The sequence below is a fragment of the Streptomyces sp. NPDC002076 genome, from assembly GCF_053593835.1.
Window position 1 is genome coordinate 113,661 of record NZ_JBSFDI010000017.1, and the last position, 57,278, is coordinate 170,938.

A 57,278-nucleotide genomic window follows, 5' to 3' on the forward strand; every position below is an offset into this window, starting at 1 on the left:
CAGCTCACAGGCCTTGTAGGCGGCGATGCCGCCGCTGACGCCCAGTACGACCCTCGGCTTGTCCACCGGGACTCCCATTCGTTGAACCTACGCCTCCATGACACACCACAGGCCCGGCAGTCGCGCCGCCGGGCCTGTCATGCGAAAACGAACGGTTACTGCGCCGGGCCCTCGACGGCCTCGGACGTCAGCAGACCCGCGTTGATCTCACGCAGGGCGATCGAGAGCGGCTTCTCGTGGACGTGGGTGTCGACGAGCGGACCGACGTACTCGAGGAGGCCCTCGCCGAGCTGCGAGTAGTACGCGTTGATCTGGCGGGCACGCTTGGCCGCGTAGATCACGAGGCTGTACTTCGAGTCGGTGGCCTCGAGAAGCTCGTCGATCGGCGGGTTGATGATGCCCTCGGGCGCGGTGATGGAAGAGGACACGCTCTACCTTCCGATGGGTGGGAAAAGATCAGTCGTGATCACACACTCGCGATCACACAACATCCATCAAGGCTAGCAGCTCGCGCGCCACGTCCTCGACGGAGGTGTTGACCAAGGTCGTGTCGAACTCCGGCTCGGCCGCCAGCTCGGTCCTGGCCGCCTCCAGGCGGCGCTCGATGACCTCGGGCGGCTCGGTGCCCCGGCCGGTCAGCCTGCGCACCAGCTCCTCCCAGGAGGGCGGAGCCAGGAACACCAGCCGGGCGTCGGACATCGACTCCCGGACCTGCCTGGCACCCTGGAGATCGATCTCCAGCAGAACCGGCTCGCCCTTCTCCAGCCGCTCCAGCACGGCCGCGCGGGGCGTGCCGTAGCGGTTGCCGGCGAACTCGGCCCACTCCAGCAGCTCGCCGTTGGCGATCAGCTTGTCCATCTCGTCGTCGGTGACGAAGAAGTAGTGGACTCCGTGCTTCTCGCCGGGGCGCGGCTTGCGGGTGGTGGCCGACACCGAGAGCCAGACCTCGGGGTGTTCCTTGCGCATATGGGCGACGACCGTGCTCTTGCCGACCCCCGAGGGGCCGGAGAGCACGGTCAGCCGCGGACGTTCACTCATGCAGCGATTATTCCAGCAATCCCGGAGTGCCCGGGACTCCCGGTCCGGCCGGCCCCGGACTCAGGAGCCGGTGCTGCCGAACTCACGCTCCAGGGAAGCGATCTGGTTGGAACCGAGACCGCGCACCCGGCGGCTCTCGGAGATGCCCAGACGCTCCATGATCTGCTTGGCGCGGACCTTGCCCACGCCGGGCAGCGACTCGAGCAGTGCGGAGACCTTCATCTTGCCGATGACGTCGTTCTCCTGGCCCTGCTTGATGACCTCGTGCAGGGAGGCGCCGGAGTGCTTGAGTCGATTCTTGACCTCGGCCCGCTCCCGGCGAGCCGCGGCGGCCTTTTCGAGCGCGGCTGCGCGCTGTTCGGGGGTAAGGGGCGGAAGAGCCACGCCTACGTCACCTCGGATGTCGAACTGTCGGATACGGACCGGTGAGGAACCTAGTCGCCCCACACCTGGGGAGCTACGAGCAACACGCTTCGCCCGTTCACTCTGCTCGGAGACTAGCGGTCAAGTCCGCCAGAGTCAGCGAGAACAGCGGAAAAGTCCTGGTCAGCCTCCGCCAGGCCGGATATTTCAGACATAATGCCCCCGATTTGAGGATGTATTCACACTCAAATCGCCGCCCAGCCGCTCCACGAAGCCCCCCAGGAGACCTCAGGCACCCGCGACGGCGGCCTGGATCTCCTCCGCGAAGCGCCCGGCGGACCCGCGCAGGGCCCCCACGTCGGGCCCGTGCCGCAGCACGCCCCGGCTGACGTTCGGCACGACGTTACGCACCGCCTGCCCGAACACCGCGGGAAGGTCGGCCGCGGTCGCCCCCTGCGCGCCGACGCCGGGCGCGAGGAGCGGACCGTTGATGGCGAGGTCGTACGACGACAGGTCGCCGACCGTGGCGCCGACCACGGCGCCGAAGGAGCCCAGCGGCTCCTCCCCCGCGTTCTCGGCGGCCAGGTGGGCCAGCATGGTCGCGCCCACGGTGCGGCCGTCGGCGCGGACCGCGTGCTGGACCTCGGGACCCTCCGGGTTGGAGGTCAGCGCCAGCACGAACAGGCCGGCGCCGCTCTCCCGGGCCAGCGCGACGGCCGGGCTGAGCGAGCCGTAGCCGAGGTAGGGCGAGACGGTCAGGGCGTCGGAGAACAGCGGGGCGTCCTTGTGCAGGTAGGCCTCGGCGTACCCGGCCATGGTCGAGCCGATGTCGCCGCGCTTGGCGTCCATCACGACGAGGGTGCCGGCCGCGCGGGCCTCCTGGACGACCTTCTCCAGGACGGCGACGCCACGGGAGCCGAAGCGCTCGAAGAAGGCGCTCTGCGGCTTCATCACGGCGACCCGGTCGGCCACCGCCTCGACGACCGTGCGGCTGAACCGCTCCAGACCGGCCACGTCGTCGTTCAGGCCCCACTCGGCGAGCAGGGAGGCGTGCGGGTCGATGCCCACGCACAGCGGGCCGCGCTCGTCCATGGCGCGGCGCAGCCGGGCGCCGAAGGGCTCGTACGAAGTCATGCGGGCTTCCTCACGTCGGCGCCGACCGCGTCGGCGAGGGTGGCGTACGGGCTGGTGCGCAGGCGGGCGGCGAGGCCCTTGTGGATCGCGCGGGACCAGAAGGGGCCCTCGTAGATGAAGGCGCTGTAGCCCTGCACCAGCGTGGCGCCGGCCAGGATGCGCTGCCAGGCGTCCTCGGCGGTCTCGATGCCGCCCACGCCCACGAGGGTGATCCGGTCGCCCACGCGGGCGTACAGGCGGCGCAGGACCTCCAGGGAGCGCGCCTTGAGCGGGGCGCCGGACAGACCGCCGGTCTCCTTCACCAGCGAGGCTTGGGATTTCAGCCCCAGTCCCTCGCGCGCGATGGTGGTGTTGGTCGCGATGATGCCGTCCAGGCCCAGCTCCACGGCCAGGTCGGCCACGGCGTCGATGTCCTCGTCGGCGAGGTCCGGGGCGATCTTCACCAGCAGCGGGACACGCCGGTTCGCGACCGTGCGGTCGGCGGCCTCGCGGACGGCGGTGAGCAGCGGGCGCAGCGCCTCGGTGGCCTGCAGGTTGCGCAGGCCGGGCGTGTTCGGCGAGGAGACGTTGACGACCAGGTAGTCCGCGTACGGCGCGAGCCGCTCCGCCGACTTCACGTAGTCGCCTACGGCCTCCGCCTCCGGGACGACCTTGGTCTTGCCGATGTTGACACCGACGACCGTCCTGAAGACCGGCTCCCGGGTGGCGAGACGGGCGGCCACGGCGAGCGAGCCGTCATTGTTGAAGCCCATGCGGTTGATCAGCGCGCGGTCCGCGACGAGGCGGAACAGCCGCTTCCTGGGGTTGCCGGGCTGGGGCTCGCCGGTGACGGTGCCGATCTCGACGTGGTCGAAGCCCAGCATGGACATACCGTCGATCGCGACTGCGTTCTTGTCGAAGCCGGCGGCGAGCCCGAAGGGGCCGTGCATGCGCAATCCGAAGGCCTCCGTGCGCAGCTCCTTGTAGCGCGGCGCGAGGGCGGCGGCGACGAAGGTGCGCAGCACCGGGATGCGGACGGCGAGGCGGATCCAGCGGAAGGCCAGGTGGTGGGCCTTCTCGGCGTCCATCCGTTTGAAAACCAGACGGAAGAAAAGCTTGTACATGTCCTGTGTCCTCTTGAAGCTTCAGGGAGCCTCATGAAGAGGGGGACACCGTTTCCGGTGTCCCCCTCAAGGGCTGCTAGTCGCGGGCCGCGGTCAGGTGTTCCGCGTGTTCCTGGAGCGAGCGGACGCCCACGTCACCGTGGTTGAGGGCGTCGATGCCCTGGACCGCCGCGGCGAGCGCCTGGACCGTGGTCAGGCACGGCACGGAGCGGGCCACCGCGGCCGTACGGATGTCGTAGCCGTCGAGGCGGCCGCCGGTGCCGTACGGGGTATTGACGATCAGGTCGACCTCGCCGTCGTGGATCAGCTGGACGATCGTCTTCTCGCCGTTCGGGCCGGTGCCCTCGGACTGCTTGCGCACGACCGTGGCGTTGATGCCATTGCGCTTGAGGACCTCGGCGGTGCCGGAGGTGGCGAGCAGTTCGAAGCCGTGGGCGACCAGTTCGCGCGCCGGGAAGATCATCGAGCGCTTGTCGCGGTTGGCGACCGAGATGAACGCGCGGCCCTTGGTGGGCAGCGGGCCGTAGGCACCCGCCTGCGACTTGGCGTACGCCGTGCCGAAGACGGAGTCGATGCCCATGACCTCGCCGGTGGAGCGCATCTCCGGGCCGAGGACGGTGTCGACGCCGCGGCCGTGGATGTCGCGGAAGCGCGACCACGGCATGACGGCCTCCTTGACCGAGATCGGCGCGTCCAGCGGCAGCTCGCCGCCGTCGCCCGTCTTCGGCAGCAGGCCCTCGGCGCGCAGCTCGGCGATGGTCGCGCCCAGTGAGATCCGGGCGGCGGCCTTCGCGAGCGGCACCGCGGTCGCCTTGGAGGTGAAGGGGACCGTGCGGGAGGCGCGCGGGTTGGCCTCCAGGACGTAGAGGATGTCCCCGGCCATCGCGAACTGGATGTTGATCAGGCCGCGCACGCCGACGCCCTTGGCGATGGCCTCGGTGGAGGCGCGCAGGCGCTTGATGTCGAAGCCGCCGAGGGTGATCGGGGGCAGGGCGCACGCCGAGTCGCCGGAGTGGATGCCGGCCTCCTCGATGTGCTCCATCACGCCGCCGAGGTAGAGCTCCTCGCCGTCGTAGAGGGCGTCGACGTCGATCTCGATCGCGTCGTCCAGGAACCGGTCGACGAGCACCGGCCGGGAGGGGCTGATCTCGGTCGACTCGGCGATGTAGGCGGCGAGGCGGGTCTCGTCGTAGACGATCTCCATGCCGCGCCCGCCGAGCACGTACGACGGCCGGACCAGGACCGGGTAGCCGATCTCGTCGGCGATGGCCTTGGCCTCGCCGAAGGTGGTGGCCGTGCCGTGCTTCGGGGCCGGCAGGCCCGCCTCGGCGAGGACGCGCCCGAAGGCGCCGCGGTCCTCGGCCGCGTGGATGGCCTCGGGCGAGGTGCCGACGATCGGCACGCCGTTGTCCTTCAGGGCCTGCGACAGGCCGAGCGGGGTCTGGCCGCCCAGCTGCACGATCACGCCCGCGACCGGCCCGGCCTGCTGCTCGGCGTGGACGATCTCCAGCACGTCCTCCAGCGTCAGCGGCTCGAAGTACAGCCGGTCGGAGGTGTCGTAGTCGGTGGAGACGGTCTCCGGGTTGCAGTTGACCATCACGGTCTCGTAGCCCGCGTCGCTCAGCGCGAAGGAGGCGTGGACACAGGAGTAGTCGAACTCGATGCCCTGGCCGATGCGGTTGGGGCCGGAGCCGAGGATGATGACGGCCGGCTTCTCGCGGGTCGCGACCTCGTTCTCCTCGTCGTAGGAGGAGTAGAAGTACGGCGTCTTCGCGGCGAACTCGGCGGCGCAGGTGTCGACCGTCTTGTAGACCGGGCGGATGCCGAGCGCGTGCCGGACCTCGCGGACGACGTCCTCGCGCAGGCCGCGGATCTCACCGATCTGGTGGTCGGAGAAGCCGTGCCGCTTCGCCTCCGCGAGCAGCTCGGCGGTCAGCTCGGACGCTTCGGCCAGCTCGTCCGCGATCTCCTTGATCAGGAAGAGCTGGTCCACGAACCACGGGTCGATCTTGGTGTACTCGAAGATCTCCTCGGGCGTGGCGCCCGCGCGGATGGCCTGCATGACGGTGTTGATCCGGCCGTCGGTGGGCCGTACGGCCTCGTGCAGCAGCGCTTCCTTGTCCCCGGGCAGGCCGGTGAACGTGAACTGGCTGCCCTTCTTCTCCAGCGAGCGCAGCGCCTTCTGGAAGGCCTCGGGGAAGTTGCGTCCGATGGCCATGGCCTCGCCGACCGACTTCATGGTGGTGGTCAGCGTGGAGTCGGCCTGCGGGAACTTCTCGAAGGCGAAACGCGGGGCCTTGACGACCACGTAGTCGAGCGTGGGCTCGAAGGAGGCCGGGGTCTCCCGCGTGATGTCGTTCGGGATCTCGTCCAGGGTGTAGCCGACGGCCAGCTTGGCGGCGATCTTGGCGATCGGGAAGCCGGTCGCCTTGGAGGCGAGCGCCGAGGAACGCGACACGCGCGGGTTCATCTCGATGACGATCACACGACCGTCCTCGGGGTTCACCGCGAACTGGATGTTGCAGCCGCCGGTGTCGACGCCGACCTCGCGGATGACGGCGATGCCGATGTCGCGCAGGATCTGGTACTCGCGGTCGGTCAGCGTCATCGCGGGCGCGACGGTGATCGAGTCACCGGTGTGCACGCCCATGGGGTCGAAGTTCTCGATGGAGCAGACGACCACGACGTTGTCGTGCTTGTCGCGCATCAGCTCCAGCTCATACTCCTTCCAGCCGAGGATGGACTCCTCCAGGAGCACCTCGGTGGTCGGGGAGAGCGTGAGGCCCTGGCCCGCGATACGGCGCAGCTCCTCCTCGTCGTGCGCGAAGCCGGAGCCGGCGCCGCCCATGGTGAAGGACGGGCGGACGACGACCGGGTAGCCGCCGAGCGTCTCGACGCCCTCGAGGACGTCGTCCATGGAGTGGCAGATCACCGAGCGGGCGGACTCGCCGTGCCCGATCTTGGCGTTGACGGCGTCCACGACGGCCTTGAACTGGTCGCGGTCCTCGCCCTTGTGGATCGCCTCGGGCTTGGCGCCGATCAGCTCCACGCCGTACTTGGCCAGGACACCGTTCTCGTGCAGCGAGATGGCGGTGTTCAGGGCCGTCTGGCCGCCCAGGGTGGGCAGCAGGGCGTCGGGGCGCTCCTTGGCGATGATCTTCTCGACGAACTCCGGGGTGATCGGCTCGACGTAGGTGGCGTCGGCGATCTCCGGGTCGGTCATGATCGTCGCCGGGTTGGAGTTGACGAGGACGACGCGCAGGCCCTCGGCCTTGAGCACGCGGCACGCCTGCGTGCCGGAGTAGTCGAACTCGGCGGCCTGGCCGATGACGATCGGGCCGGAGCCGATGACCAGGACGGACTGGATATCGGTGCGCTTAGGCACGCTGGCCCTCCATCAGGGAGACGAAGCGGTCGAACAGGTAGGCGGCGTCGTGCGGCCCCGCTGCCGCTTCGGGGTGGTACTGGACGGAGAAGGCCGGCTGGTCGAGCAGCTGCAGCCCCTCCACGACGTCGTCGTTCAGGCAGACGTGCGAGACCTCGGCGCGGCCGAACTTCGTCTCGCTGACCTTGTCGAGCGGCGCGTCCACGGCGAAGCCGTGGTTGTGCGCGGTGACCTCGACCTTGCCGGTCGTACGGTCCTGGACCGGCTGGTTGATGCCCCGGTGGCCGTACTTCAGCTTGTAGGTGCCGAAGCCGAGGGCGCGGCCGAGGATCTGGTTGCCGAAACAGATGCCGAACAGGGGCGTCTTCCGCTCCAGGACGGCGCTCATCAGCGCGACCGGGCCGTCGGCGGTCGCCGGGTCGCCGGGGCCGTTGGAGAAGAACACACCGTCCGGGTTGACGGCGTAGACCTCGTCGGCCGTGGCGGTCGCGGGCAGGACGTGCACCTCGATGCCGCGCTCGGCCATCCGGTGCGGAGTCATGCCCTTGATGCCGAGGTCGATGGCGGCGACGGTGAACCTCTTCTCGCCGATCGCCGGGACGACGTACGCCTCCCGGGTCGCGACCTCCTCGTAGAGGCTCGCGCCCTTCATGTGCGGCTGGGCCAGCACGCGCGCGAGGAGCTCGGACTCGGCGGTGATCGCCTCGCCGGAGAAGATGCCGGCGCGCATCGAGCCGCGCTCGCGCAGATGGCGGGTCAGCGCGCGGGTGTCGATGCCGGAGATCCCGACCACGCCCTGCCGCTCCAGCTCGTCGTCCAGGGAGCGCTTGGCGCGCCAGTTGGACGGCACGCGCGCGGGGTCGCGCACGACATAGCCGGAGACCCAGATGCGGCTCGACTCGTCGTCCTCGTCGTTCCAGCCCGTGTTGCCGATCTGCGGCGCGGTCGCGACGACGATCTGCCGGTCGTACGACGGGTCGGTCAGGGTCTCCTGGTAGCCGGTCATACCGGTGGAGAACACGGCCTCGCCGAAGGTCTCCCCCACGGCCCCGTAGGCACGGCCGCGGAAGATGCGGCCGTCCTCCAGGACGAGTACGGCGGGAACCCTGGCGGCTCCCCTTGTGGAGGTCGTCATCGTGCGCCTTCCGTGTTGTCGATCAGGTGGTTCAGGGTGTCGACCCATTCGGTGTGCTCGGCCGCGTGGTCCGAGCGGAAGCCGGAGTCGATCAGCTTGTCGCCGAGCTCCCAGGTCACCACCAGCAGGCCGCCCTCGGTGAGGACCTTGCCGGCGATGCCCTTGTCGAGCCGGGCCCCGCGCAGCGCGGCGGTGGGGATGAAGAAGTCGCTCGCTCCGGGACGCTCGACCTCCAGCCCTTGGTCGGTCAGGGTGAGCTCGGCCCGGCTCCGGGTGCCCAGGCCGTGGGCCACGATCCGGTCCAGCCACTGTCCTGCCGTGGTGGAGCCGTGGTAGCGACCGCTCAGTTCAAGTCTGGCCGGGCCGGTCTCCTCCGGCGCGCTGGGCGGCGCGGGCAGGTCGCTCTGCAGGGTGCCGCGCCACTTCCAGCCCTCGCGCATCAGCCAGTAGACGAGCGCGATGAAGAGCAGGAGTCCGACGAGCCAGCCGATGCGGGCCGGCCAGTCGGTGACCTCGGCCGACCTCTTGGCCTCGGCCAGCAGGATTACAGGTGTCACGTGAGCTTCCCGTCGACGAGCGTGGCCTTGCCCCGCAGCCACGTGTGCGTCACACGGCCCGGCAGCTCACGCCCCTCGTAGGGGGTGTTGCGGCTGCGCGAGGCGAAGCCCGCGGGGTCCACCTGGCCACGGTATTCCGTGTCGACGAGGGTGAGGTTGGCGGGCTCACCAGCCGAGACGGGACGGCCGTGTCCGGTGGCCTGTCCGATCTGCGCGGGCTTGACGGACATCCGGTCGGCGACGCCGGCCCAGTCCAGCAGGCCCGTGTCGACCATGGTCTCCTGGACCACTGACAACGCGGTCTCCAGGCCCACCATCCCCATGGCGGCCGCGGCCCACTCGCAGTCCTTGTCCTCGTGCGGGTGGGGGGCGTGGTCGGTGGCGACGATGTCGATCGTGCCGTCCGCCAGGGCCTCTCGCAGCGCGTGCACGTCCCGCTCGGTGCGCAGCGGCGGGTTGACCTTGTAGACCGGGTTGTACGTCCGCACCAGCTCGTCGGTGAGGAGCAGGTGGTGCGGGGTGACCTCGGCGGTGACCTGGATGCCGCGGGACTTGGCCCAGCGGACGATCTCGACGCTGCCGGCGGTCGACAGGTGGCAGATGTGGACGCGGGAGCCGACGTGCTCGGCGAGCAGCACGTCCCGCGCGATGATCGACTCCTCGGCGACGGCCGGCCAGCCGCCCAGGCCCAGCTCGGCGGAGACGACGCCCTCGTTCATCTGGGCGCCCTCGGTCAGCCGCGGTTCCTGCGCGTGCTGGGCGACGACACCGCCGAAGGCCTTCACGTACTCCAGCGCGCGGCGCATGATCACGGCGTCGTCCACGCACTTGCCGTCGTCGGAGAAGACGGTGACCCCGGCGGCCGACTCGTGCATGGCGCCCAGCTCGGCGAGCTTCCTGCCCTCCAGGCCCACGGTGACGGCACCGATGGGCTGCACGTCGCAGTAGCCGTGCTCCCGGCCCAGCCGCCAGACCTGCTCGACGACACCGGCGGTGTCGGCGACGGGGAAGGTGTTGGCCATGGCGAAGACCGTCGTATAGCCGCCGGATGCGGCAGCGCGGGTGCCGGTGAGGACCGTCTCGGAGTCCTCGCGGCCCGGCTCGCGCAGGTGGGTGTGCAGGTCGACCAGGCCCGGCAGCAGCACCTTGCCGGCCGCCTCGACCACCTCCGCGCCCTCGGCGCTGAGACCGGTGCCCACCTCGGCGATCGTCTCGCCGTCGATCAGCACGTCCTGCGGCTCGCCGCCGAGCACCTTCGCACCACGGATCAGGATCTTGCTCATGGGGTCTTACTTCTCCTCGTTGGTGCGGGCGTGGGTGACGGCAGGCTCGTTTCCGCCGAGCAGCAGGTACAGCACGGCCATCCGGATGGACACGCCGTTGGCGACCTGCTCGATGGCGGTGCAGCGGTCCGAGTCGGCGACCTCGGCGGTGATCTCCATGCCGCGCACCATCGGTCCGGGGTGCATCACGACGGCGTGCTCGGGCAGCCTGGCCATGCGGTCGCCGTCGAGGCCGTAGCGGCGGGAGTACTCGCGCTCGGTCGGGAAGAAGGCGGCGTTCATCCGCTCGCGCTGGACGCGGAGCATCATCACCGCGTCGCACTTGGGCAGCGTGCTGTCGAGGTCGTACGACACCTCGCACGGCCACGTCTCGACGCCGACCGGCACCAGGGTGGGCGGGGCGACCAGGGTGACCTCGGCGCCGAGGGTGTGCAGCAGGTCCACGTTGGAGCGGGCGACCCGGCTGTGCAGGACGTCGCCGACGATGGTGATCCGCTTGCCGGACAGGTCCTGGCCGAGGCCTGTGTCCCGGCCGATCAGCCGGCGGCGCATGGTGAAGGCGTCCAGCAGGGCCTGGGTGGGGTGCTGGTGGGTTCCGTCGCCGGCGTTGATGACCGCGGCGTCGATCCAGCCGGAGTTGGCCAGGCGGTACGGGGCTCCGGAGGCGCCGTGCCGGATGACGACGGCGTCGACGCCCATGGCCTCCAGGGTCTGGGCGGTGTCCTTCAGGGACTCGCCCTTGGAGACGCTCGACCCCTTGGCGGAGAAGTTGATGACGTCGGCGGACAGGCGCTTCTCGGCGGCCTCGAAGGAGATCCGGGTCCGCGTGGAGTCCTCGAAGAAGAGGTTGACGATCGTGCGGCCGCGCAGGGTCGGCAGCTTCTTGATCGGCCGGTCGGCGACCCGGGCCATCTCCTCGGCGGTGTCGAGGATCAGGACGGCGTCGTCGCGGGTGAGGTCGGCGGCCGAGATGAGATGACGCTGCATCTGTCAGGCTCCGTAAGGCAGTTCAATCGGGAGAATTCAGGCAATCCGCTGCGTAGGTGGGCACGCCGAAGCGGCCCTGCGCCGGATCTGCTACTGGCCGGTCTTCACACCGAGCAGCACGGTGTCGCGACCGTCCTCCTCGGCGAGCTGGACCTTGACCGTCTCCCGCAGCGACGTGGGGAGGTTCTTGCCGACGTAGTCGGCACGGATGGGCAGTTCGCGGTGGCCGCGGTCGACCAGGACCGCGAGCTGGACCGCGCGGGGGCGCCCGATGTCGTTCAGGGCGTCGAGGGCGGCGCGGATGGTACGGCCGGAGAAGAGCACGTCGTCGACGAGGACGACCAGCTTGCCGTCGATGCCGTCACCGGGGATCTCGGTGCGGGCCAGCGCACGCGGCGGGTGCATGCGCAGGTCGTCGCGGTACATGGTGATGTCGAGCGAGCCGACCGGCATCTTGCGGTCGGTGATCTGCTCCAGTTTGACGGCGAGCCGCTGGGCGAGGAAGACGCCCCTGGTCGGAATGCCGAGAAGCACCACGTCGTCGGCGCCCTTGGCGCGCTCGACGATCTCGTGGGCGATACGGGTCAGCACCCGTGCGATGTCGGGGCCCTCGAGAACGGGCCGCGCATCGGACGCGTGCGGGGTGGCGTGCGAGTCCTGCTTGTCCATACGGAAAGGACCTCCTTCTCCGCCTCACGGGACGGACCTTAAAGGACGTCTGATTTGCGCCAACCACCCTAGCAGGTCATCGGACGGCCCCCGATCACCCCCCTGGCGTAATCGGCCGGCGCTACCACGGAAGAGTCGGTGTGGACCATTCGGCTTGACGCAGCAGAGTCACGCTGCGTAACCTCACAGTGAGTTACCAGCCGCGCGGCGGGAACCCAGTCCGGCCGCGTCGACACAGTGTCCGGGGAGCTATATGTCCAGCGAATACGCCAAACAGCTCGGGGCCAAGCTCCGGGCCATCCGCACCCAGCAGGGCCTTTCCCTCCACGGTGTCGAGGAGAAGTCCCAGGGTCGCTGGAAGGCCGTGGTGGTGGGGTCGTACGAGCGTGGCGACCGTGCGGTGACCGTACAGCGGCTCGCCGAGCTGGCCGATTTCTATGGCGTTCCGGTGCAGGAACTGCTGCCGGGCACCACGCCGGGCGGCGCCGCCGAGCCGCCGCCGAAGCTGGTCCTGGACCTGGAGCGGCTGGCCACCGTGCCGGCCGAGAAGGCGGGCCCCCTGCAGCGCTACGCGGCCACCATCCAGTCCCAGCGCGGTGACTACAACGGCAAGGTGCTCTCCATCCGCCAGGACGACCTGCGCACACTCGCCGTCATCTACGACCAGTCCCCCTCGGTCCTCACCGAGCAGCTGATCAGCTGGGGTGTCCTGGACGCGGACGCGCGCCGCGCGGTGGCCACGCACGAGGAGAGCTGAGCCGCTCGACAACTGAGCAGAAACGTGCCGCCGGGGTGGCCGGAACTTTGCGGTTCCGGGCCGCCCCGGCGTCCTTTTCCGCGCGCTGAGGAAACGCCGGAGGGCCCGCAGCACAGGCATGCTGCGGGCCCTCCGGCGATTGTCGTACCGGGCGGCCTCAGGCCTCGTCCCTGCGCAGGGACGGCTTGAGTTCCTTCAGCCGGCCGAGCAGGCCGTTGACGAACGACGGCGACTCGTCGGTGGAGAACTCCTTCGCCAGCTGCACCATCTCGTCCAGGACGACGGCGTCCGGGGTCTCGTCGACCCAGATCAGCTCGTACGCGCCCAGCCGCAGGATGTTGCGGTCCACGACCGGCATCCGGTCGAGCGTCCAGCCGACCGCGTACTGGGCGATCAGCTCGTCGATCCGCCGCGCGTGCTCGGCGTAGCCCTCGACCAGCTGCATCGTGTACTCGCTGACCGGCGGCTGCCGGGTGTCGGACCGGGACAGCCGGATCCAGTCCGCGAGGACCGTCAGGACGTCGGCGCCGCGCTGGTCGCCCTCGAAGAGGATCTGGAAGGCGCGCTTGCGGGCCGTGTTGCGGGCAGCCACGGTTAGCTGTTCACCCGGCCGAGGTAGTCGCTCGTACGGGTGTCGACCTTGATCTTCTCACCGGTGGTGATGAAGAGCGGGACCTGGATCTGGTGGCCGGTCTCCAGGGTGGCGGGCTTGGTGCCACCGGTGGAGCGGTCGCCCTGGACACCCGGCTCGGTCTCGGCGATGGTCAGCTCGACCGCGGCGGGCAGCTCGACGAAGAGAACCTCGCCCTCGTGCTGCGCGACGGTGGCGGTGAAGCCCTCGATCAGGAAGTTCGCGGCGTCGCCGACGGCCTTCCGGTCGATGTGCAGCTGGTCGTAGGTCTCCATGTCCATGAAGACGAAGTACTCGCCGTCCATGTACGAGAACTGCATGTCGCGCTTGTCGACAGTGGCGGTCTCGACCTTGACGCCGGCGTTGAAGGTCTTGTCGACCACCTTGCCGGACAGCACGTTCTTCAGCTTGGTGCGCACGAAGGCCGGGCCCTTGCCGGGCTTGACGTGCTGGAACTCGACGACGGACCAGAGCTGGCCGCCTTCGAGCTTGAGCACCATGCCGTTCTTGAGGTCGTTCGTGGAAGCCACGGTTGCGGAATCTCCTGGACTGACGTACGACCCCGGGTCACGCGCTACAGCGCGAGCAGCTCCTTGGTCGTGATGGTGAGTAGCTCGGGTCCGCCGTCCGCCTCGGGGCGTACGACGAGCGTGTCATCGATCCGGACACCGCCCCGGCCCGGGAGGTGGACCCCAGGCTCGACGGTGACCGGCACGCAAGCGTCCAGTTTACCCATGGCGGCGGGAGCCAACTGCGGGTCCTCGTCGATTTCGAGTCCGACGCCGTGTCCGGTCAGCGGTGGCAGTGCCTCCGCATAGCCGGCGGAGTCCAGTACCTGGCGGGCCGCCCGGTCCACATCGCCATAGGCGGCGCCGGGTGCCAGGGACTCGCGTCCGGCGCGCTGGGCGGCGAAGACGAGGTCGTACAGCTCGATCTGCCACTCGGCGGGCGAGGTGCCGATCACGAAGGTACGGCCGATCTCGCAGCGGTAGCCGCGGTAGGTCGCGCCCAGGCACACGGTGAGGAAGTCGCCCTCCTCCACCCGCCGGTCGGTGGGGCGGTGCCCACGGCGGCCGGAGTTCGGTCCGGTGGCGACCGAGGTGGGAAAGGCCGGGCCGTCGGCGCCGTGGTCGACCAGACGGCGCTCCAGCTCCAGGGCGAGGTGCCGTTCGGTGCGGCCGACCAGGATGGACTCCAGCAGTTCACCGAGGGCCTGGTCGGCGATCTCGGCGCCGATGCGCAGGCACGAGATCTCCTCCTCGTCCTTGACCACCCTGAGCTGCTCGACGGCTCCGCCGAGGTCGCCGAGGCGGAGCGTGGGGGCGACCGAGGCGATCGCTCTGTGCCGGGTGACCGTGAGGTGGTGTTCCTCGACGGCCAGGGAGTCGGCGTCCTGTGCCGCGGCCAGGTCCGCCGCCACGACCGCGGCGTGGCCGCCGGTGCCGACGCCGACGCCGTTCGGCGGGACGACATGCAGGCGCAGGCTCTCGTCGGGGCGACCTTCGGAGGGCCGGTCGTCGGGCTGGCCGATGCATACGAGAAGGTCCTCGCGTTTGCCGAGCAGCAGCGCGGAGCCCTGCGGGGCTGCGGCGGCGAGGTAGCGCACGTTGGCGGGGCGGGTGACGAGCGCTGCCGCGGTGCCGGCCGCGGTGAAGTGGTCTCTCAGCCGGGATCGGCGGGTCGCGTACACCTCTGACATGAGATGAGCGTAGGAGTTTTATGGCCGTTGTGCCGATTTGTGGGGGCCGAGTGGGGTGCGGAGCAGGTGGGGGGTGGGACCACTTGCCCCTTGTTCACCAGCTGGGTGGGCTTGCTATTGCCCTCGCCAGGACCTCGTCCAGGACCCTCGCCGTGCCCGGGATGTCCAGTTGGGAGTTGTCGATGATCGGCAGGCCCGAGCCGTACCAGCCGGCCATGCGGCCGTGGATGCGGGCCACCTCCTCGTCGGTGAGGCGGCGATTGCCGGTGCGTTCGGCGTTGCGCTCCAGGACGACGTCCAGGCCGGGAAGGAGAACGACGGGCAGCAGGCCCGGGCCGACGTGGCGCTTCCAGCCGCCGAGGCCTACGACCGGGCGGTCCGGGAAGACCGCGTCGTCCAGGATGCAGGAGATGCCGTTGGCGAGGAAGTTGCGGGCGGCGAAGCCGCAGGTGCGGCGGGCCAGGCGGTACTGGGCCTCGGAGTTGTCGTTCCAGCCGGCCTGGGGGTCGGCGAAGCCGGAGCGCACCCATTCGCGGACGTCGTCCAGGCTGATGTGCGCCGTGGACACGCGGCGGTGGTCCGCCCAGTACTTGGCGACGCTGGTCTTGCCCGCGCCGGCCGGGCCGATCAGCAGCACGGCCAGCGTGGTCGTCGCCGGGTCGGGGGCCCCGGCGGGGGCAGGGGCCGTAGGCACGCCGACGGGGCCGCCGGGTGGTAGCGGGACGTGGCCGGTGGTATCGGGGGCAGGCGGGGCAGCGGGCTGTGCGGCCGGGGGCTGGGGCGCGGGGGGCTGCGGGGGGTGAGGCTGAGGCGCGACAGGCTGCGGGGGCGGGGGCTGGGGCGCCGGGGGTTGCGGGGGTGTCGGCGGGACTGCGCCGGTCGGGGCCGGGAAGCCCGGCGGTGGGGGGACGGGGGCGGGCCCCTGGGAGGGTCCCGGGTGCGGGCCCGGGTGGTGTGCGGCCGACGCCCAGCCGGCGTGCGGCACCTGCCCCGGCTGATGGGGCGGCGGCAGCGGAGATCCCACTGCGTGCTGCATCCGTTGCCACTCCGTCTCGTACAGGCAGTTCGTGCCGGCGGCGGGGGTGAACCCGCTGCCTACCGAACGGTACCGTCCCCCGCCGTCGATTGGTGAAACGGCCGGGGGCGGCCCGAAGTGCCCGTTCCGCAAAGGAAGTCGAGGTCGGAACCGGGCGGACGGAGCGAAGGGGTCCTACTGACCGACCTCTCCGTACGCGGCGAGGAGGACAGCCGGGTCCGGTCCCTCCAGGACGGTCGGCTTGGCCAGGCCGTCGAGAACGATGAAGCGCAGCAGGTCGCCACGGGACTTCTTGTCGATCTTCATCGTCTCCAGCAGCTTGGGCCACTGGTCGTAGCGGTAGTGCAGCGGAAGGCCGACCGCCTCCAGGACCGTGCGGTGGCGGTCCGCCGTCGCGTCGTCCAACCGGCCCGCCAGACGGCCGAGTTCGGCGGCGAAGTGCATGCCGACCGCGACCGCCGCGCCGTGCCGCCACTTGTAGCGCTCGTTCTTCTCGATGGCGTGGCCGAGCGTGTGGCCGTAGTTGAGGATCTCGCGCAGGCCCGACTCCTTCAGGTCCGACGAGACGACCTCCGCCTTCACCCGGATCGAGCGCTCGATCAGCTCGGCGGTGTGCGGGCCCTCGGGGGTCCGGGCGGCCACGGGGTCGGACTCGATCAGGTCCAGGATCACCGGGTCGGCGATGAAGCCGGCCTTGATGACCTCGGCGAGCCCGGAGACGTAGTCGTTGACCGGGAGCGAGTCCAGTGCGGCCAGGTCGCACAGGACGCCGGCCGGCGGGTGGAAGGCGCCGACGAGGTTCTTGCCCTCGGCGGTGTTGATGCCGGTCTTGCCGCCGACCGCCGCGTCCACCATGGCGAGCACGGTGGTCGGGATGGCGATCCAGCGCACCCCGCGCAGCCAGGTCGCGGCGACGAAGCCGGCGAGGTCCGTGGTCGCGCCGCCGCCCACGCCTACGACGACGTCGGAGCGGGTGAAGCCCGACTGGCCGAGCGCCTTCCAGCAGTAGGCCGCGACCTCGGCGGTCTTGGCCTCCTCCGCGTTCGGCACCTGGATGGCGACCGCCTCGTAGCCCTGCCCGGCCAGGTCGGCGCGGAGCGCGTCACCGGTCTCGGCCAGCGCCTCGGGGTGGATCACCGCGACCCGCTTGGCCTTCGGACCGATCAACCCGCCCAGCTCACCGAGCAGTTGGCGCCCGACCAGCACCTCGTAGGGGTCGGTGCCCGCGGTGCCGGCGACCTGGATCCGGGTGACTGACTCGCTCATGCTTCCTTCAACTCCAGTGCGTCCAGCGCTGCTTGGGTGACCTCTTCGGGGCTGCGGCCGTCCGTCGCCACGACGGCGGTGGCGACCTCCTCGTACAGGTGCCGCCGGGCCTCCATCAGCTCGCGCCACTGCTTGCGCGGGTTGACCGCGAGCAGCGGCCGGGCCACGTTCAGGCCGGTGCGCTTGACGGCCTCCTCCACGTCCATGGAGAGGTAGACCACCCGGTGCCCGGCTAGCAGCGCGCGCGTGTCGGCGTCCAGGACGGCCCCGCCGCCGAGCGCGAGGACGCCCTCGTGCTCGGCGAGCGCGGTGTGCACGGCCCGCTTCTCGATGGCGCGGAAGGCGGGCTCGCCCTCGTCGACGAAGATCTCGGCGATGGTGCGGCCCTCGTGGGCGACGATGTCCTCGTCGGTGTCCCGGTACCCGAGCCCGAGGCGCTCGGCGAGCAGCCGGCCGACGGTGGACTTGCCGACGCCCATTGGGCCGACCAGTACGACGGCGGGCACGGCGCTCACCGGATCCGCAGGTTGTCGAGGTACGACCGCACGTTGCGCCGGGTCTCGGTCACGGAGTCGCCGCCGAACTTCTCGGCGACCGCGTCCGCCAGGACGAGCGCGACCATCGCCTCGGCGACGATGCCCGCGGCGGGCACGGCGGAGACGTCGGAGCGCTGGTGGTGGGCCTGGGCGGCCTCGCCGGTCGTGACGTCCACGGTCTGCAGGGCGCGCGGCACGGTCGCGATCGGCTTCATCGCGGCCCGCACCCGCAGCAGCTCGCCGGTGCTCAGGCCGCCCTCGGTGCCGCCGGCGCGGCCAGAGACGCGCTTGATGCCCTCGGGCGTGCTGACGATCTCGTCGTGCGCCTTGGAGCCGGGCACCCGGGCCAGCTCGAAGCCGTCGCCGAGCTCAACGCCCTTGATCGCCTGGATGCCCATCAGGGCACCGGCGAGCCGGGCGTCCAGCTTGCGGTCCCAGTGCACGTGCGAACCGAGACCGACCGGAACGCCGTACGCCAGCACCTCGACCACACCGCCGAGCGTGTCGCCGTCCTTGTGGGCCTGGTCGACCTCCGCGACCATCGCCTTCGAGGCGTCCGCGTCCAGGCAGCGCAGCGGGTCGGCGTCCAGCTTCTCGACGTCGGCCGGCGTGGGGTACACACCCTGCGGAGCCTTCACGGAGCACAGCTCGACGACGTGCGAGACGATCTCGATGCCCGTGGTCTCCTTCAGGTACGACCGCGCCACCGCGCCCAGCGCCACCCGGGCGGCCGTCTCGCGGGCGGAGGCGCGCTCCAGGATCGGGCGGGCCTCGTCGAAGCCGTACTTCTGCATACCGGCGAGGTCGGCATGACCGGGACGGGGGCGGGTCAGCGGCGCGTTGCGGGCCAGACCCGCGAGGATCTCCGGGTCGACCGGGTCGGCCGCCATGACCTGCTCCCACTTGGGCCACTCGGTGTTGCCCACCATGATCGCGACCGGGGAGCCCAGCGTCAGACCGTGCCGGACACCGCCCAGGAAGGTGACCTCGTCACGCTCGAACTTCATCCGCGCACCGCGGCCATAGCCGAGCCGCCGCCGCGCCAGGTGGTCCGCCACCATCTCCGTGGTGATCGGCACGCCGGCGGGAAGCCCCTCCAGCGTCGCGACAAGTGCGGGACCGTGGGACTCCCCCGCGGTCAGCCAACGCAGCCTGCTCAACGGTGCTCCTCAGTGTTCGCGCCCGGTACTGCCCGGCGTACACGCGTCCTCGCGTACGGCGACGGCGCGACCGGGTGCGCGACCCCGGCCCGCCACCTCCGATCCTCCCACGTCCGGGGCCGGAATCCGGACGCCGGTCCACAAGGCGGACGTAGCGAAGCGATCAGCGGCCGGCGAGTGCCTTCTCACCGGCGCGGCGCATGGCCTCCAGGGGCGCCGGGGAGCGGCCGGTCATCCGCTCGACCTGCAGCACGGCCTGGTGGACCAGCAGGTCGAGGCCGCTGACCACGGCGCCTCCGAACATGGACCAGCGGGCCGCCAGCGCGGTGGGCCAGGGGTCGTAGAGCACGTCGAAGAGAGTGGCGGGGCGCTCGGGTACGGCGGCGGCGAGGGCGTCGGTGGTGCCGGCGGGCGTGGTGGCGATCACCAGCGGGGCGCGCAGCGCCCGCTCGGCGTCGGCCCAGTCCGCCGTACGCACCTCCACGTCGAGCCGTTCGCCCCACTGGCGCATCTCTGCGGCACGGGCCTCGCTGCGGACGTAGGCGACGACCTCGCCCGTGCAGATCCGGGCGAGGGCGGCGAGGGCGGAGGAGGCGGTGGCGCCGGCGCCGAGGATCGCGGCGGAGTCGACCTGCTCGATGCCGTGCTCGCGCAGGGCGGCCACCATGCCCGGGATGTCCGTGTTGTCACCGAGGCGACGGCCGTCCTCGGCAAAGACGACCGTGTTGACCGCGTCGACGGAGGCGGCCGTCTCGCTGATCTCGTCCACCAGCGGGATGACCGCCCGCTTCAGCGGCATGGTCAGCGACAGCCCCGCCCACTCCGGCCCGAGCTTCTCGAAGAAGCCGGGCAGACCGGCCTCGTCCACCTCGAAGCGGTCGTACGACCAGTCGGTGAGCCCGAGTTCGTCGTACGCGGCGCGGTGCAGTACCGGGGAGAGCGAGTGGGCGATGGGCTTACCGAGCACGGCGGCGCGGCGAGCGTCAGTTGCCCGAGTTGGCATTGAACTTGTCCTTGAGGCGCTGGAATTCGGCGAGGGTCTTGGCGAATTCGGTGTTGTTCACTCCGTCCGTCGCCACGAAATAGATCCAGCCGTCGTGAGTCGGATCCAGTGCCGCGTTCAGCGCGTCCTCGCCGGGGTTGCCGATCGGGCCGGGCGGGAGTCCCTTGTGGGTGTAGGTGTTGTACGGGCTGTGGTTGCCGTTGATCTCCTTGAGAGAGATGTGGATGTGGCTGGTGCCCTTGATGTAGTTGTAGGTCGAGTCGAACTGCAGGTACTGGTTCGTCTCGGTGTTGGTGGGCTTGAGGCGGTTGTAGACCACCTCCGCCATCTTGCGGAAGTCGTCCTGCGTCTTACCCTCGGCCTGCACCAGGCTCGCGACCGTGACCAGCTCGAACGCGTTGTTCAGGCCCAGCGCCCGGGCCTTCGCGGTGAGACCGTGGGCGTCGTACCTGGACTTGGCCTGCGCGACCATCTCCTTGAGGATGCTGTCCGGCTTCATGCCCTTGGCGGCCGGATAGGTACCCGGGAAGAGGAAGCCTTCCAGCGGGTCGTTGATCTCGCCGGCGTACTGCGTGTTCTGTGCCCAGCTCGGCAGGCCGAAGCTCTTGTATTCCTTCCGGGCGACGCTTTGGGTGGTTCCGTCGGCGAGTTGGAGTTTCTTGTCGATGGTCGCGTAGACGCCCGCGTTGCGCTCGCCCGGGGTCACGATGACATTGTTCTGACTCTTCGGGTCCAGCATCATCTTCACGGCGCTGGCTGCGGACATCTCCTTCTTCAGGAGATACGCGCCGGCCTGGATGGTGCCACCGCCCGGGACGGTGCTCTGCGCATGCACGAACGCCTCGGCGCTCTTGACGACCCCGGCCTGCTTCAGGCGGTTGCCGATGTCCCAGCCGCCCGCACCCTTGGGAATCTCGACCACCACGGTCTGGCCGATGCCGTCGCCCGTGTAGTCGGGCGCCGGGGCGAAACGATTTTGGTAGAACTGGTAGCCGTAGTAACCCGCCGTGGCGACGCCGCCGCCGAGGACCAGGACGACGACCATGCAGGCACAGCCGTTGCGTCGCTTCTGACCCTTCTTGCCGGGTTTCTTCCCCTTGCCGCGCCGGTCGCCGCGGCTCTGGAGCTCGTGCTCCTCGTCGTCGTCATCGCCGCCGCCCGTGAAGAAGGGGTGCTCCTCCTCGGGCGTGTCCTCGGGATCGGGTTCCGCTTCGGGGCGCCTGCGGCCGGGCGGCTGCGGTGGCGGGTACGCGTCCTCGGTGCCGTAGAAATCGGGCTGCTGCCCGCCGTAGGCATGGGGCTGCCGGCCGTAGGGGTCGCCCGGGTCGGTGGGGTACGGCATCTGGCCCTGGCCGCCGGCCGCGTCCCAGCCGCCCTGGTGCTGGTACTGCTGCGGGGTTTGGCCGACGTACTGCTGATGGCCCTGTTCGTCGTAGTACGGGTACTGCTCATGGCCATACCCCTGCTGGGGCTGCTGGCTCCAGTCGCCGTACTGCGGCTGCTGCGGGTAGTACTGCTGCGGCTGGCCGCCGTAGGCAGGCTGCTGGCCGCTGTGGGCCTGCTGCCCTTCCCATCCGCCGTCCCCGTACAACGGGTCCTGCGGATGCCACGGTTCGGGGCCTGGGCCCCGGCCATACTCAGTCATCGATCCCCTAGAGCCGCGGCTGACCGGTCACGCGGCCGGTGGGCCCGCTTCCGTTCCGCCTCTTGCTGTGTGCCGACTGTTCGAACACCGGCACATCGCGCGGAACGTTACCGTATCGCGATCAGATGACCACTTCGACGCCCTCGCCGGGTGCTTTACCTGACATTCGTTCGGATTCGAGGGCCTGCTGCAGGATGATGACCGCGGCCGCCTGGTCGATGACCGCGCGGCCCTTCTTCGATGTGACGCCCGAGGCACGCAGTCCCTGACTGGCGGTCACGGTCGTCATCCGCTCGTCCACCAGCCGGACCGGCACCGGCTTGATGCCCTTGGCCAGCTCCTGGGCGAAGGTGCGGACCTTGACTGCGGCCGGGCCCTCGCCCCCCTTGAGGGAGCGAGGGAGTCCGACGACGACCTCGATCGGCTCGTACTCCTCCACCAGTTGACGCAACCGGCGGTGGGCGGCGGGGATGTCCCGGCCGGGGACCGTCTCCACCGGGGTGGCGAGGATCCCGTCGGGGTCGCACGAGGCGACCCCGATCCGGGCGTCCCCGACGTCGATCGCAAGTCGACGTCCTCTGCGCATTTCCGACCGTTTCCTTACTTCGCCGTCACTTGGCGGTGTCGGCGACAAGCCGCTCGACGGCGTCGACGGCCTCACCGACGGCGGCCGGGTTCTGACCGCCGCCCTGGGCGACGTCCGGCTTGCCGCCACCGCCGCCGCCGAGGGTCTTGGCGGCGGCGCGGACCAGGTCACCGGCCTTGAGACCACGCTCGCGGGCGGCCTCGTTGGTGGCGATGACCGTCAGCGGCTTGCCGTTGTTCACCGTGAACAGGGCGACCACGGCGGCACGTCCGCCCTGGATCCGGCCGCGCACGTCGAGGACCAGCTTGCGCAGGTCGTCCGGCGTGGTGCCGTCCGGGACCTGGCCGGTGACGACGGCCACCCCGCGCACGTCCTTGGCGGACTCGGCGAGACCGGCGGCGGCCTGCAGCACCTTCTCGGCGCGGAACTTCTCGATCTCCTTCTCGGCGTCCTTCAGCTTGCCGAGCATCGAGGAGACCTTCTCGGGCAGCTCCTCCGGGCGGCCCTTGAGCAGTTCCGTCAGCTGGTTGACGACCGTGTGCTCGCGGGCGAGGAAGGTGTAGGCGTCCACACCGACCAGGGCCTCGATACGACGGACACCCGAGCCGATGGAGGACTCGCCGAGCAGCTTCACCAGACCCAGCTGAGCGGTGTTGTGCACGTGCGTGCCGCCGCACAGCTCCTTGGAGAAGTCGCCGATGGTCACGACGCGGACCCGCTCGCCGTACTTCTCGCCGAACTCGGCGATGGCACCCTGCTTCTTGGCCTCGTCGATGCCCATGATCTCGGCGTGCACGTCGAGGTCCCGGGCGAGCACCTCGTTGATCTTCTGCTCGACGTCGGTCATCACGGCCGTCGGCACGGCGGACGGGGAGCCGAAGTCGAAGCGGAAGCGGCCGGGCTGGTTCTCGGAACCGGCCTGGGCGGCCGTCGGGCCCAGGGCGTCGCGCAGGGCCTGGTGGGTCAGGTGGGTGGCCGAGTGGGCGCGGGCGATGGCCTTGCGGCGGCGGTTGTCGATGGAGGCGTGGGCCTTGGCGCCCACGGTGACCTCGCCGACCTGGACGACGCCCTTGTGGACGTACACGCCCGGGACCGGCTTCTGGCAGTCGCGGACCTCGATGACGGCACCGGAGTCCACCCTGATGCGGCCGGTGTCGCCGATCTGGCCGCCGCCCTCGGCGTAGAACGGGGTGCGGTCGAGGACGATCTCGACCTCGTCGCCCTCGGTGGCGGCCGGGGAGGAGACGCCGTCGACCAGGATGCCGACGATCGTGGTCTCGCCCTCGGTGTCGGTGTAGCCGATGAAGTCGGTCTCGCCGGCGGTGTCGGCGATCTCGCGGTAGGCGCCCATGTCGGCGTGGCCGGTCTTCTTGGCCTGGGCGTCGGCCTTGGCGCGCTCCCGCTGCTCCTTCATCAGGCGGCGGAAGCCCTCCTCGTCCACGGAGAGGCCCTGTTCGGCGGCCATCTCCAGGGTGAGGTCGATCGGGAAGCCCCAGGTGTCGTGGAGCAGGAAGGCCTTGTCGCCGGAGAGGACCTTACCGCCGGCCTGCTTGGTCTCGGTGACGGCGGTGTCGAGGATGTTCGTGCCGGCCTTCAGCGTCTTGAGGAAGGCGTTCTCCTCGGCGATGGCGACCTTCTCGATGCGCTCGCGGTCGGTGACCAGCTCCGGGTACTGCTGACCCATCATCTGGATCACGGTGTCCAGCAGGTCCTTGACGACCGGACCGGTGGCGCCCAGCAGCCGCATGTTGCGGATGGCCCGGCGCATGATGCGGCGCAGGACGTAGCCGCGGCCCTCGTTGCCGGGGGTGACGCCGTCGCCGATGAGCATGGTGGCGGTGCGCATGTGGTCGGTGACGACGCGGAGGGAGACGTCCGAGTCGTGGGCGTCGCCGTAGCGGACGCCGGTCAGCTCGGTGGCCTTGTTGATGACGGCCATGGAGGTGTCGATCTCGTACATGTTCTGCACGCCCTGCAGAATCATGGCGAGCCGCTCCAGGCCGAGGCCCGTGTCGATGTTCTTGCTCGGCAGTTCCCCGAGGATCTCGAAGTTGTCCTTGCCGGTGCCCTCGCCGCGCTCGTACTGCATGAAGACGAGGTTCCAGATCTCCACGTACCGCTCGTCGTTGACGGCGGGGCCGCCCTCGGCGCCGAACTCGGGGCCGCGGTCGTAGTTGATCTCGGAGCAGGGGCCGCAGGGGCCGGGGACGCCCATGGACCAGTAGTTGTCCTTCATGCCGAGGCGCTGGATGCGCTCCTTGGGCACACCGACGACCTCGTGCCAGATGCGCTCGGCCTCGTCGTCGTCCTTGTAGACGGTGATCCACAGGCGCTCGGGGTCGAGGCCGTAACCGCCCTTGTCCTGGGGTGTGGTGAGCAGCTCCCAGGCGTACTTGATGGCGCCTTCCTTGAAGTAGTCGCCGAAGGAGAAGTTCCCGCACATCTGGAAGAAGGTGCCGTGGCGCGTGGTCTTGCCGACCTCTTCGATGTCGGGCGTGCGCACGCACTTCTGCACGCTGGTGGCGCGCGGGAACGGCGGCTTGACCTCACCCAGGAAGTAGGGCTTGAAGGGCACCATGCCGGCGGGGACGAGGAGCAGAGTCGGGTCGTCCGCGATGAGCGACGCCGAAGGGACGACGGTGTGCCCGCGCTCCTCGAAGAAGCTCAGCCAGCGGCGGCGAATCTCGGCCGACTCCATCAGTGGTCCTCATTCCGGTTGTACGAGTACATCGGGGCTTCGATGTACTTCGGTGTGCTGCGGTTTTCGCTGTGGTCGTTGCTGCGGTCGTTCTCGATGGCGGTGTAGCGCCGGGGGGCGGGGAGTTCGGGGTTCTCGTGGATCCCGAGCGCCTCCTCCAGTTCGGCCTCCCGCTGGGCCATGTTGTCGCGGACGTCGAGCGCGAAGACGACCGCGCGGTCCTTCAGGCGCTGACCGGTCTCCAGGGCCTTGTTCGCCGCGGTCGCGGCGAGGCTCTCCGGGGTCAGCTGCTTGAGCTTGCGGTTGACCTTGGTGGTCGCCCACACACCGGCGGCGACACCGGTCGTGAACCAGAACGTACGGCGGAACATCGCTCGGTCTCAGTCCTTACTTCCGCTTGCGTCGTGCGGCAGGGACCGTGCGGCCCACGATCACGGTACGCCGGGGCGCCTTCGCGGGCACGTCCTCCTTGCGGCCGCCGAGCGCGCGGCGGACGCCGTAGCCGAACGCCGCGACCTTGACCAGCGGGCCGCCGAAGGTGGAGGCGACCGTGGTCGACAGCGCGGAGGCGTTCGACGTGACCTCCTGGACGTCGGAGGCGATCGCGTCGACGCGGTCGATCTGGGTCTGCGCGGAGCGCACCGCCTGGGAGGCGTCGGCGAGCAGCGGGACGGCCTGGTCGGTCACGTCCGCCACCAGCTTGGTGGTCGCCTTGAGCGTCTGGGCCAGCCTCGCGAGAGCCACCGCGAGGAAGGAGACCAGGATCGCCCAGAAGACGGCCACCAGGATCCCGGCCACCTCTCCACCGGACACTGTGCGCACCCGCTCCCTGAAACGTGCCTCACCATCGAAAAAGTCGTGTCCGAGCCTATCGCGCCATGCCCTGGGCTCCGTACCGGATTACCGGGCGGCAGGGACGGAGTTGCGGGAAGCGATTGTACGCATTGAACACACTTCAGTACGCTCCGTGTCCCATGCGAGGTCCTCAGCGCCCAGATCCGTTCTCCGCCGGCGATCCGCCTCTGGAACTGACCACGTTCGTCGGGCGCCGGGCCGAGCTCGCCGGGTTGTCGGACCTGCTCGGCGGGGCGCGGCTGGTGACCGTGACCGGGGTCGGCGGCGTCGGCAAGTCGCGGCTGGCCGCGCGGCTCGCCGCCGGATGGACCGACGGGTCCGGGCGGGTGGAGCTGGCGCCGGTGCGCGATGCGCAGTTCGTGGAGTACGCGGTGGCGGAGGCGCTGGGGCTGACCGACCACACCGCCCGGCCGCCCCGGGAGGCGCTGCTGGAGCATCTCGCCGGCCGTCCGGTCCTGCTGGTGCTGGACGGTTTCGAGCATCTGCTGGACGCCTGCGCCGAGTTGACGGCGGAGCTGCTGCGGAAGCTGCCTCGGCTGCGGGTGCTGGCGGTGGGCCGGCGTCCGCTGGGGCTGGCGGGCGAGCGGCTGTTCCCGCTGGCGCCGCTCGCCGAGGACGAGGCGGTGGAGCTGTTCACCGACCGGGCCCGGGCACAGGGCCTGGAGGTGCCCGACGGCCCCGAGGTGCGCGAGCTGTGCCGGCGGCTGGAGGGGATCCCGCTGGCGCTGGAGCTGGCGGCCGGGCGGCTGCGGGCGCTGTCGCCGGCGCAGTTGCTGCAGCGGCTGGACGACCGGTTCCGGCTGCTGGCCACGAGCGGCTGGGAGGGCGCCCCGCGCCCGGTCCCCGGCGGTCCTCCGTCCCGCCACCGGACGCTGCGCACGGCGATCGGCTGGAGCCATGAGCTGTGCACGCCCGCCGAGCGGCTGTTGTGGGCGCGTCTTTCGGTGTTCGCGCAGACCTTCGACCTGGAGGCGGCGGAGTACGTGTGCAGCGGGGACGGGCTGCCCGCCGAGGACGTCCTGGACGTGCTGTCGGAGCTGGTGACCCAGTCGGTCGTGACCCGCGAGGAGACCCCGGCCGGCCCCCGCTACCGGATGCTGGACACGGTCCGGGCCTACGGCGCCGAGTGGCTGGAGGGGATCGGGGACGCGGGCCGGCTGCGCAGACGGCACCGGGACTGGTACCTGGGCCTGGCCACCTGGTGCGAGCTGGACTGGTTCTCGCCCCGGCAGGGCGAGGTCGCCGCGCGGGTGGAGGCGGAGCTGCCCAATCTGCGGGCGGCGCTGGAGTTCTGCCTGACCGAGCCGGAGGAGGCCCATCTCGGCCAGTACCTCGCGGGGTCGCTGTGGTTCTGCTGGGTCGGCTGCGGGCGGCTCGCGGAGGGCCGCCGCTGGCTGGCGCGCAGTGTGGAGCTGGAGTCGGAGTACGAGCAGTCGCGGCTGAAGGCGCTGTGGGTGCTCGGCTATGTGGCGATCCTCCAGGGCGACACCGTGCCGGCGCTTGCGGCGCTGCGGGAGTGCCGGGAGCGGGCCGAGCGGGTCGCGGATCCGGCGGCGGTGGCGTACGCCGAGCACCGCACCGGCTGTCTTGCCCTGGTCACCGATGACCTGGGCCGTGCAGAAACGCTGCTGCGGTCGGCGCTGGACCGCTATCAGGAGATCGGCGAACTCAACAGCAATGTGCTGATGGGCCAGGTGGAGCTGGCGATGGCACGGGCCTTCCAGGGGGATCTGCCGGACGCGGTACGGCTGTGCGAGGACGTGCGCCGGGTGTGCGAGGACCACGGGGAGCGCTGGGCCCGCTCCTACGCGCTGTACGTGCTGGCGTACGCGGCCTGGATGGAGGGCGCCCCGGACAGGGCGCGTGCACTGCTCACGGAGTGCCTGGCCAATGCGCACGCCTTCCACGACCTGCTCGGTTCGGTGCTGTCGATGGAACTGCTGGCACTGGTGACGGCGGCCCAGGGCGAACCGGCCGAGGCGGCGCTGCTCCAGGGGGCGGCCGGCCGGATGTGGCCGTCTGTGGGGCTGCCGCTGTTCGGCTCGGCGTACTACAACGCGCCGCACGATCAGTGCGAGGCGATCGCACGGCAGGCACTGGGGGACGCACGCTACGAGGAGTGCGCGGGGGAAGGGGCCCGACTGGACCGCGCGACAGCGGTGGACCGGGCGTTGGGCCGGAGCCCGGTACGGCCACTGGACGCGCTGCCGACTCCCCGGGGACCGATGCCGCAGGGCGGTGGAGGCGCCCGCCCTGAAACCACTGAGCACGCCACCGACCCGGCACGGGGCTCACGCGCCACGTAGGGGTGGTGGGCGGTCGAGGCGGTGGGCGGTCGAGGCGGTGGGCCGCAGGGGCGGCGGACCACAGGGCAGCAGACCGCAGCGGCCGCGGACCGCAGCGGCGGTGGACCGCAGAGGCAGCGAGCGCAAAGCCAGCAGATCGTAGTGGCGGCAAACCGCAGAGGCGGCGGACCGCAGGGCTAGCCGAGCACAGGGGCGGCGGGCCGTAGCGGCGGCGGGCCGCAACGGCAGCAGATCGTTGCAGCGGCGGACCGCAGGGCCAGCGGAGCACAGGGGCGGCGGACCGCAGGGGCAGCAGACGGCAGCGGCGGTGGACCGCAGGGGCAGCGGACCGCAGAGACGGCCGACCGCAGCGCCAGCAGACCGCAGAGACGGCCGACCGCAGCGCCAGCAGACCGCAAAGGCGGCGGGCCGCAGGGCCAGAAGACCGCAAAGGCGGCGGGCCGCAGGCGCGATGGGTCGCATCGCCGTGCGCTTCGCCGTGGGGTGCGGCCAGGCTGCCCCGCCTGTGCTGTCCGAACGAGCGGAAGCACGAACCCGCCGCCTCGCCCGCCCGGCGGGGCCGGGTGGGGAGACGGCGGGCTGAGGTGTTACGCCGTGGCTGGGGTCAGCGGGCGTAGTACTCGACGACGAGCTGCTCGTCGCAGATCACCGGGATCTCCTTGCGGTTCGGCTCGCGGTCCAGGCGGAACGCCAGGGCCTTGAGGTTCACCTGCAGGTAGCGCGGGGTCTCACCCTCGGGGGCGAAGCCACCCTCGCGGGCGATCGTGAAGAGCGTCTTGTCCTTGGACCGGTCACGGACCTGCACGACGTCGTCCGGACGGACACGGAAGGACGGCTTGTCGACCTTCTGGCCGTTGACCTGGATGTGGCCGTGCACGACCATCTGACGGGCCTGGTAGATGGTGCGGGCGATGCCCGAACGCAGGACCAGGGCGTCGAGACGGCGCTCGAGCTCCACGATCAGGGCCTCACCGGTCTTGCCCTGGACCTTGGACGCGCGCTCGTAGGCGCGGACCAGCTGGCGCTCGGAGATGTCGTACTGAGCGCGCAGACGCTGCTTCTCCAGCAGACGGACTTTGTAGTCCGAGTTCTGCTTGCGGCCGCGGCCGTGCTCACCCGGCGGGTAGGGGCGGGCCTCGAAGTACTTGACGGCCTTCGGGGTCAGCGCGATGCCGAGGGCACGCGACTTCTTGACCTTGGGGCGGGACTGGTTCGCCACTGTCTCAATCTCTTTCGTAGTTTTCGGCTCGTCAGCGTTAGGGAGGTCGCATCCGCAGCCGGGAAAACCCGCCGGGTCCCTGCGGGACCTGCCGGGCAGCCGCTTCCCTGGTCTGGGCACATACGTGCAGCACGCGAGTGGCCCACCGACCGTCCCGGGCTCCGGGTGGTGGTGGGCTGCCCGCGACACCGTTCGACGGTGCGCGACGCTCCTGGAGTCCGTTTTCCCGAGGACTGGCCCCGGGGGCCGGACTCCGGCCGGGTGTCCCGCTCTGACTGCGCGGGACTCGGCACTTCGGGCAAGTCTACAGGGCGCTCACGACCGCCTGCGACCAAGGTGCTTCCGGGTCCACTCCACCGCGTCCGCGTACCGCGCCTCGGCGCCGTGCCGGCCCGGGGTGTAGTACTCGCGGTCCTTCAGGGCGTCCGGGGCGTACTGCTGCTGGGCGATGCCCTCGGGCAGGTCGTGCGGGTACACATAGCCCTGGGCGTGGCCCAGCTTGGCGGCGCCCTTGTAGTGCCCGTCGCGCAGATGCGGCGGGACCGGGCCGGCCAGGCCCTTGCGGACGTCCTCCATGGCGGCGCCGATGGCGGTGGTCGCCGAGTTGGACTTGGGGGCGAGCGCGAGGGCGATGGTGGCGTGGCTGAGGGTGAGGGCGGCCTCGGGGAAGCCGATCATCGCGACGGCCTGGGCCGCGGCGACCGCGATGGGCAGGGCGTTCGGGTCGGCCAGGCCGATGTCCTCGCTGGCGGAGATCATCAGGCGGCGGGCGATGAAGCGGGGGTCCTCGCCGGCCTCGATCATGCGGGCCAGGTAGTGCAGGGCGGCGTCGACGTCGGAGCCCCTGATCGACTTGATGAGGGCGCTGGCGACGTCGTAGTGCTGGTCGCCGTCGCGGTCGTACTTCACCGCCGCCCGGTCGACCGTCTGCTCCAGCGTCTCCAGACTGATCTCGCTCTCGCCCTTGTCGAGGGCGGCTCCGGCGGCGGCCTCCAGGGCGGTCAGGGCCCGGCGGGCGTCGCCGCCGGCGATGCGCAGCAGGTGCTCCGCAGTGTCCTCGGGGAGGCCGACGGCGTCCTTCAGGCCGCGCTCGTCGGTCAGGGCGCGCCCCAGCAGGCCGCGGATGTCGTCGTCGGTGAGCGGTTCGAGCGTCAGCAGCAGGGAGCGGGACAGCAGGGGCGAGATCACCGAGAAGTAGGGGTTCTCGGTCGTGGCCGCGATCAGGGTCACCCAGCGGTTCTCGACCGCCGGGAGCAGGGAGTCCTGCTGGGCCTTGCTGAAGCGGTGGATCTCGTCCAGGAAGAGGACGGTCTCCTTGCCGAAGCCGCCGGTGGCGCGGCGGGCGCCGTCGATGACCGCGCGGACCTCCTTGACGCCCGCGGTGATCGCGGACAGCTCCACGAACCGCTTGTTCGTCGCCTTGGAGACGACGTACGCCAGGGTGGTCTTGCCGGTGCCGGGCGGGCCCCAGAGGATCACCGAGGACGGTCCGGCCGGCCCGCCGGAGCCCTCGCCGACCAGCCGGCGCAGCGGGGAGCCGGGCTTCAGCAGGTGCTGCTGGCCCACGACCTCGTCGAGGCTGCGCGGGCGCATCCGCACCGCCAGGGGGCTGGCTGCCGGGTCCTTCTCCTGGCGTTCTTCTGCTGCGGCGGTGAAGAGGTCGGGTTCCACGCTGAAACCCTAAGACACGCCACTGACAACGCGGCCGGGTCGGGGGTCAGGCCCAGAGCTGGCTGCCCCAGCGGGTCAGGATCAGCATGGCGATGATGCCGCAGTGCGTGACCGGCACCACCCAGGTGAACTCGCCGAAGAAGGACTTCAGCCGGCGCGGGGCGTGCAGGAAGTCGTTGCGGACGTTGAACGAGGTCACGTACCAGAACATGGTGATCGTGGCGACCCAGGCCAGCGAGCACCACAGGCACAGCGCGTTGATCCGGTACAGGGACTGGAACTGCAGCCAGGTGACGAAGCCGACGCCGAAGAGCGTGCCGAAGTTGAAGGTCAGCCAGTACCAGCGCGGGAAGCGGGCGCGGGCCAGCAGGCTCATGCCGACGCAGATCACGATGCCGTAGCAGACCAGGCCGAGCATGGGGTTCGGAAAGCCGAAGACGGCCGCCTGCTTGCTCTCCATGACGCTGCCGCAGGAGACGACCGGGTTCACGCTGCAGCCGGGCGTGAAGGTCTTGCCCGCGACCTTGGCCTCGAGGATCTTGAACTTGTCGATCGTGATGACCCAGGCGGCCAGCAGTCCGGCCGCGCCGGTGATCACCAGCAGGAGGGCGAAGGCACGGCTGCCGCCCACCGCGCGCGGGGCGTCGGTGGCACGCTCGGGACCCGACTCCGTGGAGACGTCGTTGACTGTCGTCTTGCTCATCCGCCGATTCCGTCACTTGAGAGTTGGACCATCTTCGGGCACGGCTCATTGTGCCGCACGCATGTGTGTGTCCACCGTTCGATGGACATAAGGAGGTACGCACGGTGGTCACGGAGCGTTCGGTTCCGGCCGATGCTCGGGGGCATGACAGCACACGCGAACGAACTCGCGGTGGACGTCCGGGGGCTGCGCAAGCGCTACGGGGACGTGACCGCGGTGGACGGGCTCGATCTCGGCATCCGGCGCGGTGAGGTGTTCGGCCTGCTCGGGCCCAACGGCGCCGGCAAGAGCACCACGGTGGAGATCCTCCAGGGCAACCGGGACCGGGACGGGGGCGAGGTGTCCGTCCTCGGCGCGGACCCGGCGACGGGCACGCGCGCGTGGAGGTCCCGAGTGGGGATCGTCTGGCAGGACGAATCGGCACCCGCGGAGTTGACGGTCCGCGAGACGGTACGGCACTTCGCCCGCTACTACCCGCGTCCGCGCCACCCGGAGGAGGTCATCCGCCTGGTTGGCCTGGAAGCGAAGGCGAACAGCCGGATCAAGGCCCTCTCCGGCGGCCAGCGGCGCCGCCTCGACGTGGCGCTCGGCGTGATCGGCGACCCCGAACTGCTGCTCCTCGACGAGCCGACCACCGGCTTCGACCCGGCCGCCCGACGGCAGTTCTGGGACCTGATCCGGCTGCTCGCCGACGAGGGCACGACGATCCTGCTCACCACGCACTACCTGGAGGAGGCCGAGAGCCTCGCGGACCGGCTCGCGATCGTCGCGAGCGGCCGGGTCGTCGCCGAGGGCGACCCGACGGGGTTGCGCGAGCGGTACGGCTCCGGCGCCACCGTCGCCTGGACGGACACCGACGGGCACGCGCGCGTGGAGCACACCGAGACGCCTGCGAAGACCGTCGCCGCCCTGATGCGCCGCTTCGACGGCGAGATCCCGGGCCTGACCGTGACCCGCCCCACCCTGGAGGACGTGTACCTCCGGCTGACCGGACAGGAGGCCGCGCGATGACCACCACGGCCGTACGGACCACGGCCCGCGAGTCCGCCGTGACGCTTCCCGGCGCCTGGCGGATCGGTCTGCTGCGGGGAGGCCTGGAGATCAAACAGTTCTTCCGGCAGCGCGAGCAGGTCGTGTTCACCTTCTCGTTCCCCGTGGTGTTCCTGTTCCTGTTCGCGTCGATCTTCCACGACGACGTCCGGGGTACCGGGATCACCGCCTCCCAGCTGTACGTGCCCGCGATGATGGCCTCCGGGATCATGTCGACGAGCTTCCAGTCGCTCGGCATCTCCATCGCGGTCGAGCGGGACGAGAAGGTGCTGCGGCGGCTGCGGGGCACGCCGATGCCGCCCGCCGCCTACTTCCTGGGCAAGATCTGGCTGGTCCTGTGCACCGGCGTCCTGGAGACCGCGATCCTGCTGGCCGTCGGCACGGCGTTCTACGACCTCCATCTGCCGTCCGACGCCGGACGCTGGCTGGACTTCACGTGGATCTTCGTGCTCGGCATCACCGCGTGCGCGCTGCTCGGCATCGCGATCAGCTCGGTGCCGAAGTCGGCGAAGAGCGCCAGCTCCGTCGTCGTCCTGCCGTTCCTGCTGCTCCAGTTCATCTCCGGGGTGTACATCTCCATCGGCACCATTCCCGGCTGGATGCTCGACATCGGCGCCGTGTTCCCGCTGAAGTGGCTGTGCCAGGGGCTGCGCGGGGTGTTCCTGCCCGACTCGGCGAAGATGCTGGAGCAGGCCCACGCCTGGGAGTTCGGGCGGATCGCGTGGGTGCTGGGCGCGTGGTGCGTCGGAGGATTGGTGCTGTGCTTGCTGACATTCCGATGGAAGAACCGGCGCGAGGGGTGAGGGGCGACCGGGCCCGGGGCGTCCATGCCTGGGACCGGTCGATCCGACTGTGGGACGCCTACTTCGCCGTCGCATGGGCCGCCACGCCGGCGCTGGTGCTCGGCGCGGAGCACCCCGCGTGGCCGGTGCGCGCGGTCGCGGCTGTGCTGCTCGTGCCGCTGGTGCCCTGGTACACGGCGTTCGGCCGCCGTGTGCTCGCGGAGGACCCCCCGGGCGGGCGCCGGGCCCTGGCCTATCCGGCCGGGGCTCTGGCACTGTTCCTTCCGTCGGCGGTCCTGGCGGGCGAGACCCGGCTGGTCTCGTTCGCGCTGATCCCCCAGTGCTTCATGACCCTGCGCACGCGTCGCGCGCTGCTGGCGGTGACCGTGATCAACCTGGTGCCGGTGGCCGGATGGGCACTGCTGTGGCGGCCGGGCACCGAGGACCTGTTCGCCAACGCGCTGTTCGCCGTCGTCTGTCTGGCGTTCTCGGCGGTGATCGGCGGGTGGATCGTGCGGATCATCGAACAGAGCGCGGAACGAGCGGAACTCATCGCGGAGTTGGACGCCAGTCGGCACGAGGTGGCACGGCTGTCCACCGCGCACGGGGCCCTCGCCGAGCGCGAACGGCTCGCCCGGGAGATCCACGACACCCTGGCCCAGGGCTTCACCAGCCTGCTGATGCTGGTCCAGGCCGTGGACGCCGAGCTCGACACGGACCCCGCGCAGGCCCGCCGCCATCTCGCCCTCATGGACGACATGGCCCGCCGCAATCTCACCGAGGCCCGTGCGCTGGTCGCCGGGAGCGCGCCCGCCGATCTGGCGGGAGCCTCGCTGCCGGACGCCCTGGACCGCCTGACCGCCCGGCACGCGGCGACGCTGGAGGTCACCGGCCCGGTGCGCACGCTGCCCGCGGGCGTGGAGGTGGTGGCCCTGCGCGCCTGCCAGGAGGCACTGACCAACGCCCAGAAGAACGCCGGGAGTTCGGCTCGGGTCGGGGTCCGACTCGACTACGCCGACGGCACGCTGACCGTCTCCGTCCACGACGACGGCCGCGGCTTCGACCCGGTCGCCGTGCCGAGCGGATACGGTCTGGCAGAGCTGCGCGCCCGCGCCGCCGAAGCGGGCGGCACCGCGGCCGTCCGCAGCGCACCCGGTGACGGTACGACGATCACCGTACGCCTGCCCGTCCCCGCCGCCGTGGCTTCCGCCGCAAGGAGTGCGACCCCGTGATCCGGATCGTCCTGGCCGACGACCACCCCGTGGTACGGGAGGGACTGCGCGCCATGCTGAGCGCCGAACCGGACCTGGAGGTGGTCGGCGACGCGGGGAGCGGGCCGCAGGCTGAGGCGCTGGCGGCCGAACTGCGCCCGGACATCGTGCTGATGGACCTGCGCATGCCGGGCGGCGGTGGTGTGGACTCGATCGTGCGGATGACGGCGACAGGTCTGCCGTGCCGGGTGATCGTGCTGACGACGTACGAGACGGACCGGGACATCCTGCGGGCCGTGGAGGCGGGCGCCGCGGGCTATCTGCTCAAGGACCTGCCCCGCCGCGAACTGGCGGACGCGGTGCGGGCCGCAGCGCGGGGCGAGACGGTACTGGCTCCATCCGTGGCGGCCCGCCTGGTCGACCAGTTGCGCACCAAGCCGGAACGCCCCCGGCTGTCCGAGCGCGAGACGGCGGTCCTCCGCCTGGTGACCGACGGCTGTACCAACGCCGAGATCGGACGCCGGCTGTTCATCGGCGAGTCGACCGTGAAGACCCATCTGCTGCGTGTCTTCGGCAAGTTGGGAGTCGATGATCGGACGGCAGCGGTCACCAGCGCGATGCGGTACGGGTTGCTGGAACAGTGAGAGGGCGCCGGGAATGCCCGGCGCCCTCCTGTCGTCGCTGAACTCAGCCGAGCCGAGCCTCCAGTTCCGCCACGATCTCGTTCACGCCGATCGGTGTCTGCTCGCCGGACTCCATGTCCTTGAGCTGGACGACGCCTTCGGCGAGGTCGCGTTCGCCGGCCACGATCGCGTAGCGCGCCCCGCTGCGGTTGGCGTTCTTCATGGCGCCCTTCAGGCCCTTGCCGCCGTAACTGAAGTCCGCCGAGATGCCGACCTTGCGCAGCTCGGTGATCTTCGCGAACAGCACCCGGCGGGCCTCCTCGCCGAGCGGGACGGCGTACACCGACGTCGTGGACGGGAGGGCCAGCTCCACGCCCTCCGCCTCCAGGGCCAGGACCGTGCGGTCGACGCCGAGTGCCCAGCCGACGGACGGCAGCGCGGGGCCGCCGATCATCTCGGACAGTCCGTCGTAGCGGCCGCCGCCGCCCACCGCGGACTGCGAGCCCAGGCCGTCGTGCACGAACTCGAAGGTGGTGCGGGTGTAGTAGTCCAGGCCGCGCACCAGCTTCGGGTCGTTCTCGAACGACACCCCCGCCGCCGTGATCAGCTCGCGGACCTCCTCGTGGTACGCCTTGCAGGCGTCGCACAGGTAGTCGCGCAGCAGCGGGGCGCCGGTCAGCTGCTTCTGCACCGACTCGCGCTTGTCGTCGAGGACCCGCAGCGGGTTGATGTCGACGCGCCGGCGGGTGTCCTCGTCGAGGTCGAGGCCGCGCAGGAACTCCTGCAGCGCGGCCCGGTACACCGGGCGGCACTCCTTGTCCCCGAGGCTGTTCAGCAGGATCCGGAAGTCACGCAGGCCCAGCGAGCGGTACGCCTGGTCGGCCAGGATGATCAGTTCGGCGTCCAGCGCCGGGTCCTCCGCGCCGATCGCCTCGGCGCCGACCTGGGAGAAGTGCCGGTAGCGACCCTTCTGCGGGCGCTCGTAGCGGTACTGCGAGCCCGAGTACCAGACCTTCACCGGGAGGTTGCCCGTCTTGTGCAGGTTGGCCTCCAGGACCGCGCGCAGCACGGGGGCGGTCGTCTCCGGGCGCAGGGCGAGCCTGTCGCCGCCCTTGGTCTCGAAGACGTACATCTCCTTCGTCACGATGTCGGTGGACTCGCCGACGCCGCGCGCGAAGAGCTCCACGTTCTCGAAACCGGGCGTCTCGATGTAGCCGTAGCCGGAGTTCCTGAGCGGCGCGGCGATCGCCTCGCGGACGGCCAGGAACTTGGCGCTCTCCGGCGGCAGCAGGTCGTAGGTGCCCTTGGGGGCCTTGAAAGTGCTCACGGAAGTCTCTCGTCACATTCCTCGTCGGGGAGCGTCGGTCCGCGCTCCCTGGCCGGCCGCCACCTGCCGCAGATAGGGGTTGGTGGCGCGCTCCTGGCCGATGGTCGTCTGGGGGCCGTGTCCGGACAGCACCACGGTGGAGTCGTCGAGCGGCAGGCACACGCGGGCCAGCGACTCGAGCATCTCCGCCATGGATCCGCCCGGCAGGTCGGTGCGTCCGATGGAGCCGGCGAACAGCAGATCCCCGGAGAAGAACACCGACGGGATGTCGGAGGTCTCGGGCATCCGGAAGGTCACCGACCCCTTGGTATGGCCCGGCGCATGCGCGACGGAGAACTCCAGACCGGCCAGTTCGAGGGTGGTGCCGTTCGTCAGCTCGCGGACGTCGTCCGGCTCCCCCACGGTCAGCTCACCCATCAGGGGCATGCCGATGGACCGGCCGAGTGACTTCTCGGGGTCGCTCATCATGTACCGGTCCTCGGGGTGGATCCAGGCCGGCACGTCGTGCGCGCCGCAGACCGGAACGACCGAGGCCACGTGATCGATGTGCCCGTGAGTGAGGACGACGGCGACGGGCTTGAGCCGATGCTTCTTCAGTGCTTCCTCGACGCCTTCGGCGGCCTGGTGGCCAGGGTCGATGATCACGCACTCCTCACCGGCGGCGGGGGCGACGAGATAACAGTTCGTCCCCCAGGCCCCGGCGGGGAACCCGGCAATGAGCACGATCGTCCTTCGTTGTGTCGACACGGGATGGCCACAAGCTGTGGTCCAGAGCCTACCGGCGGTGCCGTTTCCTCAGCGAACCCATATACGGTACGGGGCTACACGCACCAGTCGGCTCACGAGCACGCACGCGTACCGGTCGACACACGACACGTATGAGGAGAGAACCCGGTGGTCAGCCAGGAGCAGCGGCGGCGTCAGCTCGCCCGGGAGAAGTTCTTGCGGCAGCAGCAGCGGCGCACCCAGGCGCGCCGCAAGTCCCGCACGCGCAACTCCGTGATCGCGTCGGTACTGGGCGTGGTCGTCATCGGCGGTGTCGCGCTGTACTCGACCGGGGCGCTGAAGGGCGACGACAAGAAGACCAATGCCGCCGCCGACGTCACGCCCAGCGCCACGCCGAGCAAGGCCCCGGACCCGTGCGCGAAGCCGGCGGCCGGCTCGGCGAAGAAGCTGAGCTGGAAGAAGGAGCCGGCGATGGCGATCGACACGTCGGCGAAGTACACGATGAAGCTCGCCACGACGTGCGGTGACATCGACATCGCGCTGAAGACGGCCGCCGCCCCGCACACGGTGAACTCGTTCGACTTCCTGGCGGGCCAGGGCTACTTCGACCACACCAAGTGCCACCGCCTGACCACGTCCGGCATCTACGTGCTCCAGTGCGGCGACCCGCAGGGCACCGGCATGGGCGGGCCCGGCTACACGCTTCCGGACGAGAACCTCAAGGACACGAGCCTGAAGGGCAACACGTACCCGGCGGGCACGGTGGCGATGGCCAACACCGGTCAGAAGCACACCGGCGGCAGCCAGTTCTTCCTGGTCTACAAGGACAGCCCGTTGCCGCCCAGCTACACACCGTTCGGCACGGTCTCGGACGCGGGCATGAAGGTGCTGCAGAAGATCGCCGCCGCGGGTGCCCAGGCGGCCGATCCGACCTCGGGCAACACCGCGCCCAACGCGACCGTGGTGATCAACAAGGCGACGGTGACGAAGTCCTGACGCCGTCCCGGAACTCAGGACGGCCAACTGCGGAATTTCGGTCGCGCTGGATGCGGACAGGCAACCCGCTGGTCGCCTATGTTGGCCGTGACGAAACTGTGGACGATGCCCGGGGGTGCTGAGACCCACCGCAGGCATCATGTGGAGGAGGCGCTGTGAGCAGCGACCCGTGGGGCCGCGTCGACGAGACGGGGACCGTGTACGTGCGTACGGCCGACGGCGAGAAGGTCGTCGGCTCCTGGGCGGCCGGCTCCCCTGAGGAGGCGCTGGCCTACTTCGAGCGCAAGTACGAGGGCCTGGTTGTCGAGATCGGCCTCCTCGAGAAGCGAGTGCGGACCACCGACCTGTCGGCGAAGGACGCCATGGCCGCGATCGACCACCTGCGGGAGCAGGTGGACGCGCACCACGCGGTCGGCGACCTGGACGCGCTGCGGGGGCGGCTGGACAAGCTGGTGGAGACCGTCGAGGCCCGCCGCGAGGAGCGCAAGCAGCAGCGGGCCAAGCAGTCGGACGAGGCCCGCAAGGCCAAGGAGGACCTGGTCACCGAGGCGGAGCAGCTGGCGCAGTCCGACCAGTGGCGGGCGGCCGGTGAGCGGTTGCGGGCGCTGGTGGACACCTGGAAGGGTCTGCCGCGTCTGGACCGCAAGTCCGACGACGAGCTGTGGCACCGCTTCTCGCACGCCCGGTCGGCGTTCTCCAAGCGGCGCAAGGCGCACTTCGCGCAGCTGGACGCGCAGCGCGAGGAGGCCCGCCGGACCAAGGAGCGGCTGGTGGCCGAGGCCGAGGCGCTGTCGGGTTCGACGGACTGGGGTCCGACGGCGGCGCGTTACCGCGAGCTGATGGCGGAGTGGAAGGCCGCGGGCCGCGCCCAGCGCGAGCACGAGGACGACCTGTGGAACCGCTTCCGCGGCGCCCAGGACGTGTTCTTCGCCGCCCGTAGCTCGGTGTTCGCCGAGCGGGACGCGGAACAGGCGGAGAACCTGAAGCTGAAGGAGGAGCTGGCCGGGGAGGCCGAGAAGATCCTCCCGGTGACGGACCTCAAGGCCGCGCGGGCCGCCTTCCGCTCGATCAACGAGCGCTGGGAGGCCATCGGCCATGTTCCGCGGGACGCGCGGCCGAAGGTCGAGGGCCGGATGCACGCGGTCGAGCGGGCGATCCAGGACGCCGAGGAGGCCGAGTGGCGCCGGACGAACCCGGAGGCACGCGCGCGTGCCGAGGGTCTGACCGGTCAGCTGCAGGCCGCCGTCGACAAGCTGCGGGCGCAGATCGACCAGGCCCGCGCCCAGGGCAACAACTCCAAGGCCGACAAGCTGGAGCGCGAGCTGGAGGGCCGCCAGGCGCTCCTGGACCAGGCTCTGAAGGGCCTGCAGGAGTTCGGCGGCTAAAAGCCCCGCGTACACATGTGAAAGGCCCCGTACGGCACGTACGGGGCCTTTCACATGCGTGCTTACGACCGGGAGCGTCCCGAGGTCACGCGGTACACGTCGTACACGCCCTCCACGCCCCGCACGGCCTTCAGGACGTGGCCGAGGTGCTTGGGGTCGCCCATCTCGAAGGTGAACCGGGAGGTGGCCACCCGGTCGCGCGAGGTCTGGACGGCCGCGGAGAGGATGTTGACGTGCTGGTCGGACAGGACACGGGTGACGTCCGACAGCAGCCGGGAGCGGTCCAGCGCCTCGACCTGGATGGCGACCAGGAAGACCGAGGACTGGGTCGGCGCCCACTCGACGTCGAGGATGCGCTCCGGCTCACGGGACAGCGAGTCGACGTTGACGCAGTCGCTGCGGTGAACCGATACGCCGCTGCCCCGCGTGACGAACCCGATGATCGGGTCGCCCGGCACCGGCGTGCAGCAGCGGGCCAGTTTGACCCACACATCGTCGACGCCCTTCACGACGACGCCCGGGTCGGCGCTGGAGCGGCGCTTGCGGCCACGGGTGCGGGACGGCGGGACCGCCTCGTCGATCTCCTCGGTGGCGGCCTCCTCGCCGCCGAGGGCCTGCACGAGCTTCTGCACGATGTGCTGCGCGGAGACATGGCCCTCGCCGATCGCCGCGTACAGCGCGGAGATGTCCGAGTAGCGCATCTCGTGCGCGAGTGTCACGAGGGAGTCGCCGGTGAGGATGCGCTGGATCGGCAGGTTCTGCTTGCGCATCGCCCGTACGATCGCGTCCTTGCCCTGCTCGATCGCCTCGTCCCGGCGCTCCTTGGAGAACCAGGCCCGGATCTTGTTGCGCGCCCGGGGCGACTTGACGAAGCCGAGCCAGTCGCGGGACGGTCCGGCGCCGGGCGCCTTGGAGGTGAAGACCTCCACCAAGTCGCCGTTGTCCAGGGTGGATTCGAGCGGTACGAGCCTGCCGTTGACCCGCGCCCCTATGGTGCGGTGGCCGACCTCGGTGTGGACGGCGTACGCGAAGTCGACGGGCGTGGCCCCCGCGGGCAGCGCGATGACATCGCCCTTGGGGGTGAAGACGAAGACCTCGTTGCGGGACAGGTCGAAGCGCAGGGACTCCAGGAACTCGCCCGGGTCCTCGGTCTCCTTCTGCCAGTCCAGCAACTGCCGCAGCCACGCCATGTCGTTGATGGCGTCCTTGTCCTTCGTGGACGTCCTGGGCGCGTCCGTACGGACCTTGGAGGTGCCGGCGACGGCCTCCTGCTTGTACTTCCAGTGCGCGGCGATGCCGTACTCGGCGCGGCGGTGCATGTCGAAGGTGCGGATCTGCAGTTCGACCGGCTTGCCGTTGGGCCCGATGACCGTGGTGTGCAGCGACTGGTACATGTTGAACTTGGGCATCGCGATGTAGTCCTTGAACCGGCCGGGGACCGGGTTCCATCGCGCGTGCACGGTGCCGAGGGCGGCGTAACAGTCACGGACCGTGTCGACGAGGACACGAATGCCCACCAGGTCGTAGATCTCGGCGAAGTCGCGGCCTCGCACGATCATCTTCTGGTAGACGCTGTAGTAGTGCTTCGGGCGTCCGGTGACGGTCGCCTTGATGCGGGCGGCCCTCAGGTCGGCCTGGACCTCGTCGGTCACTATGGCCAGGTACTCGTCACGCTTCGGCGCCCTTTCGGCCACCAGCCGTACGATCTCGTCGTACATCTTGGGGTAGAGGATCGCGAAGGCGAGGTCCTCCAGCTCCCACTTGATGGTGTTCATGCCGAGGCGGTGGGCGAGCGGCGCGTAGATCTCGAGGGTCTCGCGCGCCTTCTTCTCCTGCTTCTCGCGCTTCAGGTAGCGCATGGTGCGCATGTTGTGCAGGCGGTCGGCGAGCTTGATCACCAGGACGCGCGGGTCCTTGGCCATCGCGACGACCATCTTGCGCACGGTCTCGGCCTGGGCGGCCTCGCCGAACTTGACCTTGTCCAGCTTGGTGACGCCGTCGACGAGCAGGGCGACGGTGTCGCCGAAGTCGCGGCGCAGCTGGTCGAGGCCGTACTCGGTGTCCTCGACGGTGTCGTGCAGCAGCCCCGCCATGAGCGTGGCGGGGTCCATGCCCAGCTCGGCGAGGATGGTGGTCACGGCGAGCGGGTGCGTGATGTACGGGTCGCCGCTCTTGCGCTTCTGTCCGCGGTGCCAGCGCTCGGCGACCTGGTAGGCGCGCTCGATCTGGCGCAGCGTCGAGTTCTCGATCTTAGGGTCGTTGCTGCGCACTATCCGCAGCAGCGGCTCCAGGACCGGGTTGTAGGGGTTCGCGCGTTGCACGCCGAGGCGGGCCAGGCGGGCGCGGACGCGGTTGGAGGAGCCGGTGCGGCCGGGCTGGACGACGGGCGGGCGGACCACGGGCGGCTGGGCCGGGCGCTCGGGGGGTGCGGGCTTGGGACGCGAGGCCTCGGCAGCCTTCTCGACGGGCGCGGACTGGGCGTGCTCGATCGGCCCGCGGGTGTCGTTCTTGGCGTTGGACACGTGCGGCGCGGGCTTCGCCGCGGCGGCCGAGGCGGACTCGGGCTTTGCGGCGGTCAGGTGCTGGGCCTCGTCTGGCAAGAGGACTCCTCGTGCGCGATCCGGGTCCCCCGGTCAGGCTCCGGAGACCCCATGGTAGCGATCCTGCGGCTGGTCATCGCCTTCAGCCGGAAGTCAGGACCGTCCACCTGTGCAACGCGGGGAGCTTCCGCCGGATTCCGGGAGGTGGATTCCGGGTGATTCCGGGGCGTGCGGGAGGTGTCCCGGGGGTGGCCTCGGCCGTGGGGCGGTTCCTGCACACGCGTGCCGCTCGGGTGGTGCGGGCGGGAAGCACGAAGCGGCCTGCGGCGAAGCCGAGGCCGCTTGTGCAGCGATCCGCTCAGACCTGAAGCAGCGCCTCCAGCGGCGCCCCGTCCAGCGCCGGCTCCAGCCGGACACGGCCGCCCAGGAAGCCCAGCTCCATCAGCACCGCAAGGCCGGAGACATCCGCCCCGGCACGCTGGATCAGCTGGATCGCGGCCTCGGCCGTACCTCCCGTGGCGAGGACGTCGTCCACGATCAGCACCCGGTCACCGGATGCCAGGTCCTCCGCGTGCACCTCGATCTCGGCCGAGCCGTACTCCAGGTCGTACGCCTGGCGCAGCGTCGCCCCGGGCAGCTTGCCCGCCTTGCGGACGGGGATGAAGCCGAGGCCCGCGCGGACGGCGACCGGGGCGCCCAGGATGAAGCCCCGGGCCTCCAGGCCGACGACCTTGGTCGCGCCGGTGTTCGTGGCGATCTCGGCCAGCGTGTCCGTGAGCGCCGTGAACGCGGCCGGGTCCGCCAGGAGCGGGGTGATGTCCTTGAACATCACGCCCGGCTCGGGGTAGTCGGCGACGTCGCGGATACGGCTGAGCAGAAGCTCCTTGATGTCGGTCATCGGCGCTTCCCGGAGGGTCGGCCACGGCCCCGGCTGCGGGACGCGGGCTGGTTGCGCGGGCCCACGACGGCGGGGGCCGCATCGTCGTCATCGGCGGCGGCACGCTCCGCGGCGAGGTCCTCCTCGGCCGCGGCCTGGGCACGCTTGGCCATGACCCGCTTGGTGAGGGCCTTCATCGCCGGCTCGCGCTCCTTGAGGTCGGCGACGAGCGGCGTGGCGATGAAGATCGACGAGTAGGCACCGGCCGCGAGGCCGACGAACAGCGACAGCGAGATGTCGTTCAGCGTGCCGGCGCCGAGGAAGCCACCACCGATGAACAGCAGGCCCGCCACCGGCAGCAGGGCGACGACCGTGGTGTTGATCGAACGGACCAGGGTGCCGTTGATCGACTGGTTGGCGATGTCGCTGAAGGTGAACCGGGTCTGCTTGGTGATGTCCCGCGTCTGCTCCTTGAGGCTGTCGAAGACGACGACCGTGTCGTAGAGCGAGTAACCGAGGATCGTCAGCAGACCGATCACCGTACCGGGCGTGACCTCGAAACCGACGAGGGCGTAGATACCGGTCGTGATCGTGATGTCGTGGATCAGCGCGACCAGGGCCGCGACGGCCATGCGCCATTCGAAGGCGATGGCCAGGTAGATCACGACGAGCACCATGAAGATCGCCAGGCCCTCCCAGGCCTTGTTGGCGATCTGCTGGCCCCAGCTCGGGCCGACCAGGTCGGCGGCGAGCTTCTCGGGGTTGAGGTTGAGGTCCTTGGCCAGCTCCTGCTTGATCTTGTCGGACTGGCCGGTGTCGACTCCGGCGATCTGGATGCGCAGGCTGCCGTTGCCGAGCTTCTGCACGATCGCCTCATGGCCGGAGGCGTCCTTGGCGTAGGTCTCCGCCTGGGTCACCGAGGTGCTCATGTGGGTCGGCGTGGTGAAGACCGCGCCGCCCTTGAACTCGATGCCCATGTTCAGCCCGCGCACCGCCAGGCCGAGGATGGCCGTGATGGTGATCAGGATGGAGACGCCGTACCAGATCTTGCGCTTGCCGACGAAGTCGTACGAGATCTCGCCGCGGTGCAGTCGAGCGCCGAGGTTGCCGAGTTTCGACATCTCAGGCCTCCTTCGGGTCGACAGAGCCGGCGGCGGGGCCGGCGGGACGGCGGGTGCGGCGCAGCGGCGGCTTGGCACCCAGGCTCTTCGGGTCGAGGCCGGACCACTTGTGGCCGCTCGCGAAGAACTTGCGGCGGGCGAGGAGCGTCATCAGCGGCTTGGTGAACAGGAAGACGACGACGACGTCGAGCACGGTGGTCAGGCCGAGGGTGAACGCGAAGCCCTGGACCTTGCTGACGGTCACGATGAACAGGACGGCGGCGGCGAGGAACGACACGAAGTCGGAGACCAGGATGGTGCGCCGGGCGCGGGGCCAGGCCCGCTCGACGGCGGGGCGCAGCGAGCGTCCCTCGCGGATCTCGTCCCGGATGCGTTCGAAGTACACGATGAACGAGTCCGCGGTGATACCGATGGCGACGATGGCACCACAGACGGCCGGGAGGTTGAGCGCGAAGCCGATGGCCGGGCCGAGCAGCGACATGATCACGTAGGTGAGGATCGCGGAGGCCATGAGGGAGGCCATCGCGACGACCGACAGGCCGCGGTAGTAGACCACCAGGTAGATCACTACCAGGGCGAGGCCGATCGCGCCGGCGAGCAGACCGGCGTGCAGCTGCTCACCGCCGAGCGCGGCGGTCACGGTGGTGACGGACTGCTCCTGGAAGGACAGCGGCAGGGCGCCATACGACAGCATGTTCGCGAGGCTCTGGGCGTCCTGCTGGGTGAAGCTGCCGGAGATCTCCGCCTGGCCGCCGGTGATGGCCTGGCTGACGTACGGGCTGGAGACGACCTCGCCGTCCAGGACGATGCCGAACTCGTTCTGCGGGGACTGGTTCTTCGCCAGCTGGCCCGTGATGTCGGCGAACTTCTTGGAGCCGCTGGAGCTGAAGGTCATCTGGACCTGCCAGCCGGAGGCGCCCTGGGTGTCGAAGATGGCCTGCGCCTTCTTCACCTCGGTGCCGTCGACGGCGGCCGGGCCGAGCACGTACTTGTACCAGACCTTCCGGATCTGGCCGCAGGCCACCGTGGGCTCACCGGGCTTGGCGGCGCCGCCCACCTTGGCCCGCTCGGCGGGCTTGGTGCAGTCCAGGGCGGCGTACTGGGCCTGGAGCTTGGCGGCGGCGGTGCCGGCGCTGGAGGAGGCCGAGGGGGTGGCCGACGGCGTGGAGCTGCCGGAGGCGGACGGGCTCGGCGTGGGGGTGGAGCCGGCCTTCAGCGCGTCGGTGACGGCACGGCCCTGGGAGGTCGCCGAGGCCTTGGGGGACGCGGTGGAGGACGAGGACGCCTTCTCCTTGGAGGAGGAGCTCGCGGAGGGGCTCGTGCTCGGCTTCGGCGAGGAGCTGCCGCTGGGGGAGGCGCTCGGCGAGGGGCTCTGCGTGGCGCCGCCGCTGGGCTCGCTGGCCAGGACCGGGCGGAAGTACAGCTTGGCGGTGGTACCGACCTGCTGCTGGGCCTCCTTGGAGTTGGTGCCCCTGGGGATGTTGACGATGATGTTGTCGCTCCCCTGGGTCTGCACCTCCGCCTCGGAGACGCCGAGGCCGTTGACACGGCGGTTCATGATGTCGACCGCGGTGTCCATGTTGGCCTTGTTGACCGCGGACCCCTGGTCGGCCTTCGCCTTGAGCGTGATGCTCGTACCACCGGCGAGGTCGATGCCGAGACGCGGAGTCTTGTTCCCGGAGAGGAACATGCCTCCGGTGAGCGCCACGATGGCGATCAGGATGAGGGCCAGCGAGCGTCCCGGCTTGCTCTGGGCGCTCGCGCTCCGGCCCCTCTTAGGTGCTGCCACCTTCTCGTACTCCCTCTCGGGCCGTCCCGCGCGGTCGGCGCGGTCGGCCATGACATGGTGTCGGGCTGTTCCGGGAAACAGACGCCCGGTGGTGCGCGGGGCGCGATTATGCCGCGCAGCGCACCACCGGGGCGTGACTACTTCGCGTCGGAGTCGCCGTCGGTCTTCTTCGGCTCGTCGTCCGCCTTGGTCTCGGCGGCCTCGGCCGTGTCGGTGCCGTTCTCATCGGCGTCCTTCTTACCGAGGTCGACGGCCTTGTCGTCGGAGGCGGCGGCAGCGGGCGAGTCGGACTCGTCGGTCTCGGTGAGGGAGGAGGCGTCGTCCGGGACGATGTCGGCGTCGGACTTCAGGTCGTGCTCGATGCCGTGGACGATGCGGTTGTACTCGTCGTCCGTGAGGACGGCGCCGATCGCGTTCTTGGCGAAGAGGAGCTCGACGCCGGGGCCGGCGTCGAGGAGGACGGTGTCCTCGTTGACCTCCTTGACCGTCGCGTACATTCCCCCGATCGTGCGGACACCGGAGCCGGGCTGCATCTCGTTCCGCATATTGGCGGCCTGCTGCTGCTTCTTCTTGGCCGAGCGCGTCATCAGGAACATGGCCGCGATGAGCACGATGAAGGGGAGAAGGGTAAAGGCATTCACGGGACGGGGTTTCCTTCGCGCGACCGCGACGGAGAGCGGCCTGTTGATGGGGGTGTGGGTCGGCGCCGCCCACAAAGGCGGCATCGGCGGAGTCTAAGCGAGTCCGCGTGCATGGAACAACGCCCAGCATGGCACCTGAGTTCCTGACCGGGCCAATGTCCTCGCCGCCATCGAGACATCATCGCGCCGTCAGGTCCCGAACAAGTCCTGTTGTCCGTTTGCCCCGGTCGGCCCCCCGCTCGCCGAGCTGGGCGGGGTCAGACCGAGGTGTGCCCAGGCCGCCGGGGTGGCGACCCGGCCGCGCGGGGTGCGGGCGAGCAGTCCCTCCCGCACGAGGAACGGTTCGGCGACCTCCTCGACGGTCTCCCGCTCCTCCCCCACCGCGACGGCGAGCGTGGACAGGCCGACGGGGCCGCCGGCGAAGAGCTTCAGCAGGGCCTCCAGGACGGCGCGGTCGAGGCGGTCGAGGCCGCGCGCGTCGACCTCGTAGACGGCCAGGGCGGCGGCGGCGATCTCGCGGGTGATCACACCGTCCGCCTTGACCTGCGCATAGTCGCGGACGCGGCGCAGCAGGCGGTTGGCGATACGGGGCGTGCCGCGGGAGCGGCCGGCGATCTCCGCGGCGCCGTCCGGCACGATCTCCACGTCCAGCAGGCTCGCCGAGCGGTGCACGACCCGCTCCAGCTCGCGCGGCTCGTAGAACTCCATGTGCGCGGTGAAGCCGAAGCGGTCGCGCAGCGGCGGCGGCAGCAGGCCCGCGCGGGTGGTGGCGCCGACCAGGGTGAACGGCGGCAGCTCCAGCGGGATTGCGGTGGCGCCGGGGCCCTTGCCGACGATGACGTCGACGCGGAAGTCCTCCATCGCCATGTACAGCATCTCCTCGGCGGGCCGGGACATGCGGTGGATCTCGTCCAGGAAGAGGACCTCGCCCTCCTGGAGGGAGGAGAGGATCGCGGCGAGGTCGCCGGCGTGCTGGATGGCGGGGCCGGAGGTGATGCGGATCGGGGCGCCCATCTCGGCGGCGATGATCATCGACAGGGTGGTCTTGCCGAGGCCGGGCGCACCGGACAGCAGCACATGGTCGGCGGTGGCGCCACGCGCGCGTGCGGCCCGCAGGACGAGGTCGAGCTGCTCGCGGACCTTCTCCTGGCCGATGAACTCGCCGAGGTCCTTGGGGCGCAGGGCGGCCTCGACGGCCTGGTCCTCCCGGTCGGCGGACGCACCGACGAGCCGCTCGGGGGCGGGGGTGTCGGGCGTGTCGTCCCAGTTCATGTGGTGTGCCTCGATCGTCGTGGGTCAGCGGGCGCGGTTCGGCGGGCCGGGTTCGCGTGGGGTCAGCGGGCGCGGTTCAGGGTCTGCAGGGCGGCTCTCAGCAGCGGTCCGACCTGCGGGGTGCCGCCGGCGGCCTCGGCCTGGGGCGCCACGGCGGCGACGGCCTCGTCGGCCTCGCGGGTGGCGTAGCCCAGGCCGATGAGGGCCGCGTGGAGCTGGTCGCGCCAGCCCTGGGTGACCGGCGCGCCGATCGCGGGGGCCGTGCCGAGGGGCTCGCCGAGCCGGTCCTTCAGCTCCAGCAGGAGCTTCTGCGCACCCTTCTTGCCGATGCCGGGGACGGCGGTGAGGGCCTTCTCGTCACCGGTGGCGACGGCGCGGCGCAGCGCGTCCGGGGTGTGCACGGCGAGCATGGCCTGGGCCAGGCGCGGGCCGACTCCGCTCGCGGTCTGCAGCAGCTCGAAGACCTGACGCTCGTCGTCGTCGGCGAAGCCGTACAGGGTCAGCGAGTCCTCGCGGACGACGAGCGAGGTGTGCAGCTTGGCAGGCCGGCCCATGCGGAGCGTGGACAGCGTGTTGGGCGTGCACTGGACGGCCATGCCGACGCCGCCGACCTCGACGACCGCGGCGTCCGGGGCGAGCGCGGCGACCGTGCCGCTGACGAAGGCGATCATGTCGTACGGCCTTTCGTTGCGTGGACTGTGTGGCGGGCGACCGCCTGCTGGAGCCGGTTCTGGGCGGGGGCGCGCCAGATGTGGCAGATGGCCAGCGCGAGGGCGTCGGCGGCGTCGGCCGGCCTCGGTGGCGCGGAGAGCCGGAGCAGCCGGGTGACCATGGCGCCGACCTGCGCCTTGTCGGCGCGCCCGGAGCCGGTGACGGCTGCCTTGACCTCGCTCGGGGTGTGCAGCGCGACCGGGATGCCGCGCCGGGCGGCGCACAGCATGGCCACGGCGCTGGCCTGGGCGGTGCCCATCACCGTGCGCACGTTGTGCTGGCTGAAGACGCGCTCTACGGCGACGAACTCGGGGCGGTGCTCGTCCAGCCACTGCTCGATGCCCCGCTCGACGGCGAGGAGGCGGTGGCTGAGATCGGCGTCCACGGGCGTGCGCACGACACCGACGCCGAGCATGGTGAGCGGGCGGCCTGCCACCCCCTCGACGACGCCGACACCGCACCGGGTCAGTCCCGGGTCCACCCCCAGCACCCGCACCGGGCCCCTCCCTCCGATCGCCTCGATCACGTGTTTGTGCAGGCTATCGGGTCCCACTGACAATGACGGCGGGCCGGTGGGACGTGTCCCACCGGCCCGCCGGGAATCCGCTGAACCCGCGGAGGGTTACGCGTCGACCTTCTCCATGATCTCGTCGCTCACGTCGAAGTTGGCGAAGACGTTCTGCACGTCGTCGCTGTCCTCGAGCGCGTCGATCAGCTTGAAGATCTTCTTGGCGCCCTCCTCGTCCAGCTCGACCTGCATGGTCGGGACGAAGTTGGCCTCGGCGGACTCGTAGTCGATGCCGGCCTCCTGGAGGGCGGTGCGGACCGCAACCAGGTCGCTGGCCTCGCTGATGACCTCGAAGTTCTCGCCGAGGTCGTTGACTTCCTCGGCACCGGCGTCCAGGACCGCGCCGAGCACGTCGTCCTCGGTCAGCTCGCCCTTGGGGACGATCACGACGCCCTTGCGGTTGAACAGGTAGGACACCGAGCCCGGGTCGGCCATGGAGCCGCCGTTGCGGGTCATGGCCACGCGGACGTCGGAGGCGGCGCGGTTGCGGTTGTCGGTGAGGCACTCGATGAGCACCGCGACACCGTTCGGGCCGTAGCCCTCGTACATGATCGTCTCGTAGTCGGCACCGCCGGCCTCGAGACCACCGCCGCGCTTGATCGCGGAGTCGATGTTCTTGTTCGGCACCGACTGCTTCTTGGCCTTCTGGACGGCGTCGTAGAGCGTCGGGTTGCCGTCGAGGTCGACGCCGCCCATGCGCGCCGCGACCTCGATGTTCTTGATCAGCTTCGCGAAGAGCTTGCCGCGCTTGGCATCGATCACGGCCTTCTTGTGCTTCGTCGTGGCCCATTTAGAGTGGCCGGACATCTGCCTGTCTCCTTCGCGTAACCAATCTCTGTACGAACGTCAGAGATCCTACAAGGACTCCGACGCTCGGTTGGCGCGCACCATGTCGACGAACAGGGAGTGCACGCGGTGGTCGCCGGTCAGTTCCGGGTGGAACGACGTGGCGAGCGCGTTGCCCTGGCGGACGGCGACGATGTGGCCGTCGTGCTCGGCGAGCACCTCGGCCCCGGCGCCCACGGACTCCACCCAGGGAGCGCGGATGAACACGCCCTCCACAGGATCGCCCGGGATGCCCTTCACGTCGACCGCGGCCTCGAACGACTCGTTCTGCCGGCCGAAGGCGTTGCGGCGCACGATCATGTCGATGCCGCCGATGGTCTCCTGGCCCGAGCGCGGGTCGAGGATCTTGTCGGCGAGCATGATCATGCCCGCGCAGGTGCCGTAGACGGGCATGCCGTCGGCCACGCGCGCGCGAAGGGGGTCCATCACGCCGAAGAGGACGGCCAGCTTGGAGATGGTGGTGGACTCGCCGCCGGGCAGGACGAGGCCGTCGACCTCGGCGAGTTCCTCGGGGCGCCGCACCGGCCTGGCCACGGCATCGGCCGCGGCCAGGGCGATGAGGTGCTCCCGTACGTCGCCCTGGAGGGCCAGGACGCCTATGACGGGTGCGTCAGTCATGTGTGTCGTGCAGTCCTTGGAAGAGTCCTTGGCGGGTGGATCACCAGCCGCGGTTCGCGTAGCGCTCGGTCTCGGGGAGGGTGTCGCAGTTGATGCCGACCATGGCCTCGCCGAGGTTGCGCGACGCGTCCGCGATGATCTTCGGGTCGTCGTAGAAGGTGGTGGCCTTCACGATGGCGGCGGCGCGCTTGGCCGGGTCGCCGGACTTGAAGATGCCGGAGCCGACGAACACGCCCTCGGCGCCGAGCTGACGCATCAGGGCCGCGTCGGCCGGGGTGGCCACGCCACCGGCGGAGAAGAGGACCACCGGGAGCTTGCCCAGCTCGGCGACCTCCTTGACCAGCTCGTACGGGGCGCGCAGCTCCTTGGCGGCGGCGTACAGCTCGTGGTTGTCGAAGCCGCGCAGCTTGGCGATCTCGTTCTTGATCTGGCGCAGGTGGCGCACGGCCTCCACGACGTTGCCGGTGCCGGCCTCGCCCTTGGAGCGGATCATCGCGGCGCCCTCGGCGATACGGCGCAGGGCCTCGCCCAGGTTGGTGGCGCCACACACGAACGGGGTGGTGAAGGCCCACTTGTCGGAGTGGTTGACCTCGTCGGCCGGGGTGAGGACCTCGGACTCGTCGATGTAGTCGACGCCGAGGGACTGCAGCACCTGGGCCTCGACGAAGTGGCCGATGCGGGACTTGGCCATGACCGGGATCGAGACGGCGTCGATGATGCCCTCGATCATGTCCGGGTCGGACATACGGGCCACGCCGCCGTCCTTGCGGATGTCGGCCGGGACCCGCTCCAGGGCCATGACGGCGACGGCGCCCGCGTCCTCGGCGATCTTCGCCTGCTCCGGCGTGACGACGTCCATGATCACGCCGCCCTTGAGCTGCTCGGCCATGCCGCGCTTCACGCGGGCGGTGCCGGTCTCGGGAGCCTGGTTGTCGATGGTGGACACGGGTGACCTCACTGATGGTGAAGAGGATTTTCTGCACCACCGAGGAAACGCGAGTGGACCAGGCCACAGCAAGGGCCAATGGCAAGCAGGTGGATCCTTTTCGTCCAGGGAGGGTTCCCCCTGGGTTCAGGCGGCCCGCTCCACCAGGGCCGCGGGGGGCTCGTCGTCCATCTCGAAGGCCAGGGGGAACGGGGCGTGGCCGGCCAGCCGGAACCAGCGGACCTTGCGATGCTCGCGGAGCCTTCGGGCGGCTCCTACGGCGTCGTTGTGGAAGCGGCGGGCCATCGGGACCCGGCGCACCGCCTCGGCCAGCTCACGCGCCGCCTCCTCCCCTCCTGGGGCCTCCCTGACGGCCTCCACCTGCGCCGGATCCCCGAAGACCGCGCGCAGGGCCTGGCTCAGCTCGCTCTCGGCGACCTCCCGCTGCTCCTCCTCGGCCTGCCGGGCGGCGTGCGCGGCCTCGTACAGCACGATCGAGGCGGCCGGGTCCAGCACGCCCGAGGTGGCCAGTTCCTGTGCCACGGAGGCCCGGCGCAGCAGCTGCGCGTCGAGCGCGGCCCGCGCGGCGTCCATCCGCACATGCAGCCGGTCCAGCCGCCCGGCCGTCCAGCTCAGGTACACGCCGATCGCGACGAGGGCGACAAGGATCCAGATGAGGGTTGCGGTCACGGGCGAAGGCTATCGGCACGCTCGGTCCGTCCTCGAAGCCCGTCGGCCCCGGGCCAGCGGACAGCGGACCCCCGCAGTCCCGCCATTCCCGCACCGGCCCGAACCCCGCCGCCCGCCGTCCCGACGCGTCGCACAAGCCGGCACCCCGCACGGCCCGAGCGCCACCCGCAACTCCGTCAGTCCCGAGCCCGCCCGAACCGCGACCCCAGCCCAACCGGTCCCGGGCCAGCCCGAAGCAGGCCCCGAAATCCCACCACCGGCCCGAACCCCGCCCTCCCGAAACGCGTCGCACAAGCCGGCACCCCGCACCGGCCCGAGCGCCACCCGCAGCTACGGCAGTCCCGGGCCAGCCGGAAGCGGACCCCCCGCAGTCCCGCCATTCCCACACCGGCCCGAAACGCGTCGCACCCACGGGCACCCCCACACCGACCCGAGCTCCACCCGCGACTCCGTCAGTCCCGAGCCCGCCCGAAACCACGGCCCCGCCCCGTCAGTCCCGCGCCCGCGCGAAGCGAGCACGCAGTCCCGTCAGTCCGGGGCCAGGCCGAAGCGGGCGCGGACTCCCGTCAGTCCCGGGCCAGGCCGAAGCGGGCGCGGAGGCCCGACCGCTCGTCCGTGGCGACCGCCGCCGTGCCGGTGGTGACGGTTTCGTACACCGACAGGATGTCCGCGCCGACCGTCGACCAGTCGAAGCGCCGTACATGGGCGCTGCCGCGCTCGCGCAGCTCCGTGCGGCGGGCCGGGTCCGCCAGGAGGCGGACGGCGGCCTCGGCGAGCGCGTCGGCGTCCTCGTTGGCGAAGACCTCGCCGGCCTCGCCCTTGTCGAGGACCTGCACGAAGGCGTCCAGGTCGGAGGCGAGCACGGGCGCGCCCGCCGACATCGCCTCGACCAGGATGATGCCGAAGCTCTCGCCGCCGGTGTTGGGCGCGACGTACAGGTCGACGCTGCGCAGGAAGCGCGCCTTGTCCTCGTCGCTGATCATGCCGAGGAACTCCACACGCGCGCGTAGCTCCTTCGGCAGGTCCTCCACGGCCGCCTCCTCGTCGCCCCGCCCGGCGACCAGCAGGCGCGTCTGCGGGCGGGCCGAAAGGATCTTCGGCAGCGCCTTCATCAGGACCGGCAGGCCCTTGCGGGGCTCGTCGATGCGGCCGATGAAGCCGATCGTGTCGCCCTGCCACTCCGGCTTCGGCTCGGCCTTGGCGAAGAAGTCCACGTCGACGCCGTTGGGGATGACCACCGCGTCCCCGCCGAGGTGCTCGACCAGCGTCCGGCGGGCGTACTCGCTGACCGCGATCCGGGCGCTGATCTTCTCCAGGGCCGCCTGGAGGATGGCGTACGCGGCGATCATCGCGCGCGAGCGGGGGTTGGAGGTGTGGAAGGTGGCCACGATCGGGCCGGAGGCCGCCCAGCAGGTCAGCAGGCCCAGCGAGGGCGAGGTCGGCTCGTGGATGTGGACCACGTCGAAGGCGCCTTCGTGCAGCCAGCGCCGCACCCGCGCGGCCGACAGGAAGCCGAAGTTCAGGCGGGCCACCGAGCCGTTGTACGGCACCGGGACCGCGCGGCCGGCCGAGACGACGTACGGCGGCAGCGGGGTGTCGTCGTCGGCCGGGGCGAGGACGGACACGTCATGGCCGAGGCGGAGGAAGTACTCGGCGAGGTCGCGGATGTGGAACTGGACGCCGCCGGGCACGTCCCAGGAGTACGGGCAGACGATCCCGATTCTCACGAGGGTCCCTTCGCGGGGTCGAGGTCGGCGAGCCACAGCCGCTGCAGCATGTGCCAGTCCTCCGGATGATCGGCGATCCCGGTGGCGAAGGCGTCGGCCAGCGCCTGTGTCATGACAGACGTCTTCTCGGCCCGGGTACCTGACTCGGGTACCTCGACCGGGGGATGCACACGGCCCTGCATGACAGGCGAGTCGTCGTACCAGAGAGTGACCGGCAGCAGCAGCGCGCCGGTCTGCTGGGCGAGCAACGCCGGGCCCGCGGGCATCCGGGTCTTCTCGCCGAAGAAGTCGACCTCGACGCCGGAGGCGGACAGATCGCGGTCGGCGACCAGGCAGACCAGGCCGCCGTCGCGCAGCCTGCGGGCGAGGGTGCCGAAGGCGGAGCCGCCACTGTGCGGCAGGACCTCCATGCCGAGGCCCTCGCGGTAGGCGACGAAACGGTCGTACAGCGTCTCGGGCTTGAGCCGCTCGGCGACCGTGGTGAACGGCGTCTCCAGCTTGGTGGTGACCCAGGCGCCGGCCAGGTCGTAGTTGGCCATGTGCGGCAGCGCGAGGATCACGCCCCCGCCGGCGGCCAGTCCGTCGGTGAGGAAATGTATGTCCTTGGGGTCGAAGCCCGACTTCACGCGCTCGCGGCTCCAGGCGGGCAGCCGGAAGGACTCCATCCAGTAGCGCAGGTACGAGCGCATGCCCGCGCGGGACAGTTCGCGCAGGCGCTCGGGGCCGGCGCCGGGCACCACGCGCGCGTAGTTGCTCTCCAGCCGCTGCACTCCCTTGCCGCGCTGCTTCCAGGCGAGGTCGGCGATGGTCTGCCCGAGCCGCACCGCGACGGGTTCGGGGAGCTTCTTGACGGTGCTCCAGCCGAGCCCGTACAGCCCGTCGGTGAGCCGTTCGGCGGCGCTCACTTCGCGGCCTCGCTGGGGCTCTGGGCCGCGGCGGCCTCCGCCTCGGCGGACTCGCGGCGGACGGTGACGACCCGCTGGATCAGCGTGACGAGGCTGCCGACGGCGACGATCCACAGGGCGATCGGCAGCAGCCACTGGATGCCCGGCACACCGAACTTGTGCAGGCCCGCGAAACCGGCCGCGACCAGCGAGATCACCAGCCGCTCGGCGCGTTCGACCAGGCCGTTGACCGCGACCGGCAGCCCGATGGACTCGCCGCGCGCCTTGGTGTACGACACCACCTGCCCGCTGGCCAGGCAGAAGATCGAGACGGCGCACAGGACGTCGTTGTTCCCGTTGCCCGCGTACCAGAGCGCGAAGCCGCCGAAGATCGCGCCGTCGGCGACCCGGTCGAGGGTGGAGTCCAGGAAGGCGCCCCAGCGGCTGGAGCGGCCCAGCTGGCGGGCCATGTTGCCGTCGACCAGGTCGGAGAAGACGAACAAGGTGATCACGACCGTGCCCCAGAAGAACTCGCCCCGGGGGTAGAAGACCAGCGCGCCCGCGACCACACCGGCCGTGCCGATGAGCGTGACCGTGTCGGGGCTCACGCCCCGGCGGATGAGAAACGCGGCGAACGGCGTGAGGACACGCGTGAAGAATGCACGCGCGTACTTGTTCAGCATGGCCTTCCCGACGGTCGGTGTCGCCGCGGCCCTGGTGGCCTCCGGCTGGCCCATCGTAGCCACGCGCGCGTGCGCGTGACGGGCGGGCACCCGCGGCCCGTGGCGCGAACCGGTGCGGGCCGCCGTGCGCGGCGCGATCGGCGTGCGCGATTGTCGTTCGTATGGACGCAGCATGACGGGAGTGGAAAGCTCGAATAACCGCGGGCGTCGCCGGAGCCGCCAGTGCACGCGGGTCCCGCGTGTCCGCGCCCACAGTGACCTCACCGTGCACGGGAGGCAGGATCATGGGCGACAAGACTCAAACGCACCACCCCGGGGCCGCCGGCAGGGCTCTGGAGGCCGACCAGCCCGCATCCGTACGGAACGTGGTGCTGGTCGGCCACTCCGGTTCGGGCAAGACGACTCTGGTGGAGGCCCTCGCGCTGGCCGCGGGGGCGGTGAACCGGGCGGGCCGCAAGGAGGACGGCGGCACTGTCTCGGACTACGACGAGATCGAGCACCGGCAGCAGCGCTCGGTACAGCTCTCCCTGGTGCCGGTCGCCTGGGACGGCATCAAGATCAACCTGCTCGACACCCCCGGATACGCCGACTTCGTCGGGGAGCTCAGGGCCGGTCTGCGCGCCGCGGACGCGGCCCTCTTCGTCGTCTCGGCCTCGGACGGCGTGGACGGCTCCACCCGGATGGTGTGGGAGGAGTGCGCGGCCGTCGGCATGCCGCGCGCGATCGTGATCACGCACCTGGAGGCGGCCCGCGCCGACTTCGAGGAGATGACCCGCGTCTGCGCGGAGGCCTTCGGCGGCGACGACCCCGATGCCGTGCTGCCGCTGTACCTCCCGCTGCGCGGCCCCGAGGGACCCGACGGGCACGCGCCCGTGACCGGGCTGGTCGGACTGCTGTCGCAGAAGCTGTTCGACTACTCGACCGGGGAGCGCAAGGAGTCCGAGCCCGGCGAGGACCAGCTGCCGGACATAGAGGAGGCCCGCAACCGGCTCATCGAGGGGATCATCGCCGAGAGCGAGGACGAGACCCTCATGGACCGCTATCTCGGCGGCGAGCAGGTCGACGTCAAGACGCTGATCCAGGACCTGGAGCGGGCCGTCGCCCGCGGCTCGTTCTTCCCCGTCCTGGCGGCCGCCCCCGCCGCCGAGGGTGCCAAACAGGGCCTGGGCACGGTGGAGCTGCTGGAGCTGGTCACGGGCGGGTTCCCGACCCCGTTCGAGCACCCGCTGCCCGAGGTCACCACCATCGACGGCAAGGCGCGCGCGCTGAAGCCGTGCGACACCGGCGGCCCGCTGGTCGCCGAGGTCGTCAAGACCTCCTCCGACCCCTACGTCGGCCGGGTCTCCCTGGTGCGTGTCTTCTCCGGCACCCTGCGCCCCGACCAGACGGTGCACGTCTCCGGGCACGGGCTGGCCGACCGCGGCCACGAGGACCACGACGTCGACGAGAAGGTCGGCGCCCTGTCCATGCCCTTCGGCAAGCAGCAGCGCCCGGTGACGCACGCGGTCGCCGGCGATCTGGTGTGCGTGGCCAAGCTCGGCCGGGCCGAGACCGGGGACACGCTGTCCGCGAAGGACGACCCGCTCCTGATGGAGCCCTGGCGGATGCCCGACCCGCTGCTGCCGCTCGCCATCCAGGCGCACAGCAAGGCCGACGAGGACAAGCTCTCGCAGGGCCTGTCCCGGCTGGTGGCCGAGGACCCCACGATGCGGCTGGAGCAGAACCAGGACACCCACCAGGTGGTCCTGTGGTGCCTGGGCGAGGCCCACGCGGACGTCGCCCTGGAACGGCTGCGCAGCCGCTACGGCGTCCAGGTCGACGTCGTCCCGCACCGGGTCTCCCTGCGGGAGACGTTCGCGAA

Annotated in this window: 54 protein-coding genes (2 of these 54 cut by a window edge); 9 read left to right on the forward strand and 45 right to left on the reverse strand. The window is 70.7% G+C overall.

Annotated features, from left to right (window positions below):
* The 12 genes from coaBC to pyrR all read right to left on the reverse strand — a co-directional run.
* Positions 1-66: the beginning of a bifunctional phosphopantothenoylcysteine decarboxylase/phosphopantothenate--cysteine ligase CoaBC gene (gene coaBC, locus ACWCQS_RS31210; protein WP_451007557.1), read on the reverse strand. 1,137 nt of this gene lie to the left of the window's left edge; the window shows 66 of its 1,203 coding nt (coding positions 1-66); it begins with the start codon at positions 64-66; its stop codon lies beyond the left edge, outside the window.
* Positions 67-155: 89 nt separating this feature from the next.
* Positions 156-428, reverse strand: a complete 273-nt coding sequence (gene rpoZ, locus ACWCQS_RS31215; protein ID WP_003982715.1) for a DNA-directed RNA polymerase subunit omega — start codon at positions 426-428, stop codon at positions 156-158.
* Between the two features lie 52 nt (positions 429-480).
* Positions 481-1,038, reverse strand: coding sequence for a guanylate kinase (gene gmk / locus ACWCQS_RS31220; RefSeq protein WP_388626135.1), 558 nt, complete (start codon positions 1,036-1,038; stop codon positions 481-483).
* A 60-nt stretch (positions 1,039-1,098) separates the two neighbouring features.
* Entirely contained in the window at positions 1,099-1,422 is a 324-nt protein-coding gene (locus ACWCQS_RS31225) for an integration host factor (RefSeq protein ID WP_003977346.1), read from the reverse strand.
* Between the two features lie 267 nt (positions 1,423-1,689).
* Positions 1,690-2,535: an orotidine-5'-phosphate decarboxylase gene (pyrF, locus tag ACWCQS_RS31230; protein WP_451007558.1), complete on the reverse strand. Its 846-nt coding sequence runs from the start codon at positions 2,533-2,535 to the stop codon at positions 1,690-1,692.
* Positions 2,532-3,638, reverse strand: a complete 1,107-nt coding sequence (locus ACWCQS_RS31235; RefSeq protein ID WP_451007559.1) for a quinone-dependent dihydroorotate dehydrogenase — start codon at positions 3,636-3,638, stop codon at positions 2,532-2,534. The genes pyrF and ACWCQS_RS31235 overlap by 4 nt, the downstream gene beginning before the upstream one ends.
* Before the next feature lie 76 nt (positions 3,639-3,714).
* Positions 3,715-7,023, reverse strand: a complete 3,309-nt coding sequence (gene carB, locus ACWCQS_RS31240) for a carbamoyl-phosphate synthase large subunit (RefSeq protein ID WP_451007560.1) — start codon at positions 7,021-7,023, stop codon at positions 3,715-3,717.
* Entirely contained in the window at positions 7,016-8,158 is a 1,143-nt protein-coding gene (gene carA, locus ACWCQS_RS31245; RefSeq protein ID WP_451007561.1) for a glutamine-hydrolyzing carbamoyl-phosphate synthase small subunit, read from the reverse strand. Before carA ends, carB begins: the two co-directional genes overlap by 8 nt.
* Positions 8,155-8,715 (reverse strand): PH-like domain-containing protein, encoded by a 561-nt coding sequence (locus ACWCQS_RS31250; RefSeq protein ID WP_388626144.1) that lies wholly within the window; start codon positions 8,713-8,715, stop codon positions 8,155-8,157. Before ACWCQS_RS31250 ends, carA begins: the two co-directional genes overlap by 4 nt.
* Entirely contained in the window at positions 8,712-9,998 is a 1,287-nt protein-coding gene (locus ACWCQS_RS31255; protein WP_388626145.1) for a dihydroorotase, read from the reverse strand. Before ACWCQS_RS31255 ends, ACWCQS_RS31250 begins: the two co-directional genes overlap by 4 nt.
* Before the next feature lie 6 nt (positions 9,999-10,004).
* A complete protein-coding gene (locus ACWCQS_RS31260; RefSeq protein ID WP_388626147.1) occupies positions 10,005-10,985 on the reverse strand; it encodes an aspartate carbamoyltransferase catalytic subunit in 981 nt (326 codons plus the stop codon).
* Positions 10,986-11,075: 90 nt separating this feature from the next.
* Complete coding sequence (pyrR, locus tag ACWCQS_RS31265; RefSeq protein WP_451007562.1) at positions 11,076-11,654, reverse strand: bifunctional pyr operon transcriptional regulator/uracil phosphoribosyltransferase PyrR; 579 nt, start codon at positions 11,652-11,654, stop codon at positions 11,076-11,078.
* Between the two features lie 253 nt (positions 11,655-11,907).
* On the opposite strand from pyrR, the gene bldD reads away from it, so the two are divergent.
* Positions 11,908-12,411 (forward strand): transcriptional regulator BldD, encoded by a 504-nt coding sequence (gene bldD / locus ACWCQS_RS31270; RefSeq protein WP_086170636.1) that lies wholly within the window; start codon positions 11,908-11,910, stop codon positions 12,409-12,411.
* Positions 12,412-12,568: 157 nt separating this feature from the next.
* On the opposite strand, the gene nusB is transcribed toward bldD, so the two are convergent.
* From nusB to ACWCQS_RS31335, 13 genes are all read right to left on the reverse strand, one after another.
* Entirely contained in the window at positions 12,569-13,003 is a 435-nt protein-coding gene (gene nusB / locus ACWCQS_RS31275) for a transcription antitermination factor NusB (protein WP_055704943.1), read from the reverse strand.
* 2 nt (positions 13,004-13,005) lie between these two features.
* A complete protein-coding gene (efp, locus tag ACWCQS_RS31280; protein WP_208901946.1) occupies positions 13,006-13,572 on the reverse strand; it encodes an elongation factor P in 567 nt (188 codons plus the stop codon).
* A 44-nt stretch (positions 13,573-13,616) separates the two neighbouring features.
* Entirely contained in the window at positions 13,617-14,741 is a 1,125-nt protein-coding gene (locus ACWCQS_RS31285) for an aminopeptidase P family protein (protein ID WP_451007563.1), read from the reverse strand.
* Positions 14,742-14,835: 94 nt separating this feature from the next.
* Positions 14,836-15,777 (reverse strand): Pro-rich N-terminal domain-containing protein, encoded by a 942-nt coding sequence (locus ACWCQS_RS31290; RefSeq protein ID WP_451007564.1) that lies wholly within the window; start codon positions 15,775-15,777, stop codon positions 14,836-14,838.
* Positions 15,778-15,951: 174 nt separating this feature from the next.
* Positions 15,952-17,043, reverse strand: coding sequence for a 3-dehydroquinate synthase (gene aroB, locus ACWCQS_RS31295; RefSeq protein WP_451007565.1), 1,092 nt, complete (start codon positions 17,041-17,043; stop codon positions 15,952-15,954).
* Positions 17,040-17,522, reverse strand: a complete 483-nt coding sequence (locus tag ACWCQS_RS31300) for a shikimate kinase (protein ID WP_450983270.1) — start codon at positions 17,520-17,522, stop codon at positions 17,040-17,042. Before ACWCQS_RS31300 ends, aroB begins: the two co-directional genes overlap by 4 nt.
* 32 nt (positions 17,523-17,554) lie before the next feature.
* Positions 17,555-18,739, reverse strand: coding sequence for a chorismate synthase (gene aroC / locus ACWCQS_RS31305; protein ID WP_451007566.1), 1,185 nt, complete (start codon positions 18,737-18,739; stop codon positions 17,555-17,557).
* Positions 18,740-18,902: 163 nt separating this feature from the next.
* A complete protein-coding gene (locus tag ACWCQS_RS31310) occupies positions 18,903-19,742 on the reverse strand; it encodes a shikimate dehydrogenase (RefSeq protein WP_451007567.1) in 840 nt (279 codons plus the stop codon).
* Positions 19,723-21,387: an endolytic transglycosylase MltG gene (gene mltG, locus ACWCQS_RS31315; RefSeq protein WP_451007568.1), complete on the reverse strand. Its 1,665-nt coding sequence runs from the start codon at positions 21,385-21,387 to the stop codon at positions 19,723-19,725. The genes ACWCQS_RS31310 and mltG overlap by 20 nt, the downstream gene beginning before the upstream one ends.
* Positions 21,388-21,508: 121 nt before the next feature.
* Positions 21,509-21,973: a Holliday junction resolvase RuvX gene (ruvX, locus tag ACWCQS_RS31320; RefSeq protein ID WP_451007569.1), complete on the reverse strand. Its 465-nt coding sequence runs from the start codon at positions 21,971-21,973 to the stop codon at positions 21,509-21,511.
* Positions 21,974-21,998: 25 nt separating this feature from the next.
* Positions 21,999-24,671, reverse strand: coding sequence for an alanine--tRNA ligase (alaS, locus tag ACWCQS_RS31325; RefSeq protein WP_451007570.1), 2,673 nt, complete (start codon positions 24,669-24,671; stop codon positions 21,999-22,001).
* Positions 24,671-25,042: a hypothetical protein gene (locus tag ACWCQS_RS31330; RefSeq protein WP_451007571.1), complete on the reverse strand. Its 372-nt coding sequence runs from the start codon at positions 25,040-25,042 to the stop codon at positions 24,671-24,673. The genes alaS and ACWCQS_RS31330 overlap by 1 nt, the downstream gene beginning before the upstream one ends.
* A gap of 16 nt (positions 25,043-25,058) precedes the next feature.
* Positions 25,059-25,493: a DUF948 domain-containing protein gene (locus tag ACWCQS_RS31335; protein ID WP_209438828.1), complete on the reverse strand. Its 435-nt coding sequence runs from the start codon at positions 25,491-25,493 to the stop codon at positions 25,059-25,061.
* A gap of 152 nt (positions 25,494-25,645) precedes the next feature.
* Between ACWCQS_RS31335 and ACWCQS_RS31340 the strand changes: the two genes are divergently transcribed.
* On the forward strand, positions 25,646-27,832 hold the full coding sequence (locus tag ACWCQS_RS31340) for an ATP-binding protein (RefSeq protein WP_451007572.1): 2,187 nt from the start codon (positions 25,646-25,648) through the stop codon (positions 27,830-27,832).
* 604 nt (positions 27,833-28,436) lie between these two features.
* Here the strand turns inward: ACWCQS_RS31340 and rpsD are convergent.
* The 3 genes from rpsD to ACWCQS_RS31355 form a co-directional block, all read right to left on the reverse strand.
* Entirely contained in the window at positions 28,437-29,051 is a 615-nt protein-coding gene (rpsD, locus tag ACWCQS_RS31345; RefSeq protein ID WP_055705441.1) for a 30S ribosomal protein S4, read from the reverse strand.
* A 315-nt stretch (positions 29,052-29,366) separates the two neighbouring features.
* The gene (locus ACWCQS_RS31350) at positions 29,367-30,722 is read right to left on the reverse strand and encodes a replication-associated recombination protein A (protein ID WP_388626171.1); all 1,356 of its coding nucleotides are present in this window, start codon (positions 30,720-30,722) and stop codon (positions 29,367-29,369) included.
* A gap of 46 nt (positions 30,723-30,768) precedes the next feature.
* Positions 30,769-31,425 (reverse strand): vitamin K epoxide reductase family protein, encoded by a 657-nt coding sequence (locus ACWCQS_RS31355; RefSeq protein WP_451007573.1) that lies wholly within the window; start codon positions 31,423-31,425, stop codon positions 30,769-30,771.
* A 144-nt stretch (positions 31,426-31,569) separates the two neighbouring features.
* Here ACWCQS_RS31355 and ACWCQS_RS31360 point away from each other — a divergent pair, with 144 nt between their 5' ends.
* From ACWCQS_RS31360 to ACWCQS_RS31375, 4 genes are read left to right on the forward strand one after another with little or no spacing between them, the layout of a single operon-like run.
* Positions 31,570-32,436: an ABC transporter ATP-binding protein gene (locus tag ACWCQS_RS31360; RefSeq protein ID WP_451007574.1), complete on the forward strand. Its 867-nt coding sequence runs from the start codon at positions 31,570-31,572 to the stop codon at positions 32,434-32,436.
* A complete protein-coding gene (locus tag ACWCQS_RS31365; protein ID WP_451007575.1) occupies positions 32,433-33,278 on the forward strand; it encodes an ABC transporter permease in 846 nt (281 codons plus the stop codon). The genes ACWCQS_RS31360 and ACWCQS_RS31365 overlap by 4 nt, the downstream gene beginning before the upstream one ends.
* A complete protein-coding gene (locus tag ACWCQS_RS31370) occupies positions 33,254-34,489 on the forward strand; it encodes a sensor histidine kinase (protein ID WP_451007628.1) in 1,236 nt (411 codons plus the stop codon). Before ACWCQS_RS31365 ends, ACWCQS_RS31370 begins: the two co-directional genes overlap by 25 nt.
* On the forward strand, positions 34,486-35,112 hold the full coding sequence (locus tag ACWCQS_RS31375) for a response regulator (RefSeq protein ID WP_451007576.1): 627 nt from the start codon (positions 34,486-34,488) through the stop codon (positions 35,110-35,112). The genes ACWCQS_RS31370 and ACWCQS_RS31375 overlap by 4 nt, the downstream gene beginning before the upstream one ends.
* Positions 35,113-35,155: 43 nt before the next feature.
* Here ACWCQS_RS31375 and hisS read toward each other — a convergent pair whose 3' ends face one another.
* A complete protein-coding gene (gene hisS / locus ACWCQS_RS31380; RefSeq protein WP_451007577.1) occupies positions 35,156-36,418 on the reverse strand; it encodes a histidine--tRNA ligase in 1,263 nt (420 codons plus the stop codon).
* Between the two features lie 12 nt (positions 36,419-36,430).
* Entirely contained in the window at positions 36,431-37,141 is a 711-nt protein-coding gene (locus tag ACWCQS_RS31385; protein ID WP_450983167.1) for an MBL fold metallo-hydrolase, read from the reverse strand.
* A gap of 171 nt (positions 37,142-37,312) precedes the next feature.
* On the opposite strand from ACWCQS_RS31385, the gene ACWCQS_RS31390 reads away from it, so the two are divergent.
* Complete coding sequence (locus ACWCQS_RS31390; RefSeq protein ID WP_451007578.1) at positions 37,313-38,140, forward strand: peptidylprolyl isomerase; 828 nt, start codon at positions 37,313-37,315, stop codon at positions 38,138-38,140.
* Between the two features lie 155 nt (positions 38,141-38,295).
* Positions 38,296-39,525 carry a DUF349 domain-containing protein gene (locus tag ACWCQS_RS31395; protein WP_451007579.1) on the forward strand — a complete coding sequence of 410 codons (1,230 nt, stop codon included), beginning with the start codon at positions 38,296-38,298 and terminating at the stop codon, positions 39,523-39,525.
* A gap of 62 nt (positions 39,526-39,587) precedes the next feature.
* Here the strand turns inward: ACWCQS_RS31395 and ACWCQS_RS31400 are convergent, their stop codons facing one another.
* The 15 genes from ACWCQS_RS31400 to pgsA all read right to left on the reverse strand — a co-directional run bounded on the left by ACWCQS_RS31400 (position 39,588) and on the right by pgsA (position 55,471).
* Entirely contained in the window at positions 39,588-42,125 is a 2,538-nt protein-coding gene (locus tag ACWCQS_RS31400; RefSeq protein ID WP_451007580.1) for a RelA/SpoT family protein, read from the reverse strand.
* Positions 42,126-42,423: 298 nt separating this feature from the next.
* Positions 42,424-42,963 carry an adenine phosphoribosyltransferase gene (locus ACWCQS_RS31405; RefSeq protein ID WP_451007581.1) on the reverse strand — a complete coding sequence of 180 codons (540 nt, stop codon included), beginning with the start codon at positions 42,961-42,963 and terminating at the stop codon, positions 42,424-42,426.
* A complete protein-coding gene (gene secF, locus ACWCQS_RS31410) occupies positions 42,960-44,063 on the reverse strand; it encodes a protein translocase subunit SecF (RefSeq protein WP_451007582.1) in 1,104 nt (367 codons plus the stop codon). The genes ACWCQS_RS31405 and secF overlap by 4 nt, the downstream gene beginning before the upstream one ends.
* A 1-nt stretch (position 44,064) precedes the next feature.
* Positions 44,065-45,852 carry a protein translocase subunit SecD gene (gene secD, locus ACWCQS_RS31415; protein ID WP_451007583.1) on the reverse strand — a complete coding sequence of 596 codons (1,788 nt, stop codon included), beginning with the start codon at positions 45,850-45,852 and terminating at the stop codon, positions 44,065-44,067.
* Between the two features lie 137 nt (positions 45,853-45,989).
* Complete coding sequence (gene yajC, locus ACWCQS_RS31420; RefSeq protein WP_451007584.1) at positions 45,990-46,493, reverse strand: preprotein translocase subunit YajC; 504 nt, start codon at positions 46,491-46,493, stop codon at positions 45,990-45,992.
* A 189-nt stretch (positions 46,494-46,682) separates the two neighbouring features.
* A complete protein-coding gene (gene ruvB / locus ACWCQS_RS31425) occupies positions 46,683-47,765 on the reverse strand; it encodes a Holliday junction branch migration DNA helicase RuvB (protein WP_451007585.1) in 1,083 nt (360 codons plus the stop codon).
* A gap of 62 nt (positions 47,766-47,827) precedes the next feature.
* Positions 47,828-48,436 (reverse strand): Holliday junction branch migration protein RuvA, encoded by a 609-nt coding sequence (ruvA, locus tag ACWCQS_RS31430; RefSeq protein WP_451007586.1) that lies wholly within the window; start codon positions 48,434-48,436, stop codon positions 47,828-47,830.
* Positions 48,433-48,972: a crossover junction endodeoxyribonuclease RuvC gene (gene ruvC, locus ACWCQS_RS31435; protein WP_451007629.1), complete on the reverse strand. Its 540-nt coding sequence runs from the start codon at positions 48,970-48,972 to the stop codon at positions 48,433-48,435. The genes ruvA and ruvC overlap by 4 nt, the downstream gene beginning before the upstream one ends.
* A 126-nt stretch (positions 48,973-49,098) precedes the next feature.
* Entirely contained in the window at positions 49,099-49,851 is a 753-nt protein-coding gene (locus tag ACWCQS_RS31440) for a YebC/PmpR family DNA-binding transcriptional regulator (RefSeq protein WP_451007587.1), read from the reverse strand.
* A 48-nt stretch (positions 49,852-49,899) separates the two neighbouring features.
* On the reverse strand, positions 49,900-50,508 hold the full coding sequence (gene pdxT, locus ACWCQS_RS31445; RefSeq protein ID WP_451007588.1) for a pyridoxal 5'-phosphate synthase glutaminase subunit PdxT: 609 nt from the start codon (positions 50,506-50,508) through the stop codon (positions 49,900-49,902).
* 40 nt (positions 50,509-50,548) lie between these two features.
* Positions 50,549-51,454 (reverse strand): pyridoxal 5'-phosphate synthase lyase subunit PdxS, encoded by a 906-nt coding sequence (gene pdxS, locus ACWCQS_RS31450; protein ID WP_388626197.1) that lies wholly within the window; start codon positions 51,452-51,454, stop codon positions 50,549-50,551.
* Positions 51,455-51,580: 126 nt separating this feature from the next.
* Positions 51,581-52,123, reverse strand: coding sequence for a hypothetical protein (locus tag ACWCQS_RS31455; protein WP_451007589.1), 543 nt, complete (start codon positions 52,121-52,123; stop codon positions 51,581-51,583).
* A gap of 566 nt (positions 52,124-52,689) precedes the next feature.
* Positions 52,690-53,850 carry a glycosyltransferase family 4 protein gene (locus ACWCQS_RS31460; protein ID WP_451007590.1) on the reverse strand — a complete coding sequence of 387 codons (1,161 nt, stop codon included), beginning with the start codon at positions 53,848-53,850 and terminating at the stop codon, positions 52,690-52,692.
* Complete coding sequence (locus tag ACWCQS_RS31465) at positions 53,847-54,755, reverse strand: phosphatidylinositol mannoside acyltransferase (protein ID WP_451007591.1); 909 nt, start codon at positions 54,753-54,755, stop codon at positions 53,847-53,849. Before ACWCQS_RS31465 ends, ACWCQS_RS31460 begins: the two co-directional genes overlap by 4 nt.
* Entirely contained in the window at positions 54,752-55,471 is a 720-nt protein-coding gene (gene pgsA, locus ACWCQS_RS31470) for a phosphatidylinositol phosphate synthase (RefSeq protein WP_451007630.1), read from the reverse strand. Before pgsA ends, ACWCQS_RS31465 begins: the two co-directional genes overlap by 4 nt.
* A 230-nt stretch (positions 55,472-55,701) precedes the next feature.
* Between pgsA and ACWCQS_RS31475 the strand changes: the two genes are divergently transcribed.
* Positions 55,702-57,278, forward strand: partial view of an elongation factor G-like protein EF-G2 gene (locus tag ACWCQS_RS31475; protein ID WP_451007592.1) — the 5' portion only. It continues 625 nt past the right edge of the window; the window shows 1,577 of its 2,202 coding nt (coding positions 1-1,577); the start codon lies at positions 55,702-55,704; its stop codon lies off the right edge, out of view.

Bases quoted from the DNA above. Each gene is read 5' to 3' on its own strand.
- gmk (WP_388626135.1), bottom strand. From the start codon at position 1,038: ATGAGTGAACGTCCGCGGCTGACCGTGCTCTCCGGCCCCTCGGGGGTC.
- pyrF (WP_451007558.1), bottom strand. From the start codon at position 2,535: ATGACTTCGTACGAGCCCTTCGGCGCCCGGCTGCGCCGCGCCATGGAC.
- ACWCQS_RS31235 (WP_451007559.1), bottom strand. From the start codon at position 3,638: ATGTACAAGCTTTTCTTCCGTCTGGTTTTCAAACGGATGGACGCCGAG.
- carA (WP_451007561.1), bottom strand. From the start codon at position 8,158: ATGACGACCTCCACAAGGGGAGCCGCCAGGGTTCCCGCCGTACTCGTC.
- ACWCQS_RS31255 (WP_388626145.1), bottom strand. From the start codon at position 9,998: ATGAGCAAGATCCTGATCCGTGGTGCGAAGGTGCTCGGCGGCGAGCCG.
- ACWCQS_RS31260 (WP_388626147.1), bottom strand. From the start codon at position 10,985: ATGCAGCGTCATCTCATCTCGGCCGCCGACCTCACCCGCGACGACGCC.
- pyrR (WP_451007562.1), bottom strand. From the start codon at position 11,654: ATGGACAAGCAGGACTCGCACGCCACCCCGCACGCGTCCGATGCGCGG.
- bldD (WP_086170636.1), top strand. From the start codon at position 11,908: ATGTCCAGCGAATACGCCAAACAGCTCGGGGCCAAGCTCCGGGCCATC.
- ACWCQS_RS31285 (WP_451007563.1), bottom strand. From the start codon at position 14,741: ATGTCAGAGGTGTACGCGACCCGCCGATCCCGGCTGAGAGACCACTTC.
- ACWCQS_RS31290 (WP_451007564.1), bottom strand. From the start codon at position 15,777: ATGCAGCACGCAGTGGGATCTCCGCTGCCGCCGCCCCATCAGCCGGGG.
- aroB (WP_451007565.1), bottom strand. From the start codon at position 17,043: ATGAGCGAGTCAGTCACCCGGATCCAGGTCGCCGGCACCGCGGGCACC.
- ACWCQS_RS31300 (WP_450983270.1), bottom strand. From the start codon at position 17,522: ATGGGCGTCGGCAAGTCCACCGTCGGCCGGCTGCTCGCCGAGCGCCTC.
- ACWCQS_RS31310 (WP_451007567.1), bottom strand. From the start codon at position 19,742: ATGCCAACTCGGGCAACTGACGCTCGCCGCGCCGCCGTGCTCGGTAAG.
- mltG (WP_451007568.1), bottom strand. From the start codon at position 21,387: ATGACTGAGTATGGCCGGGGCCCAGGCCCCGAACCGTGGCATCCGCAG.
- ruvX (WP_451007569.1), bottom strand. From the start codon at position 21,973: ATGCGCAGAGGACGTCGACTTGCGATCGACGTCGGGGACGCCCGGATC.
- alaS (WP_451007570.1), bottom strand. From the start codon at position 24,671: ATGGAGTCGGCCGAGATTCGCCGCCGCTGGCTGAGCTTCTTCGAGGAG.
- ACWCQS_RS31330 (WP_451007571.1), bottom strand. From the start codon at position 25,042: ATGTTCCGCCGTACGTTCTGGTTCACGACCGGTGTCGCCGCCGGTGTG.
- ACWCQS_RS31340 (WP_451007572.1), top strand. From the start codon at position 25,646: ATGCGAGGTCCTCAGCGCCCAGATCCGTTCTCCGCCGGCGATCCGCCT.
- ACWCQS_RS31355 (WP_451007573.1), bottom strand. From the start codon at position 31,425: ATGAGCAAGACGACAGTCAACGACGTCTCCACGGAGTCGGGTCCCGAG.
- ACWCQS_RS31360 (WP_451007574.1), top strand. From the start codon at position 31,570: ATGACAGCACACGCGAACGAACTCGCGGTGGACGTCCGGGGGCTGCGC.
- ACWCQS_RS31365 (WP_451007575.1), top strand. From the start codon at position 32,433: ATGACCACCACGGCCGTACGGACCACGGCCCGCGAGTCCGCCGTGACG.
- ACWCQS_RS31370 (WP_451007628.1), top strand. From the start codon at position 33,254: ATGGAAGAACCGGCGCGAGGGGTGAGGGGCGACCGGGCCCGGGGCGTC.
- ACWCQS_RS31405 (WP_451007581.1), bottom strand. From the start codon at position 42,963: ATGACCGACATCAAGGAGCTTCTGCTCAGCCGTATCCGCGACGTCGCC.
- secF (WP_451007582.1), bottom strand. From the start codon at position 44,063: ATGTCGAAACTCGGCAACCTCGGCGCTCGACTGCACCGCGGCGAGATC.
- ruvB (WP_451007585.1), bottom strand. From the start codon at position 47,765: ATGAACTGGGACGACACGCCCGACACCCCCGCCCCCGAGCGGCTCGTC.
- ruvA (WP_451007586.1), bottom strand. From the start codon at position 48,436: ATGATCGCCTTCGTCAGCGGCACGGTCGCCGCGCTCGCCCCGGACGCC.
- ACWCQS_RS31440 (WP_451007587.1), bottom strand. From the start codon at position 49,851: ATGTCCGGCCACTCTAAATGGGCCACGACGAAGCACAAGAAGGCCGTG.
- pdxT (WP_451007588.1), bottom strand. From the start codon at position 50,508: ATGACTGACGCACCCGTCATAGGCGTCCTGGCCCTCCAGGGCGACGTA.
- pgsA (WP_451007630.1), bottom strand. From the start codon at position 55,471: ATGGGCCAGCCGGAGGCCACCAGGGCCGCGGCGACACCGACCGTCGGG.